The 55,574-nt window shown below is 70.1% G+C and carries 55 protein-coding genes (2 of these 55 running past the window's edge); 23 read left to right on the top strand and 32 right to left on the bottom strand.

The window, feature by feature from the left end; genetic code table 11:
• The 3 genes from ORI60_RS39030 to ORI60_RS39020 all read right to left on the bottom strand — a co-directional run.
• Positions 1-2,222, bottom strand: partial view of an AAA family ATPase gene (locus ORI60_RS39030; protein WP_266043057.1) — the 5' portion only. The gene continues 145 nt to the left of window position 1, outside the view; 2,222 of the gene's 2,367 nt are visible here — the first part of the coding sequence; it begins with the start codon at positions 2,220-2,222; its stop codon lies beyond the left edge, outside the window.
• A gap of 155 nt (positions 2,223-2,377) precedes the next feature.
• Entirely contained in the window at positions 2,378-2,734 is a 357-nt protein-coding gene (locus ORI60_RS39025; RefSeq protein ID WP_266043056.1) for a peptidase inhibitor family I36 protein, read from the bottom strand.
• 39 nt (positions 2,735-2,773) lie between these two features.
• Positions 2,774-3,583 (bottom strand): DUF72 domain-containing protein, encoded by an 810-nt coding sequence (locus ORI60_RS39020; protein WP_266043055.1) that lies wholly within the window; start codon positions 3,581-3,583, stop codon positions 2,774-2,776.
• Positions 3,584-3,600: 17 nt separating this feature from the next.
• Between ORI60_RS39020 and ORI60_RS39015 the strand changes: the two genes are divergently transcribed.
• Positions 3,601-4,335, top strand: a complete 735-nt coding sequence (locus ORI60_RS39015) for an arylamine N-acetyltransferase family protein (RefSeq protein ID WP_266043054.1) — start codon at positions 3,601-3,603, stop codon at positions 4,333-4,335.
• Here the strand turns inward: ORI60_RS39015 and ORI60_RS39010 are convergent.
• On the bottom strand, positions 4,290-5,990 hold the full coding sequence (locus ORI60_RS39010; protein WP_323055992.1) for a glycoside hydrolase family 5 protein: 1,701 nt from the start codon (positions 5,988-5,990) through the stop codon (positions 4,290-4,292). The genes ORI60_RS39015 and ORI60_RS39010 overlap by 46 nt on opposite strands.
• Positions 5,991-6,078: 88 nt before the next feature.
• On the opposite strand from ORI60_RS39010, the gene ORI60_RS39005 reads away from it, so the two are divergent.
• Together ORI60_RS39005 and ORI60_RS39000 are read left to right on the top strand one after the other, a co-directional pair.
• Positions 6,079-6,636: a PadR family transcriptional regulator gene (locus ORI60_RS39005; protein WP_266043052.1), complete on the top strand. Its 558-nt coding sequence runs from the start codon at positions 6,079-6,081 to the stop codon at positions 6,634-6,636.
• Positions 6,633-7,928 (top strand): FAD-dependent monooxygenase, encoded by a 1,296-nt coding sequence (locus ORI60_RS39000; RefSeq protein ID WP_266043051.1) that lies wholly within the window; start codon positions 6,633-6,635, stop codon positions 7,926-7,928. Before ORI60_RS39005 ends, ORI60_RS39000 begins: the two co-directional genes overlap by 4 nt.
• Here the strand turns inward: ORI60_RS39000 and ORI60_RS38995 are convergent.
• Complete coding sequence (locus tag ORI60_RS38995) at positions 7,849-8,607, bottom strand: DUF72 domain-containing protein (RefSeq protein WP_266043050.1); 759 nt, start codon at positions 8,605-8,607, stop codon at positions 7,849-7,851. The two genes, ORI60_RS39000 and ORI60_RS38995, sit on opposite strands and share 80 nt — an antisense overlap.
• 72 nt (positions 8,608-8,679) lie before the next feature.
• Between ORI60_RS38995 and ORI60_RS38990 the strand changes: the two genes are divergently transcribed.
• The 3 genes from ORI60_RS38990 (at position 8,680) to ORI60_RS38980 (ending at position 9,948) form a co-directional block, all read left to right on the top strand.
• Positions 8,680-8,967: a type II toxin-antitoxin system Phd/YefM family antitoxin gene (locus ORI60_RS38990; protein WP_266043049.1), complete on the top strand. Its 288-nt coding sequence runs from the start codon at positions 8,680-8,682 to the stop codon at positions 8,965-8,967.
• A complete protein-coding gene (locus ORI60_RS38985) occupies positions 8,955-9,362 on the top strand; it encodes a type II toxin-antitoxin system VapC family toxin (protein WP_245983624.1) in 408 nt (135 codons plus the stop codon). Before ORI60_RS38990 ends, ORI60_RS38985 begins: the two co-directional genes overlap by 13 nt.
• An 82-nt stretch (positions 9,363-9,444) precedes the next feature.
• Positions 9,445-9,948: a DUF2199 domain-containing protein gene (locus ORI60_RS38980; protein WP_266043048.1), complete on the top strand. Its 504-nt coding sequence runs from the start codon at positions 9,445-9,447 to the stop codon at positions 9,946-9,948.
• On the opposite strand, the gene ORI60_RS38975 is transcribed toward ORI60_RS38980, so the two are convergent.
• A complete protein-coding gene (locus ORI60_RS38975) occupies positions 9,899-10,441 on the bottom strand; it encodes an HAD domain-containing protein (protein ID WP_266043047.1) in 543 nt (180 codons plus the stop codon). The two genes, ORI60_RS38980 and ORI60_RS38975, sit on opposite strands and share 50 nt — an antisense overlap.
• Positions 10,442-10,500: 59 nt before the next feature.
• On the opposite strand from ORI60_RS38975, the gene ORI60_RS38970 reads away from it, so the two are divergent.
• Positions 10,501-10,827, top strand: coding sequence for a hypothetical protein (locus ORI60_RS38970; RefSeq protein WP_266043046.1), 327 nt, complete (start codon positions 10,501-10,503; stop codon positions 10,825-10,827).
• 80 nt (positions 10,828-10,907) lie between these two features.
• On the opposite strand, the gene ORI60_RS38965 is transcribed toward ORI60_RS38970, so the two are convergent.
• From ORI60_RS38965 to ORI60_RS38950, 4 genes are all read right to left on the bottom strand, one after another.
• Positions 10,908-13,016 carry a 3-hydroxyacyl-CoA dehydrogenase NAD-binding domain-containing protein gene (locus tag ORI60_RS38965; protein WP_266043045.1) on the bottom strand — a complete coding sequence of 703 codons (2,109 nt, stop codon included), beginning with the start codon at positions 13,014-13,016 and terminating at the stop codon, positions 10,908-10,910.
• On the bottom strand, positions 13,013-14,227 hold the full coding sequence (locus ORI60_RS38960) for a thiolase family protein (RefSeq protein ID WP_266043044.1): 1,215 nt from the start codon (positions 14,225-14,227) through the stop codon (positions 13,013-13,015). The genes ORI60_RS38965 and ORI60_RS38960 overlap by 4 nt, the downstream gene beginning before the upstream one ends.
• Positions 14,228-14,319: 92 nt before the next feature.
• The gene (locus ORI60_RS38955) at positions 14,320-14,769 is read right to left on the bottom strand and encodes an ABA4-like family protein (protein ID WP_266043043.1); all 450 of its coding nucleotides are present in this window, start codon (positions 14,767-14,769) and stop codon (positions 14,320-14,322) included.
• A complete protein-coding gene (locus tag ORI60_RS38950; protein ID WP_266043042.1) occupies positions 14,766-15,647 on the bottom strand; it encodes a hypothetical protein in 882 nt (293 codons plus the stop codon). The genes ORI60_RS38955 and ORI60_RS38950 overlap by 4 nt, the downstream gene beginning before the upstream one ends.
• 61 nt (positions 15,648-15,708) lie before the next feature.
• On the opposite strand from ORI60_RS38950, the gene ORI60_RS38945 reads away from it, so the two are divergent.
• The 3 genes from ORI60_RS38945 to ORI60_RS38935 all read left to right on the top strand — a co-directional run bounded on the left by ORI60_RS38945 (position 15,709) and on the right by ORI60_RS38935 (position 17,783).
• A complete protein-coding gene (locus ORI60_RS38945; RefSeq protein ID WP_266043041.1) occupies positions 15,709-16,350 on the top strand; it encodes a MerR family transcriptional regulator in 642 nt (213 codons plus the stop codon).
• Between the two features lie 171 nt (positions 16,351-16,521).
• Positions 16,522-17,028, top strand: coding sequence for an RNA polymerase sigma factor (locus tag ORI60_RS38940; protein WP_266043040.1), 507 nt, complete (start codon positions 16,522-16,524; stop codon positions 17,026-17,028).
• The gene (locus ORI60_RS38935) at positions 17,025-17,783 is read left to right on the top strand and encodes a hypothetical protein (RefSeq protein ID WP_266043039.1); all 759 of its coding nucleotides are present in this window, start codon (positions 17,025-17,027) and stop codon (positions 17,781-17,783) included. Before ORI60_RS38940 ends, ORI60_RS38935 begins: the two co-directional genes overlap by 4 nt.
• A 45-nt stretch (positions 17,784-17,828) precedes the next feature.
• On the opposite strand, the gene ORI60_RS38930 is transcribed toward ORI60_RS38935, so the two are convergent.
• Positions 17,829-21,011: a S8 family serine peptidase gene (locus ORI60_RS38930; protein ID WP_266043038.1), complete on the bottom strand. Its 3,183-nt coding sequence runs from the start codon at positions 21,009-21,011 to the stop codon at positions 17,829-17,831.
• Between the two features lie 140 nt (positions 21,012-21,151).
• Here ORI60_RS38930 and ORI60_RS38925 point away from each other — a divergent pair, with 140 nt between their 5' ends.
• A complete protein-coding gene (locus ORI60_RS38925; protein ID WP_266043037.1) occupies positions 21,152-21,640 on the top strand; it encodes an HIT family protein in 489 nt (162 codons plus the stop codon).
• A 99-nt stretch (positions 21,641-21,739) separates the two neighbouring features.
• Here ORI60_RS38925 and ORI60_RS38920 read toward each other — a convergent pair whose 3' ends face one another.
• Positions 21,740-22,228 carry a GNAT family N-acetyltransferase gene (locus ORI60_RS38920; RefSeq protein ID WP_266043036.1) on the bottom strand — a complete coding sequence of 163 codons (489 nt, stop codon included), beginning with the start codon at positions 22,226-22,228 and terminating at the stop codon, positions 21,740-21,742.
• Complete coding sequence (locus tag ORI60_RS38915; RefSeq protein WP_266043035.1) at positions 22,225-22,818, bottom strand: TetR/AcrR family transcriptional regulator; 594 nt, start codon at positions 22,816-22,818, stop codon at positions 22,225-22,227. The genes ORI60_RS38920 and ORI60_RS38915 overlap by 4 nt, the downstream gene beginning before the upstream one ends.
• A 69-nt stretch (positions 22,819-22,887) precedes the next feature.
• Between ORI60_RS38915 and ORI60_RS38910 the strand changes: the two genes are divergently transcribed.
• Positions 22,888-23,529, top strand: coding sequence for an O-methyltransferase (locus tag ORI60_RS38910; RefSeq protein WP_266043034.1), 642 nt, complete (start codon positions 22,888-22,890; stop codon positions 23,527-23,529).
• Between the two features lie 33 nt (positions 23,530-23,562).
• Here ORI60_RS38910 and ORI60_RS38905 read toward each other — a convergent pair whose 3' ends face one another.
• A complete protein-coding gene (locus ORI60_RS38905) occupies positions 23,563-24,825 on the bottom strand; it encodes a ribonuclease D (RefSeq protein ID WP_266043033.1) in 1,263 nt (420 codons plus the stop codon).
• A 70-nt stretch (positions 24,826-24,895) separates the two neighbouring features.
• Positions 24,896-25,549: a response regulator gene (locus tag ORI60_RS38900; protein ID WP_181320591.1), complete on the bottom strand. Its 654-nt coding sequence runs from the start codon at positions 25,547-25,549 to the stop codon at positions 24,896-24,898.
• 318 nt (positions 25,550-25,867) lie between these two features.
• Between ORI60_RS38900 and ORI60_RS38895 the strand changes: the two genes are divergently transcribed.
• The gene (locus tag ORI60_RS38895) at positions 25,868-27,016 is read left to right on the top strand and encodes a dipeptidase (RefSeq protein ID WP_266043032.1); all 1,149 of its coding nucleotides are present in this window, start codon (positions 25,868-25,870) and stop codon (positions 27,014-27,016) included.
• 8 nt (positions 27,017-27,024) lie between these two features.
• Here ORI60_RS38895 and ORI60_RS38890 read toward each other — a convergent pair whose 3' ends face one another.
• Positions 27,025-27,573 (bottom strand): DUF3000 domain-containing protein, encoded by a 549-nt coding sequence (locus tag ORI60_RS38890; protein ID WP_229905701.1) that lies wholly within the window; start codon positions 27,571-27,573, stop codon positions 27,025-27,027.
• Between the two features lie 72 nt (positions 27,574-27,645).
• Here ORI60_RS38890 and hemE point away from each other — a divergent pair, with 72 nt between their 5' ends.
• Genes hemE through hemQ form a run of 3 tightly spaced genes read left to right on the top strand, consistent with a single transcriptional unit; the run spans position 27,646 to position 30,823 of the window.
• Positions 27,646-28,680 carry a uroporphyrinogen decarboxylase gene (hemE, locus tag ORI60_RS38885; protein ID WP_266043031.1) on the top strand — a complete coding sequence of 345 codons (1,035 nt, stop codon included), beginning with the start codon at positions 27,646-27,648 and terminating at the stop codon, positions 28,678-28,680.
• Positions 28,680-30,107, top strand: coding sequence for a protoporphyrinogen oxidase (gene hemG, locus ORI60_RS38880; protein ID WP_266043030.1), 1,428 nt, complete (start codon positions 28,680-28,682; stop codon positions 30,105-30,107). Before hemE ends, hemG begins: the two co-directional genes overlap by 1 nt.
• Before the next feature lie 23 nt (positions 30,108-30,130).
• The gene (gene hemQ, locus ORI60_RS38875) at positions 30,131-30,823 is read left to right on the top strand and encodes a hydrogen peroxide-dependent heme synthase (protein ID WP_266043029.1); all 693 of its coding nucleotides are present in this window, start codon (positions 30,131-30,133) and stop codon (positions 30,821-30,823) included.
• 51 nt (positions 30,824-30,874) lie between these two features.
• On the opposite strand, the gene ORI60_RS38870 is transcribed toward hemQ, so the two are convergent.
• The 10 genes from ORI60_RS38870 to ORI60_RS38825 form a co-directional block, all read right to left on the bottom strand.
• Positions 30,875-33,958, bottom strand: a complete 3,084-nt coding sequence (locus ORI60_RS38870) for a S8 family peptidase (protein WP_266043028.1) — start codon at positions 33,956-33,958, stop codon at positions 30,875-30,877.
• 174 nt (positions 33,959-34,132) lie between these two features.
• Positions 34,133-34,504, bottom strand: coding sequence for a hypothetical protein (locus tag ORI60_RS38865; RefSeq protein WP_266043027.1), 372 nt, complete (start codon positions 34,502-34,504; stop codon positions 34,133-34,135).
• Complete coding sequence (locus ORI60_RS38860; protein ID WP_266043026.1) at positions 34,497-35,315, bottom strand: DUF692 domain-containing protein; 819 nt, start codon at positions 35,313-35,315, stop codon at positions 34,497-34,499. The genes ORI60_RS38865 and ORI60_RS38860 overlap by 8 nt, the downstream gene beginning before the upstream one ends.
• Positions 35,315-36,085 carry a TIGR04222 domain-containing membrane protein gene (locus tag ORI60_RS38855; protein WP_266043025.1) on the bottom strand — a complete coding sequence of 257 codons (771 nt, stop codon included), beginning with the start codon at positions 36,083-36,085 and terminating at the stop codon, positions 35,315-35,317. Before ORI60_RS38855 ends, ORI60_RS38860 begins: the two co-directional genes overlap by 1 nt.
• Complete coding sequence (locus tag ORI60_RS38850; RefSeq protein WP_266043024.1) at positions 36,085-36,849, bottom strand: TIGR04222 domain-containing membrane protein; 765 nt, start codon at positions 36,847-36,849, stop codon at positions 36,085-36,087. The genes ORI60_RS38855 and ORI60_RS38850 overlap by 1 nt, the downstream gene beginning before the upstream one ends.
• Before the next feature lie 12 nt (positions 36,850-36,861).
• Entirely contained in the window at positions 36,862-37,638 is a 777-nt protein-coding gene (locus ORI60_RS38845) for a TIGR04222 domain-containing membrane protein (protein WP_266043023.1), read from the bottom strand.
• 88 nt (positions 37,639-37,726) lie between these two features.
• Entirely contained in the window at positions 37,727-38,620 is an 894-nt protein-coding gene (locus ORI60_RS38840; protein ID WP_266043022.1) for a TIGR04222 domain-containing membrane protein, read from the bottom strand.
• Between the two features lie 253 nt (positions 38,621-38,873).
• Positions 38,874-39,296 carry a peptide-methionine (R)-S-oxide reductase MsrB gene (gene msrB / locus ORI60_RS38835; protein ID WP_266043021.1) on the bottom strand — a complete coding sequence of 141 codons (423 nt, stop codon included), beginning with the start codon at positions 39,294-39,296 and terminating at the stop codon, positions 38,874-38,876.
• A 112-nt stretch (positions 39,297-39,408) separates the two neighbouring features.
• Positions 39,409-39,699, bottom strand: a complete 291-nt coding sequence (locus ORI60_RS38830; protein WP_266043020.1) for a hypothetical protein — start codon at positions 39,697-39,699, stop codon at positions 39,409-39,411.
• Positions 39,700-39,764: 65 nt separating this feature from the next.
• Entirely contained in the window at positions 39,765-40,718 is a 954-nt protein-coding gene (locus ORI60_RS38825) for an asparaginase (RefSeq protein WP_266043019.1), read from the bottom strand.
• A gap of 103 nt (positions 40,719-40,821) precedes the next feature.
• Here ORI60_RS38825 and ORI60_RS38820 point away from each other — a divergent pair, with 103 nt between their 5' ends.
• Both ORI60_RS38820 and ORI60_RS38815 read left to right on the top strand, forming a co-directional pair.
• Positions 40,822-41,475 (top strand): GntR family transcriptional regulator, encoded by a 654-nt coding sequence (locus ORI60_RS38820; protein WP_266043018.1) that lies wholly within the window; start codon positions 40,822-40,824, stop codon positions 41,473-41,475.
• A 10-nt stretch (positions 41,476-41,485) separates the two neighbouring features.
• The gene (locus tag ORI60_RS38815; RefSeq protein ID WP_266043017.1) at positions 41,486-43,741 is read left to right on the top strand and encodes an XRE family transcriptional regulator; all 2,256 of its coding nucleotides are present in this window, start codon (positions 41,486-41,488) and stop codon (positions 43,739-43,741) included.
• A gap of 40 nt (positions 43,742-43,781) precedes the next feature.
• Here the strand turns inward: ORI60_RS38815 and ORI60_RS38810 are convergent, their stop codons facing one another.
• On the bottom strand, positions 43,782-44,165 hold the full coding sequence (locus tag ORI60_RS38810; protein ID WP_266043016.1) for an SsgA family sporulation/cell division regulator: 384 nt from the start codon (positions 44,163-44,165) through the stop codon (positions 43,782-43,784).
• Between the two features lie 223 nt (positions 44,166-44,388).
• Here ORI60_RS38810 and ORI60_RS38805 point away from each other — a divergent pair, with 223 nt between their 5' ends.
• Entirely contained in the window at positions 44,389-46,332 is a 1,944-nt protein-coding gene (locus ORI60_RS38805) for a helix-turn-helix transcriptional regulator (RefSeq protein WP_266043015.1), read from the top strand.
• 16 nt (positions 46,333-46,348) lie between these two features.
• Here ORI60_RS38805 and ORI60_RS38800 read toward each other — a convergent pair whose 3' ends face one another.
• The 5 genes from ORI60_RS38800 to ORI60_RS38780 all read right to left on the bottom strand — a co-directional run bounded on the left by ORI60_RS38800 (position 46,349) and on the right by ORI60_RS38780 (position 50,762).
• Positions 46,349-46,972, bottom strand: a complete 624-nt coding sequence (locus tag ORI60_RS38800; RefSeq protein WP_266043014.1) for a DUF1345 domain-containing protein — start codon at positions 46,970-46,972, stop codon at positions 46,349-46,351.
• Positions 46,973-47,118: 146 nt separating this feature from the next.
• Positions 47,119-47,679 carry a helix-turn-helix transcriptional regulator gene (locus ORI60_RS38795; RefSeq protein WP_266043013.1) on the bottom strand — a complete coding sequence of 187 codons (561 nt, stop codon included), beginning with the start codon at positions 47,677-47,679 and terminating at the stop codon, positions 47,119-47,121.
• Positions 47,680-47,698: 19 nt separating this feature from the next.
• Positions 47,699-48,421 carry a MaoC/PaaZ C-terminal domain-containing protein gene (locus ORI60_RS38790; protein ID WP_266043012.1) on the bottom strand — a complete coding sequence of 241 codons (723 nt, stop codon included), beginning with the start codon at positions 48,419-48,421 and terminating at the stop codon, positions 47,699-47,701.
• Positions 48,422-48,436: 15 nt separating this feature from the next.
• The gene (locus ORI60_RS38785; protein ID WP_266043011.1) at positions 48,437-49,606 is read right to left on the bottom strand and encodes an acyl-CoA dehydrogenase family protein; all 1,170 of its coding nucleotides are present in this window, start codon (positions 49,604-49,606) and stop codon (positions 48,437-48,439) included.
• A gap of 10 nt (positions 49,607-49,616) precedes the next feature.
• Positions 49,617-50,762, bottom strand: coding sequence for an acyl-CoA dehydrogenase family protein (locus tag ORI60_RS38780; protein ID WP_266043010.1), 1,146 nt, complete (start codon positions 50,760-50,762; stop codon positions 49,617-49,619).
• 40 nt (positions 50,763-50,802) lie between these two features.
• On the opposite strand from ORI60_RS38780, the gene ORI60_RS38775 reads away from it, so the two are divergent.
• The 4 genes from ORI60_RS38775 to ORI60_RS38760 form a co-directional block, all read left to right on the top strand.
• Positions 50,803-51,402: a TetR/AcrR family transcriptional regulator gene (locus tag ORI60_RS38775; protein ID WP_266043009.1), complete on the top strand. Its 600-nt coding sequence runs from the start codon at positions 50,803-50,805 to the stop codon at positions 51,400-51,402.
• Positions 51,403-51,411: 9 nt separating this feature from the next.
• Positions 51,412-52,413 (top strand): non-homologous end-joining DNA ligase, encoded by a 1,002-nt coding sequence (gene ligD, locus ORI60_RS38770; protein WP_266043008.1) that lies wholly within the window; start codon positions 51,412-51,414, stop codon positions 52,411-52,413.
• Between the two features lie 106 nt (positions 52,414-52,519).
• Positions 52,520-54,916: an NACHT domain-containing protein gene (locus tag ORI60_RS38765; RefSeq protein WP_266043007.1), complete on the top strand. Its 2,397-nt coding sequence runs from the start codon at positions 52,520-52,522 to the stop codon at positions 54,914-54,916.
• Positions 54,917-54,926: 10 nt separating this feature from the next.
• Positions 54,927-55,574, top strand: partial view of a phosphotransferase family protein gene (locus ORI60_RS38760; RefSeq protein ID WP_266043006.1) — the 5' portion only. Its footprint extends 168 nt past the window's final position; 648 of the gene's 816 nt are visible here — the first part of the coding sequence; its start codon is at positions 54,927-54,929; its stop codon lies beyond the right edge, outside the window.

Genomic DNA, 55,574 nt, shown 5'->3' with positions numbered 1-55,574 from the left:
GGCTCCGCCAGGTCGTCGAGGACGGCCAGCGCGAGCTTCTGCCTGGTCGTCAGCGCGCATTCGAGCAGGCGCTCGACCTCGGCGTGCGGGACGCCGCGGCCGAGCCGTTCGCGGCGGAACCGGGCGTGCGCCGCCGCTTCCAGGGCCGCCCGGCAGCACGACGCCACGAGCTCGGCCCGCAACGCGTCCGGCAGGTCCTCGTCGACCCGCATCGCGCGGGCGTCGGCCAGGCAGCGGCCGACCGGGTCGTCGGACATCCGCACCTGCACGACGGAGTCCTCACCGCGGCAGACCTCCCAGACCGTCGCCGGCAGCCGCAGCCTCCGCAACGCCTCCACCAGCCGTTCGTCGTGTGTGAAGACCACGACCTGGCGGGTCAGCCCGACGTCGGCGAGCACCTGCGCGAGACCGTCCACCTTGGACGGGTCCATCGCCTGCACCGGGTCGTCGATCATCACGAACCGGAACGGGCTCTCGTCCACCAGCGCGCGCGGCAGGAACAACGCGAGCCCCAGGGAGTGCAGCTCGCCCTGGCTCATCACGGCGAGCGCCGAGTTCGAGACGCCGTCGACCGACACGTCCAGCTCGACGTTGCGGGTGCCGCCGAGCCGCACCGCGCCCAGGTCGACGTTGCTCTGCTGGCGCAACCGCTGCCAGATCCGCTGCGACTCCTTGGCGAACGGCGCGATCCGCTCGGACCGCAGCGTGGCCGCGGTCTTGCGGATCCAGTTCTCCGCCTCCGTCACGTCGGCGAGCACCTCGGCGTCCGCAAGCGCTTGCTGAGCCTGCGAATGCCACTCGAACAACGCGATCGCCATCGGCCGCCACACCAGGTCGCGCCGGTCGATCTGGTCGCGCGCCACGGTCTTGAGCTGGTCCACGGCCTGGACGAGGTCCGCGTACCGGTCGAACAGCTCCTGGCGCAGCCGCACCGGGTCGTCGATCGACACGCAGGCCTCCCACGCCTGCCAGGCCTGCAGCGCGGTCGTCGTGTCGAGCACGTCCTGCGCCTCGGAGAGCACCTCGGGCACCGGCACGCACAACGCCCGCGTGGCCGCGACCGCCACGTCCAGGCGGTCGGCGGCCTCGTGGAGCTCGGCGGCGGCGCGCGCGAGGTGCTCGGCGCGGTCCTTTGCCTTCGCGAGCCACATCCCGTCGAGCCGGCCGAGATCGCACACCGGGCACGTCTGGCTGCCGCCCGACTCCTGCAGCTGGATCGCGAGCCTCAGGATCTCGCTGCACCGCAACGAGTCCTGCGCGTTGGCCGTGGCCACGACGGTGACCGCGCCGAGCGCCTGGTCGAGCGTCTCGCGGACCCGCTCGACCTCCTCGTCGGGCGGCAGCGCCACGTCCACGATCTGGTGCAGCAGGTTCGTGCCGCTGCCGACGTCCGCGCCGAGCGCCAGGTCCGCGATGGCGTCGAGGTCGGGGGAGGTGCTGCCGAGCAGCGCGGCGGCGCGGCGGGCGCGTTCGTCCTGGGACGCCAGCAACTCCGCGCGCACGCGTTCCCGCCGGTCGTGAGGGCGGGCGACGACCTCGGCGAGACGTTTGCGGTGCTCGGCGAGCGCCTGCTGCGCCTCGGTGATCGCTTCCAGGCCGAGGAGGCGGTGCATCGCCTCGTAGAGGTCCTCGGGCTGCGCGTCGAGGACGGTCCCCAGTTCGCTGTAGGGCAGGAACGGCCGGTAGGTCTCCAGCGCGTCGTGCCACCTGCTGCCGTCGAACGGCTTGTCGTCCTGCGTCCACTCACCGCGCGCCAGATCGTCCTCCGGCGCCCACTGTCTTCGGATCGTCGTCCTGTCCGTCCGGGCGCTCTGGAAGAGCTCCAGCTCGACGGCGGTGTCGCGCTGGTGCAGGTTGCGCCAGCCCTGCCGCCACACGTCGTGCCGTGCTCGGGTCCAGCGCGAGTTGTAGCCGGTCAGCGCCAGCTCGGCGGCCTCGGCGAAGCTCGACTTGCCCGAGCCGTTGCGCCCGGTGACGACGGTCAGGCCTGGCCCCGGCGCCAGCGGCAGGCGTGCCTGGGGTCCGATTCCCCGGAAGCCGCGCACCCGGATCTCCGACACGAAGATCTCCTGGCCGGGGCCGTCGGTCCGCTGCCGCGGAGGTTCCTCCTGTGAGGGCACACCGTCGAGCGCGCGCTCCAGCGCCGCGTCTCCCCGGCACGCCGCCAGCACCAGCTCTGCCGCACGTGGGGTGAGATCGTCCTTGGCCAGTCTCCCGGCCATCAGTTCGAGTAACCCGGCTTCACCCGCCACGGTCACATTTCCTCCAGCTGCCACCACTCGATAGGGCGGCAACTTAGGCACGAAAGGGGACCTACTGACGAGTACTCACACGATCGAGTGGTGTTACATAGGGTGACTAAAGTTGGTCGCCGTCGTTAAGGACCCCACACCTGCAGGCCTCTGATCACGAAGTAGGCGTCCGGCACGTAGGTGCCGTGCTTCGGATAGGTGGTGAACTCGGCCTCGGTCGAGCAGTTCTCGCGCTGGTAGACCGTCGCGTCCCTGCTCAGGCGGTTGGCGAACGACTTCCCGGTCACCGTGAGGGTGATGCACTCGCCGGGGTTCGCCGATTCCACGTCGAGGCGCTGAACCGTTCCGGTGTAGTCCGCACCGGACCACACGCAGAACTCCCCCTTGTCGCAGGTCTTGTCACTCTGCGCTACGGCGATCCCACTGGAGGCAACCGAGCCCGCAGTGATCACCAGGGCGGCGATGATGCTCTTCGTCGACATGGGCGCACCTCCGTCCGGATGAGTGTGCGTCCGTTCGGATCAACGTGCCAGACGATCTTGGAACGCCTTGGCGTCGCGCGGGGCGTAGGCCTTCGCGTCGTTGTCGAAGTAGACGAACACGTCGCCGTGCTCGCGCCAGGCGCGGACCTTCCCGGCCCACTCGTCGAGGCCCTCGTCGGTGTAGCCGCTGACGTAGAGCTCGTCGTGGCCGTGCAGCCGGACGTAGACGAAGTCGCTCGTCACCTCTTCGATCAGCGGGTACTTGCCGGCCGCGTCCGCGACCACCAGCGCGATGTCGTGGCGCCGGAGCAGCTCGACGAACTCCGGCGTGTTGAAGCTGTCGTGGCGCACTTCGAGGGCGTAGCGCATCGGCCGTTCGGCGTCGGTGGTGGTGTGGGCCGGGTCGACGCGGTGGTCGTGGAGCTTCGCGACCTCGGCGGCCTCGGTGGTGGTGCGGGGCAGGCCCTCGAAGAAGCCGGTGAGCAGGTCCGCGTCGAACCGCAGCGTGGGCGGGAGCTGCCATAGGATCGGGCCGAGCTTTGGGCCCAGGGCGAGGACTCCGGACGCGAGGTAGTTCGCGAGCAGCTCCTTGCCGTCCTTGAGGCGCTTCATGTGCGTGATGAAACGGCTGCCCTTGACGGAGAACACGAAGTCGTCCGGCGTCTCCGCGGCCCACTTCTGGTAGCTCGACGGGCGTTGCAGCGAGTAGAAGGAGCCGTTGATCTCCACCGAACCGAGCTGCTCGCTCAGGTAGGCCAGCTCGCGCTTCTGCGTGACGCCCTTGGGGTAGAACACGCCGCGCCAAGGTGGGTAAACCCACCCCGAAGTGCCGATCCTGACCTCACCCATGTGGATATCGTGGCACGGTGGACGACTACCTACAGCGCATCGGTGCCACCCGCACGTCGTCGTTGGCGGAGCTGCACGAACGGCACCTGCTGAGCGTCCCGTTCGAGAACCTCTGCACGCACATGGACACGCGGATCGTGCTGGAGGTCCCGTGGCTGCACGACAAGATCGTGACGCAGCGGCGGGGCGGGTTCTGCTACGAGCTCAACGGGTTGTTCGCGGAGTTGTTGCGGCACTTGGGACACGACGTCGACCTGCTCGCGGCCCGGACGGTGGGCGAGAGCGGGCGGCTCGGCCCGCCGCTCGACCACATGGCACTGCTCGTGGACGGGACCTGGCTCGCCGACGTCGGGTTCGGGTCGTTCACGCTGCGCCCGCTCGACTGGAGGTCGCGAGAGGACCAGCACGATCCGTTCGGCGTGTTCCGGCTCGCGGACTCGGGGGACGACGTGGAGGTGTGGATGGACGGCAAGCCCCGCTACCGGCTGGATCTCCGGCCGCGCGAGCTCGCCGAGTTCGTGCCGACCTGCTGGTGGCACCAGACCGCGCCGGAGTCGCACTTCCGCGCCGGTCCGATGGCGTCGCTCGCCTTGCCCGCGGGGCGGATCACCGTGACGGACAAGAAGGTCGTGCGGACGGAGAACGGCCGCAGGACCTCGACGGACGTCGAAGATCCCGCGGCCGCCTTCCTGGACCACTTCGGACTTCACTTCCGGCAGAGCAGCGCGTCCGGCGTCCTGCGCCAGTTGTAGGCGATACCGGCGATGTGCTCGTCCTGCGCGCACTGGCCCTTGTAGTGCCCGTTGGCCCAGTCGCCGCCCTGGTCCGGCCGGTTGTCGCCGCGGTCGAACCAGACGACGCGGCCGGCCGATCCGGTCGCGACCGGCGCGCAGACCAGCGTGAAGTTCGCGTAGCCGACGGCCGCGTTGTTGTTCGGGCACTGGAGTTTCGTGTAGCCGGACGCCCAGTCGGCGGTCACGTGCTGCTCGTTGGTGACCCTGGTCGCACCGCTCCACTGTGGACCGCTGACGCACAGGCCTCGGTTGCCGGTGTGGCTGATGCCGACGAGCTTCTCGCTCTGCGGGCAGGACTCCTTGAGGAGCTGGTTCCACCGCGTCTCGTGCGGGACCTGGCCGGTGCGGCTCGGCGCGGTGACGAGGCGGTTCCACGCGCCGGCCCGCCAGTCGTCACCGTCGTTGACGCCCATGCGGTTGCCGGCCGCGTCCCAGTGCAGCAACGCCCATCCGTTGCCGCCGCGGTCGGTGTGGAACCCGACCAGCGGCCAGTAGGCGAAGTCGGTGTCGCCGGCGATCAGCTGGTTCACGAACCGCTCGAACCAGTCGCGTGCCTTGGGGTTGTTCTCGCCGCGGCCGCCGACACCGAACTCGCTGATCCACAGCGGCGCGGTGAAGTGCTTCTGCGCCTCGGTGATGAAGAAGGCTTGGCGCTGCAGGACGTTGACGTGCTCCTGCGGTGAGAGGTCCTGGTAACGAGGGTCGGTCGTCTCGCCGATTCCCGTCGCACCGCTGTGGTTCGGTCCCGTGTAGCCGTAGAAGTGGGCCGAGTAGACGAGCTTGGCGGGGTTGGCGAGCGTGTGGCTGAGGAAGCGCGCCGGCTCCAGCGTCGGCCGGCCGTGCGCGAAGCCGTCGACCGGGATGCCCGTCCAGTTGATGCCCTCGACGATGACGAGCAGGTCGGGCGCCACTTGCTGGAGGCGGTCGGCGGCCTGCTGGGACGCCTTGTGCCAGTCGTGGTCGTTGCCCCAGCCCCAGTTCGGGTCGTCCCAGACGTTGCGGCGAACCTCGTTGTAGAGGTCTGCGCCGACCACGCGCTTGTTCGCCTTGTAGCGGTCGGCCATGAACGCCCAGTCGTTGATCCACTGGTCGGTGCTCTGGCTGGTGTTCCACCGCTCGTTGCCGTCGACGCCGCAGCACCACCGCGACGTCGTGGTGTGGTTGTTGAGGATGACGGCGAGGTTGTTGCGCGTCAGCTCGGCCACGACCGCGTCGTACACCTCCAGCGGCCGCTTTCCGTTGAGCTGCGCGTCCTTCAGGCCGTGGACCGGGTTGGTGTCCTTGATCATCTGGTTGGAGAACGGCAGCCTGATGCTGTTGACGCCGATCTCCTTGAAGCCGCTGATGATCGTCGCCATCGGCGCGCGGTCGAGGCCGAGCGGGACCTGGTCGGCCTTCTCGCCGGAGTGGTGGTTGGCGGGGTCGTTGATGTCGCCGGAGCCGGTGTAGGTGCCGCTCGCACCGTGCCAGTTGCCGGACTTGAGCTTGAAGCGGTCGCCGTGTGCGTCGACGATCCACCGGCCTCGGGTGCTGAGGGGGCCGGTCCAGGCCGCCTCGTCCGCGTGCGCTTGCACGGGAGCCACGAGACTCGCGGCCAGGAGCAGGGGAGCCAAGACGCGAATCGTTCTCATATCTGAACAGGCTAGTTGACAACCCGGACCGTGCCGCAAATACTCGGAACCGAGCGATCGGAGCCGAGTGATGAAGAACCCGCTGGGTATGGCGGTGCTGGGACTGCTGCTGGAGTCGCCCTTGCACCCGCACGCGATGGCGGCGACGTTGCGCGAACGCGGCATGGACAGGGCTTTCAAGGTCACGACCGGTTCGCTTTACGACGTGGTGCGCGCGCTCATGCGTGAGGGGTGGATCGAGGCGCGCGAGACGGTGAAGGTCGGTGCCCGGCCGGAGCGCACGATCTACGGGCTCACCGAGGTGGGGCGGGAGGAGTTCACCCGCTGGGTCGACCGGCTGGTGCGCGAACCGCAGCCCGAGTTCCCGAAGTTCCTCTCCGCCGTCAGCTACCTCGGCGCTCTGGGGCCCGCTGGTGCGGTGGAGGCGTTGCGGGAACGGGCGGAGCGGCTGCGGGCCTCGCTGGAGGAGATGCGCGGATCCCACCGGGACGCGCTGGAGCAGGTGCCGCGGCTGTTCGTGGTGGAGGTGGAGTACGCGGTGCGCATGGCCGAGGCCGAGCTGGGGTGGGTCGAGGAGATCATCGGCGACGTCGAGTCCGGGCGTCTGCCGTGGCCGGAGGAGTCATGACCGTTCTCGTTACCGGCGCGGGCCCGGCGGGGCTGATGGTCGCGGCCGAGCTGGCGTTGGCCGGCGTCGAGGTGGCCGTGGTGGACGCGGCCCCCAGGCGGTTCCCGCATCCGCGCGGCTTCACGTTGTCCGCGCGCAGCCTCGAGCTGCTCGACCGGCGCGGGCTCGCCGACCGGTTCCTCGCCGAAGGACCCGTTGTGCCGTACGGGATGTTCCTGCCGGGCATGGCCCTCGACTTCTCGGCCATGGACACCGACCACCCCTACGCGCTCGGCATCGCTCAGAACCGCGTCGAAGAGCTGCTGGAGGAGTGGCTCGCCGAACTCGGTGTGCGCGTGCGGTGGGGCCGCGAGGTGGTGGACTTCGCGCAGGACGCTGACGGTGTCGACGTCGTGGTCGGCGAGGAGCGGTGGCGCGTCTCGTACCTGGTCGGGTGCGACGGCAGCCGCAGCACGGTGCGCAAGCGGGCCGGCATCGGCTTCCCCGGTGTGGACGCGACCTCGTACGGGCTGGTCGCGGACGTCGAGGCCGACTTCGACGCGCTGGCGACGGGGGAGGTGTTCGTGCTGCCCCGGCCGGGGTACGTGCGGATCGTGCTCGACGAACCCGAACCGCGCACCGGCCCGGTCGAGTTCGGGTACGTGCGGGAACTGCTGACCGCGCGGCTCGGCCGCGAGGTGCCGCTCGGGAGACCCCTGTGGCTCAGCAGGTTCTCCGACGCCGCCCGGCAGGCGGAGAGCTACGTGCGAGGTCGCGTGATCCTCGCCGGGGACTCCGCGCACGTGCATCCGCCGGCGGGAGCGGTCGGCGTGAACGTGGCGCTCGCCGACGCGATGAACCTCGGCTGGAAGCTGGCCGCGACCGTGTCGGGGCGGGCGCCCAGCGGCCTGCTGCAGACCTACCACGACGAGCGGCATCCGGTGGGTGCGCGCGTGGTGCGGACGGCGCGGGCGCAGTCGTTGCTCGGGCGTGAGGAGCTCTCACCGGTGCGAGACCTCGTCGCAGAACTGGGTGCGGCGGCGGGAACGCACCTCGCTGAGCTGGTCACCGGTGTCGACACGCGGTATGACCCTCGTATACCGGGTGACCACCCGTTGCTCGGGCGGCTGGCGCCGAACCTCGCGGTCGAGGTCGGCGGCAGGTCCACGACCGTCGCCGAGCTGCTGCGTCCCGGCCGGCCGGTGCTGCTGGACGAGTTCGGCGGGATGCTGGTCAGGCCGGACGGTCACGTCGCCTGGGTGGCCGATCCGGAGACGCTTCCCGTCGCGTTGCGGACGTGGACCGGGCCATGAGGCTCAGCGCGTTGTACGGCGCCGCGCCGTGCATCGTGTTGTCGAAGTAGACGTAGGTGTCGCGGTCCCACTCGTGGATCTTCCCGGCCCACTCGTCGAGCTGGTCGTCGTCGTAGGAGCTGATGTACAGCTCGTCGTGACCGTGCAGGCGCAGGTACGCGAAGTCGGCGGTCACGGCCTCGATGCACGGGAACGTCGGTGCGTCCGACACGACGTGGGCGACGTTGTGCGCGTGGAGCAGGTCGAAGTAGGCGTCCGTGCGAAACGACTCGTGGCGCGGTTCGAGCGCGTGCCGGCCCGGCGGGAGTGCGGCGAGGAAGTCCTGGAGCGTTGCGCGGTCGAAGCGCAGTGACGGTGGCAGCTGCCAGATGATCGGCCCCTGCTTCGGCCCCAGCGCGAGCGATTCGGTGAACGTCTTGAGCGGGTCCTCGATGTCGCGCAGGCGTTTGACGTGCGTGATCAGCTTGGAGCCCTTGACGGCGAAGACGAAGTCCGGGGGAGTCTCGGCGACCCACTTGCGGTAGTTCGACGTCGGCTGGAGGCGGTAGAAGGAGCTGTTGATCTCGATCGTGTCCATCTGGGCGGCCAGGTGGCTCAGCCACAGCCGCTGGGGAACTCCGCGGTAGAAGCCGTCGCGCCACTCGGGGTAGCGCCAGCCCGACGTGCCGATGCTGATCACGCCGTCCGGGTAGCCCGGCGTCGCTGTAGCTACTCCGTAGCACTTTTCTGTGTTTTGCGCTACGGTGGTGGCATGCAGCAGCTCAAAGCCATCGGCCAGCGTGAGCTCCGCAACGACAACGCGGAGATCATGCGGCGCGTCGAGGCGGGTGAGGGCTTCGTCGTCACCCGCAACAACAAGCCCGTCGCCCAGCTCCTGCCGTACCGGGAGGACGCCGTGACGCGGCCGCCCCTGGGTGACGTCCAGGTGCTGTTCGGCACGCTGCCGCCGGTCGACGCGGACCGGTGGGAGGCCGACCGCCGCGCGGCCGACGAGGTGTTCGGCGCGGACGACCCGCTGGACGACCCGTGGCAGAGCTGAGCTGTCTGCTCGACACCTGTGTGCTGATCAGGCTCGAGCGGGCGAACCTGGGTGAGTACGTGAACGCCCAGCCGTTCCTGAGCGCCGTCACCATCGCGGAGCTCGCGTTCGGGCTCGACACGGAGGACCCGGTCGAGCGGTTCGCGCGCACGGAGCGGTATTACGCGGCGCTGCAGACGTTCGAAGTGCTGCCGTTCGGCGTCGAGGAGGCCAAGGTCTACGGGCAGATGGCCTCGCTGGTGCGCCGTGCCGGCCGCAGCCCGCGCCCGCGGCGGATGGACCTGCAGATCGCGGCCACGGCGGCGGTCGCCGGCCTGCCCGTGCTGACGATGAACGTCAAGGACTTCAAGGACGTCGGGCGGCTCGTGGAGGTCGTGCCGATCCGTCAGGTCTGAGCGCCGTGGAAGAAGTACCGGCCGGGACCGAACGCGAACAGCTGGTCCAGGAGCCCATCGGGCAGGCTCTAGGCTGCCCGCCATGACTTCTCCGGGGTTCACCTGTTCGTGCTGCGGTGAGGTGCACGACGGCCTTCCGTTCGGTTACTCGATGGCCGCGCCCGTGTACTGGTCGCCGGACGTCGCCGACAAGCCGGGCAGCTTCCTCGCCGGGGAGCAGTGCGTGATCGAGAACGAGCACTTCTTCGTGCGCGGCCGCATCGTGCTGCCGGTGCGCGACGCCGAGGAGGAGTTCGACTGGGGAGTGTGGGTGTCCCTCTCTCCGGCGAACTTCGCGCGCATGATCGAGGTCTTCGAGGACCCCGCCCGCGTGAACGAGCCGCCCTACTTCGGCTGGCTGTCGACAATCCTGCCCGGCTACGAGCCCACGACGCTCAACCTCAAGATCAACCTGCACACGCAGGAGATCGGGGTGCGGCCGTTGGTCGAGGTCGAGCCCACCGATCACCCGCTGGCGGTGGAACAGCGCGAGGGCATCACGGTCGCGCGGGTGCAGGAGTTCGCGGAGATCGCTCTGCACCAGTGAGGAACGCCCGGACCCGTTCCAGGTGGTCCACGCCGATCCCCTTGCGCGGGTCGACCGGCACCAGCAGCGTGTCCGGCCTGCTCGCCGCCCACTCCTGGTCTCCTGGCTGGAACTCGTCGTCCAGCCAGGCGATCGGACGCGTCCCCGCCCACTCGGTGATCGCCGGAACCTTGCCGTGGCGGCCGTCGGCGTGATCGGAGCCGCGGCCGCCGAAGTCGATCCACTCCAGCTCGGGCAGTCCGATGCGCGGCCCGATGAACTCGTTCGCCTCGTGCTCCCACGTCGTCGCCCACACCAGGTCCGCGCCGGTCGCGGCGGCGAGCGACAGCAGCCACGGTCCGTGTGACGGGTCCAGCCACACGCGCAGAGGGCGGAAGAAACCGTACGGAAGGATTCGATGTGTGGTGTAGCCGGCCGGACGCCGGGTCGGCTTCGCCAAGTACGGGTTCAGCGGGCCGTCGACGTCCAGCAGGATCGCGGGACACGGGAACATGACCTGATCGAAACATCCCAACGGCTAATGATCCCGCGATTCATCCCGATACGTGACACATGACTGTCACGGACATCGCGTCGTGGTGCACCGCGGACCACGTGCGAGCCGCGCTCGAACATCACCTCGAAGGCGCGCTGGTAGAAGTCCCCGGAGATGACGACGCACCACGCTGGGCGTTCAGCGAGGCGCTGCGCAGGTCGTTGATGCTGCGCCAGACGCACCCGTTCGACACCGTCGCCATCGGGCTGCCCGACCTGCTGCGCTACCGGGAACTGGTGGCCGGCTCCGAGGTGACTCTGCGCGCCACGAACATCGACGCCTACTTCATCCGCGAGGACGGGTCGGCCGAGCTCCACCAGCCGGAAATGGTGCCGGAGGCCTAGGCCTTCCCCTCCGGGCGGTCCAACGACAGAGGCGCCCCTCCGCCAGGCCGGTGGAGGGGCGCCCCTGGACGTTGCGGCGATCAGGCGGGCACGGAGGCCACACCCGGTGCCAGGAAACGCTTTCCGGTCACCTTCTCGGAGATGCCGGTGCGGTCCAGGTACGGCGTGATGCCGCCCAGCCAGAACGGCCACCCGGCGCCCAGGAGCATGCACAGGTCGATGTCCTGCGCCTCCGCGACCACACCCTCGTCGAGCATGATCCGGATCTCCTCGGCCAGCGCCTCGAGCGCGCGCGTCTTGACCTCGTCACCGGTCAGGGGCGAGTCACCGAACTCCCACAGCGCCTGGACCTCGGGGTCGACGGTCTGGTTGCCGGAGGCGTCCCACTGCCAGACCGCGCCCTTGCCGGCGGCGACGAACTTCTTCATGTTCTCCGACACCGAGAAGCGGTCCGGGAACGCGCCGTGCATCGTCTCCGACACGTGCAGCGCGACGGCGGAACCGACGAGCTGCAGCAGGATCATCGGCGACATCGGCAGGCCGAGCGGCTCCGTGGCCTTGTCGGCGACCTCGAACGACGTGCCCTCGTCGACCGACTTGATGACCTCGCCCATGAAGCGGGTCAGCAGGCGGTTCACGACGAACGCGGGCGCGTCCTTCACGAGCACCGAGGACTTCTTGAGCTGCTTGCCGATCGAGAACGCCGTCGCGAGCGTCGCGTCGTCGGTCTGCTCGGCGCGCACGATCTCCAGCAGCGGCATGACCGCGACCGGGTTGAAGAAGTGGAAGCCCACGACCCGCTCGGGGTGCTTGAGCTTCGACGCCATGTCCGTGATGGACAGCGACGACGTGTTCGTGGCGAGGATCGCCTCGGCGGAGACGTGCTCCTCGACCTCGGCGAACACCTGCTGCTTCACGGCGAGGTCCTCGAACACGGCCTCGATCACGAAGTCGGCGTCGGAGAACGCGGACTTGTCGAGCGAACCCGACACCAGCGCCTTCAGCCGGTTCGCCTCGTCGGGCGAGATCCGCTTCTTGCCCGCCAGCTTGTCGATCTCGCTGTGGACGTAGCCGACGCCCTTGTCCACGCGCGCCTGGTCGATGTCGGTCAGCACGACCGGCACGTGCAGGCGGCGGATGAACAGCAGCGCCATCTGCGAGGCCATGAGGCCCGCGCCGACGACACCGACCTTGGTGACCTTGTGCGCCAGCGACTTGTCCGGTGCGCCGGCCGGACGCTTCGCCCGCTTCTGCACCAGGTTGAACGAGTACAGCCCGGCACGCAGCTCGTCGCTCATGACGAGGTCCGCGAGGCCCTCGGTCTCGGCGGCGTAGCCCTTCTCCAGGTCGTTCTCGCGCGCCAGCTCCAGCAGCTCCAGCGCCTTCAACGCGCCGGGCGCCGCGCCCTTGGTCTTGCCGTGCACGATGCCCTTGGCGCGCGCGACGGCGGCGTCCCACGCGTCACCGCGGTCGATCTCCTTGCGGGGCACGGAGATCTCGCCGCGCACGACGCCGGACAGCCACAGCAGCGACTGCTCCAGGTAGTCGGCGGAGTCGAACAGCACGTCCGCGATGCCCAGCGCGAGAGCTTCCTTCGGCTTGAGCATCTTGTTCTGGTTCAACGCGTTCTCGAAGATCACCGTCACGGCGTCGTTGGCGCCGATCAGGTTCGGCAGCAGCTGCGTGCCGCCCCAGCCCGGGAACAGGCCCAGGAACACCTCGGGCAGCGCGATCGCGGCCGCGTTCGACGCCAGCGTGCGGTAGTGGCACGACAGCGCGAGCTCCAGGCCACCGCCCATGACCGCGCCGTTGACGAAGGCGAAGGTCGGGATGTCCGAGTCGGTGAACTTCTTGAAGACCTCGTGGCCCAGCTTGCCGATCGTGACGCCCTGCGAGCGGTCCGTGGCCTGCTCGACGGCGGTCAGGTCCGCGCCGACGGCGAAGATGAACGGCTTGCCGGTCACCGCGATGGCGGCCGGGCCGGCGGCGTAGGCCTCGTCGAACGCCGCGCCGAGCGAGACGAGCGACTGCGGGCCGAACGTCGACGGACGGGTGTGGTCCAGGCCGTTGTCGATCGTGATGAACGCGACCGGCTTGTCGAGGCCGGGCACGCTGATCAGACGCGTCTTGGCGTGGGTGACGACCTCGTCGGGGAAGATCGCCTTTGCTTCCTCAGCGGTGATGGTCACTTGCCACTCCAGTTCGGGTTCTCCCAGATAACGGTCCCGCCCATGCCGATGCCGATGCACATGGTGGTGAGGCCGTAGCGCACGTCCGGACGCTCGGCGAACTGACGCGACAGCTGCGTCATCAAACGCACACCGCTGGACGCCAGCGGGTGGCCGGTCGCGATCGCGCCGCCCCACTGGTTCACGCGGGGGTCGTCGTCGGCGATGCCGAAGTGGTCGAGGAACGCGAGCACCTGGATGGCGAACGCCTCGTTGACCTCGAACAGGCCGATGTCCTCAATGGACAGACCGGCGCGCTCGAGGGCCTTCTCGGTGGCCGGGACCGGGCCGATGCCCATGACCTCGGGCTCGACGCCCAGGAACGAGTAGCCGACCATCCGCATGCCGATGGGAAGACCGAGTTCGCGCGCGGTCTCCTCCTCGGCGAGGATGCAGCCGGTCGCGCCGTCGTTCAGACCGGCCGCGTTGCCCGCGGTGATCCGGCCGTGCGGGCGGAACGGCGTCTTGAGCTTCGCCAGGTCCTCGACCGTGGTGCCCGGACGCGGCGGCTCGTCGGCCGTCGCGAGGCCCCAGCCGTTCTCCGCGGACCGGGTCGCGACGGGCACGAGCTCCGGGCCGATCTTGCCGTTCTTGAGCGCGTCGGCGTACTTGGCCTGGGAAGCGGCCGCGTAGGCGTCGGTGCGGTCCTTGGTGATGTGCGGGAACCGGTCGTGCAGGTTCTCCGCGGTCTGACCCATCACGAGCGCGCTGGTGTCGACGATCTTGTCCGACAGGAAGCGCGGGTTCGGGTCGACGCCCTCACCCATCGGGTGGCGGCCCATGTGCTCGACACCGCCCGCGATGGCGACGTCGTAGGCGCCGAACGCGATGCCGCTCGCGGCCGTGGTCACGGCGGTCATCGCGCCCGCGCACATGCGGTCGATCGAGTAGCCGGGGACCGACTTCGGCAGGCCCGCGAGCAGTGCCGCGGTGCGGCCGAGCGTGAGGCCCTGGTCGCCGATCTGCGTGGTCGCGGCGATGGCGACCTCGTCGACCCGCTCCGGGGGCAGCTCGGGGTGCCTGCGCAGCAGCTCACGGATGACCTTCACGATGAGGTCGTCTGCACGGGTCTCGGCGAAAATCCCCTTGGGGCCGGCCTTGCCGAACGGCGTGCGGACGCCGTCGACGAAGACCACGTTCCGAACGCGTGCCGGCGCTGCTGGTGCGGCCACGGCGTCTCCTCCACTTGTGGTGACAACTCTGTCCACTGCCGGTGGGGCTGCGCGACATCCCTACCGGTGGGTAACGCCAACTCTAACCCTAGTTACTGGTGAGTAACCACAGCGGCACCCGTGTTCGTTGTGTCACACACCTTGCGGACGATCAGGAACAGCGGCAACCCGACGGGGGCCAGCAGGATCGTGATCACCAGAACGGGTGCCATGACCAGCGGGTGGACGTCGAGCCGCCGTCCTTCGAGGTACATCCAGCGGCCGACGAACAGGTCCCACGCGATCATGTGCGCCCAGACCAGCGCCGCGCCCGTCGGCGTGCTCATGAACTCGGCCAGCGCGCCGATTTCCGGGCTCGTGACCAGCGGCAGCAGCTCCGGCAGCACGGGGACCATCAGCACGATGTAGATCACGACCGGCGGCAGCGCGATCAGGTGGGACTCGGCGATCCGCCGCGTCCACGACCACTTCGGGGCGAGGATCATCAGCGCCCAGAACGGCGCGATCAGCAGAAACGTCAGGTCGAACAGGACGGCGGTCATGCGGTCACGAGCTCCTTCTTCGGTGCACGCGCCCACACCACGCCGAGTGCGGTCGCGACGACGATCCCGGCGAGCGCGAGCAACGTCGTGCCGTCGGGCTGGAACAGTGCCTGGCCGCGCAACGCCTGCCAGGTCACGAGCAGGAAGATCCCCAGGAACGACCCGCTGAGGACCCACGCCAGCTTCGTGGTGGCGCGGGCGCCGAGAAGCGCGATGAGCACCGGCAGCACCTGCAGCGCGTGCATGCCCACGAAGTGCCCGACCCTCAGGTCACCGTGCTCGGTGCTCCACCCGGTGATCGCCATGTAGGCACCGCCGTCGGGAGCGCCGATCGTGTGCGAGCCGAGGGTGCCGCCGTCGAGGGCCTGGCCGGGCTTCGGCTGCGTCATCAGAAAGCCGACGCCGAGCCCCAGGAACGAGATGACGAGCCCGAGCCGGATCGACCACGACAGGGCCTCGTTCTCGATCTTCGTGCGCCACAGCAGGATCGCGACGATCGCGTGCGTCACCCACAGCACGACGATCGTCGCGCCCATGATCGAGAACAACGCCCCGTCGAGCGGGGTCTCGAAGTTGAAGTGGCTGCGCTTGCCGCGCACGACCTGGCCGACGATGACGACCATCTCCAGCGCTCCGGCCACCGCCAGAACGGTGCCGGCCCACCAGCCGACGCGCTGGAACCTCTTCAGGTACGTGAGCAGCCACGCCAGCGTGAACGCGTAGAGCGCCAGCGACACGGCGAACTTGAACGGCTTGAGCCAGATCGGCGAGTTGACCATCACCCGGTCGTCGACCAGCAGACCGACGAGCGAGACCGGGATCAGAAGCACCATCGACCAGCCGAAGAGGACTAACGGGCGGTGCCACGTGCGAAGCATCTCTCTGTACCCCCTGAATGGATAGCGACACTCTCTACTATCCGGAAGCTACACTATCCATATGCGTGTTGGCGAGCTTTCCAAGAGAAGCGGCGTCGCGGTGCCGACGATCAAGTACTACCTGCGCGAAGGACTGCTGCCCGCCGGCGTGCTGACCAGCCCGAACCAGGCCCACTACGACGACGAGCACCTGCGCCGGCTCCGGCTGGTGCGTGCGCTCATCGACGTGGGCGGCCTGTCCATCGCCTCCGTGCGCGAGGTGCTCTCGGCCATCGACACCCGCGACGACTCGCTGCACAACAAGCTCGGCGCCGTCCAGGAGGCCATCAGCCAGCCGGGTGCGGTGGAACTCGATCCGCAGGCCGTCGCGGACGTCCAGGCGTTCTTCGCGAGGCACGGCCAGTCGGAGTGCGTCGACGTCACCGAGTCGAACGTGACCCACATGCTCGCGGCCGCTCTGTCCTCGGCCCGATCCGTCGGCCACGACCAGATCCGCGACCTCCTCGACCCCTACCTGGAGGGGCTGAAGATCATCGCGCAGGCCGACCTCGAGTACGTCGTCCGGCACACCTCGCCCGACGACGTCATCGAGGCGATGGTCGTCGGCACCCTCATCGGCGACACCGTCATCAAGGCCCTGCGGCGGCTCGCACACGCCCAGGTGTCGAGCGAAGTGATCGGCGGCGGCGCGGCCCAGGGCTGACATATCGCACCGACGGAATCGTCCGGCACCCCTGTGACCTGCTGCTTAGCAATGACTCTTTGGACTTCGTCCGCAAACGAGTCGTTGCAAAGGTGGTGGGGTGGTGGCGAAATTCGGCTGGGCCGAGTGAAAGAGCGGGCGTCCTGCCGGACATGTCCCGGGGTGGAGCAGGTGGACGTGGAACCGCGCCAGACGGGGTTCGAGGCCGTCGCGCAGGAGCTGATCGAGCCGCTGCGCCGGTACCTGGCGCGGCGGACCGATGCCGCGACCGCGGACGACGTGCTGTCCGAGACGTTGCTGGTGGCCTGGCGCCGCCGTGACGAGATGCCGGCCGAACCGCTCGCCTGGGCGTACGCCGTCGCCCGCAACTGTCTCGCCAACGCGGACCGCACGCGCCGCAGGCAGGACCGGTTGCTGGTGCGGATCTGGCAGCTCGCGAGACCGCCCGAGCACGCGCCGGCACGCGACGACCCCGATCCGGGGCTCGCCAGGGCGCTCGCGCGGTTGTCCGCCGTGGACGCCGAGCTCGTGCGGCTCTGGGCGTGGGAGGAGCTGGGGCCCGCCGAGATCGCCCAGGTCGTCGGCATGAGTGCCAACGCGGTCAGCATCCGCCTGCACCGGGCACGCCGGAAGTTGAAGTCCCTGCTGGACGAGCAGGCGGAAGGAGAGCGGCCATGACCGACGACGACCTGCGCGACCGGATGCGCCGTGCCGATCGGGCGGCCTCGCTTCGTCCGCTGCCCGACGACGAGGCACGCCGCCGGGTTGCCGGGGCCGCGCTGGACGTGCGCGTCGCGCCGCGGTTCTCCTCGCGACGGCTGCCCGTGCTGGTCGGGGCCGCGGCCGCGATCGCGGTGGCCGCCGGGGTGCTGGTGCTGACCGGCGGTGGTTCCGAGCAGGCGCCGGGATCGGGAGTGGCCTTGCCGACGTCTGCTCAGCGCGGTCCGGAGGACGGTGTGGTGAACGGTTCGGGGCTGCCCGACAACAGCGGGGGACGGCCGGCCACCAGCAGCCAGACCCAGACCGCGACGAGCACACCGCCGGCGACCGCGCCGCCGGTCACCACCTCGTCCGAAGGCCGCAAGACCACGGTCGTCGTGCTCACGGAGACTCCCGCCGACCCGGACGTCCGGTGCCGCGCGCCGGAAGCGGCGGTGCTCGGGGAACGCGCGCAGATGGCGTTCGAGGCGACCGTGCTGCGGCTCGAGGGCGATGTCGTGACGCTGCAGGTTCATCACGCCTGGATCGGCGAGGCGGACCTGATCGAGGTCAGGAATGCCACCGGCTCGCCGGTCCTGGCCGGGTTCGAGCCCGAGGTCGGCCGGAGGTACCTCGTCGCGGCGAGCGACCTGCGGGTCATGGGCTGCGGTTACAGCGGACCCGACGAGCCCGGGTTGCGGGCGGTCTACGACGAGGCGTTCCCGAAGCGCTGAAGACGACGGCGATGCGCCCTGGTGCGGGCGCATCGCCGTCCCGGCCTACTTCGTCAGGTAGGCGTTGATCACGGTCTGGGTGACCGAGTCACCGCCCTTGCCCACGGCCGTGGCCCGCAGCGAGACGCTGCCGCCCCTGGCCGGGTTGACCACGAACAGCGAGTCGCCGAAGACCAAGGCCTTCTGCCAGGTCACGCCCTTGTCGTAGGACACCTGCGCGGTCAGCGACCTCGTCTGCCCCTGCACCGTCAGCGGGATCTGCTGGAACCGGTGCGCGGGAAGCGTTCCGTCGAGGCCGAGCTTCGGGGTGAACCTGACCATGGTCAACGGCACCTGCGTGACGCCCGGGGTCGTGGCCGAGTCGAAGCCCCACGTCGTGGTGACCGAGGTGCTGATCGCCGCGACGCCCGAGCGGTTCGCCGTGGTGGTCAGCTCGTAGCGGCCCGGCGTCTGCGGCATCGAGAAGAACGTCTCCAGGTCGAGCGGCCGGTCCGTCGAGTCGACCACCGTGCCGCCGGTGTTCAGCACCGTCGACCCGGACTCCACGACCGAACCGCCGGATCGGCCCTGGCCGTCCGCGAAGAAAGGCAGGCTGCCGAAGAGAATGTCCCCGTCGCGGTAGAGGCCGACGCGGCGCTCGTCGGTCAGCACCGGGCCGAAGACGCCCGTGTTGAACGTCTTCTTGTAGGTGCGGCCCGGCTTGAACTGCTCGTTCTCGCCGTTCCAGTACGCCTCGGTGACGTCGCCGTGGTCCTGCTCGAAGCGCAGGCTCCAGGTGTTGCCGGGGGAGTGCAGGTTCAGCTTGCGCGTGTGCGGCAGCGCGTACCCGAACGCCACTCCGAACAGCGGGCTGTCGCCCACCTCGGCCTGCGCGTGCAGGTAGCCGGTGCGTCCCTCGGCGGTGGCGCCCGCCGAGGCCGTGATGGTCACGAGGTCCTTGGACTTCAGCTGCTTGCGGTAGCCCGTCCAGAACTTCGTGAGCGTCGTGTTCTGGTCGACGACGTGGAACTCCTCGTGGCCGTCGCCGGTGTAGGAGGCGATGACCAGCTCGTTCATCTCGCCGGACCTGCCCTCGGGACCGACGTGCGCGGTGCTCAGGACGCTGAGCGGCACGCCGAGCAGGCCGAAGCCGTACTCCATCGACGGCATCTTGTGGCCCACGCGGATGTACGAGTGGCGTTCGGCCGGCTTGCCCGGCAGTCCGATGTCGACGGGCTTGGCCTGGCGGGCGTCGAGCGTGATCGTGGTGTCGGCGCCGACCTCGATGTTCGTGCCGCTGAACCAGCTGTAGTACGGCGTCGGCTGGTCGGCGGGGACCCACTGGTGGCCGTCGAGCAGGTAGCGGCCCTTGGCGACGCGCAGCGACTCCAGGCCGGTGCCGAGTCCGGCGTAGGCGCCCGTCGCGTCCCCGGTCACGCCCTGCAGGCTCGCGCCCCAGTTCGCGGCGGGCTTGCCGTCGCGGCCGATCGCCTTGACCGTGAGGGTGTAGCGCTCGGGCTCGCGCGTCACGGCCGCAGGAGTGACGACGGACTGGCCGCCGCCGCTCGCGTTGATGTACGCGCTGAACGTGCCGGACGCGTCCCCGCCAAGCTTGGTGTCCGCGGTCAGGGTGGTGGTGGCCGTGCCGTGTGCGGGCACGGTCAGAGTGGCGTCCTTGAGCGTGAAGAAGCCCTGAGGTGCTGCCGTGTCGACCTTGAGCGCGAGGGTCACCGGCTGGTCGCCCTCGTTGCGGTAGACGACGTTCTTGGTCATGGGGACGTCGTCGTGGTGCGGCCACAGCGCCGTGCCGAAGGAGACCGAACCGGACGAGATCGTCTGCTTGATCGCCTGGGCGACGTCCGTGCGCCCGGCACCCTGTTCGAACGGGGTGTGTGCGCCCGGCTTCGCCGACGCCATCAGCGCCGCCTTGATCTGGTCGCCACGCCAGTCCGGGTGCGCCTGCGCCAAGATGGCCGCCGCGCCCGCGACGTGCGGGGTGGCCATCGACGTGCCGTTCAGCGAGACGTAGCCCTCCGCCGGGCTGGGCATGGTCTCGCCGAGCCTGCCCGCCGCCGCGGCGCCGATGCCGACGCCGGGAGCGGTGATGTCCGGCTTGATGGCGCCGTCACCGTTGCGCGGGCCGGTGCTGGAGAAGCTCGCGAGCCTGTCGTCGCGGTCCACGGCGCCGACGGTGAGCGCGGCGTCCGCGCTGCCGGGAGAACCGACGGAGTTCGGCCCGTAGTTGCCCGACGCGATCACGAACAGCGTGCCGGTCTCCTGCGAGAGCCTGTTGACCAGGATCTCCATCGGGTCGAGCAACGGGCCGTCGTCGCCGCCGAGACTCATGTTGACGACGTCCGCCTGCTGCTCGACCGCCCACTCGATGCCCGCGAGGATCCCCGAGTCGTAGCCGGACCCGTCGTCGCCGAGCACCTTGCCGTCGAGGATGCGCGCGCCGGGAGCCACGCCCCGGAACTTCCCGCCCGACTTCGCCCCGGTGCCGGCCGCGATGGACGCGACGTGCGTGCCGTGCCCGACGCGGTCCTGGTTGTCGGGGGAGTCGGAGAAGTTCTTCTCGGCGACCTCCTGCGTGGCGAGGTCCGGATGCGTGTTGTCGACGCCGGTGTCCAGCACGGCGATCTTCACGCCCTTGCCGTCGAACCCGGCCTGCCACGCCTGTGGCGCCCCGATCTGGGCGGTGCTGCGGTCGAGCGCCGCCGTGCGGACCGCGTCCAGCCAGATCGTGGTCTTCGCACTGCGCCCGTTCGCCAGCGACTTCCACACGTCCGGCGCGGTGTCGGCGGTCACCGTGACGGCGTCCACGCCGATGCGGCTGAACGACCGCGCGCTCGGCAGACCGGACCCCGCCGACACGAGCAAGCCGAGACCCCGGCGCTTGGTGTACTCGGGCCTGCTCAGGAGAGCGAGGTCGAACAGGCGCCGGTCCAGCCGGCCCTCGCTGATCAGCGGTTCCACGTCGGCGGGCACGGCGTAGAGGTGCGCGCCGTCCTCTCTCGTGGAGACCGCGATGTGCTCACGGCCTGGTGCCGGCTTGAACTGGATCGGCTTGCCTTTGCCGTCGGTCAGCACCTGGTCGCCCGTGATGAGGGTGATCCACAGCTGACCGGAGGCCGGGCGGCTCGCACCGGTCGTGGTGGTCCCGGCCGTGGTCGCGGCGGCGGGGGTGGCGCCGCTCAGGGCGGTGGCCAGCACGAGGCCGGCCACGGCGAGGGGGAGATGAGGTGTCAAGGGAGGCCTCTCCTGGGGACGGACAACTGCTCGGCGGCATATGTCCGTCACCGCGCCCCGATATTTCGCAACGGCAACTGTCAACGCTCCTGGCACCCCAGCCGACCGCACTTCCGGCGACGACCGGGTAGAGCTGGATGATGACCACTCGCGTGCCCTGGGACTCCGCCGGCTACCTGGCGCTCGCCCGCCGGGCCTGCTTCGTCTGCGAGCTCCTCGCCGGCAACCCGGACTACCCGCACCACGTCGCCCACTGCGACGAGACCGCGATCGTCTTCGCGAGCCGGTTCCCCTCGGTGGCCGGCCACTTCCTGGTGGCGCCCGTCGACCACCGCGAGCACGTCATCGCCGACTTCACCCCCGACGAGTACGCGGCGATCCAACGCGTCGTGCACCGAGCGGGCACCGCGTTGAGCTCGTTGCTGCCCGTCGAACGGCTCTACGTCCTGTCGCTCGGCAGCCAGCAGGCCAACCGGCACGTCCACTGGCACCTCGCGCCGTTGCCGCCGGGAGTGCCCTACGAAGATCAGCAGATCGCCGTCTTCGAGGCTTCGCGCGGCGTCCTCGACCTGCCCGACGACGAGGTGGCGGACCTCGCGCGGCGACTCGGTGAGCGCATGGCCGACTGATGTGTCGGCCGATCTGCTCGTCCGACACCACCCTTGACCTGCAGCTTAGCAATGAGTCTTTTGACGTCGTCCGCAAACGAGCCGTTGCAAGGGGTCGGATCAGGGGAGGTGGAGGAGCCAGCGGGTCTCGCCGTCGTGGACCTCGTCGGTGGCGGCGAGGCCGGCGGACTCGGCGACGGCGGCGGACGCGTGGTGGTCCGGGTGGACGTGTGCGATCACGGTGCGGACCTGCTGGGTGGCGAGCCAGGTGACGAGGCCTCGGGCCGCTTCGCGGGCGATGCCGCGGCCCTGCCACGGCGTGCCGACGACCCACGCGATCTCGGCTGACGCGTCGGCATGGGTGATGGTCGCCTGCACGGTGCCGGTCAGGCGGTCTTCGTCGCGGAGCCGGATCACCCAGTTCAGCCACCGCACGGTCGGGTCGGGGGAGCCCTCGGCCAGCCGCCGGTAGCGGGCGAGCAGGTCCTCCGGGGAGAGCGGGGTGCCGCCGGTGAACGCGTGCAGCGCCGGGTCGGCCAGCACCTCGGCCATCTCGGCGGCGTGGCCGGCCCGCAGCGGGAGCAGGTCGAGGCGGGCGGTGCCGATCATCGCTGGTGGCGGTGCAGGAAGGCCGCTACCAGGTCGTCGGTGAAGGTGCGGGGGACGGGGGAGCCGGTGACCAGGACGCGGTAGTGGATCGGGCCCACCAGGTGGTCGAGTGCCGCCTCGACGTCCAGGTCGGCGGGGAGTTCGCCGCGTTCGATCGCGCGCTGCAGGGGGAGGCGGTCGCGGTCGCGCTGGTGGCTCAGGTGGTCGTCGCGCAGGCGGGCGGCCAGCTGCGGGTCGTGCTGGGCCTGGCCCGTCAGGGCGCGGAAGACCGCGCCGGGGTCCGAGGTCGTGAGGAACTCGGCCAGGGTCGCCAGGTGGGCGCGCAGGTCGGTGCCCAGGTCGCCGGTGTCCTGCGGGGTGAGGTGTTCGGCCATGTCCTCGGTGAACGCCTCCAGCAGCACGTCGACCTTGGACGGCCACCAGCGGTAGATCGTCTGCTTCGCGACGCCGGCGCGGGCGGCGATGCCTTCGATCGTCACGCCGGCGAATCCGCGTTCGGCCAGCAGGTCGTCGGCGGCCTCCAGAACGGCCTGCCTGGCTTCCTCGCTGCGGCCGTGCCGGTTTCCGCGATGCGCGGTGCTGCTCCCCATCGCCACCTCCAGGAGGCGTACTGTAGCCAGGGCTAGGCTAGACGCAACGTTGCGTCTACTCTGGTCGGCATGACCATCACCTTGCACGAGACGCGGGTTCGTTCGGTGCTCGACCGGCTCTTCGGCGCGGCCGGGGCCGACGACGGCGTCGACGCGCCGTGGGACGTGGTGCGCACCGGGACTGCGCAGGAGCGCGCCGATGCGCTGGCCGGGGTCTACATGCCGATCTCGGCCCGCGGCGGGGAGCTCCTGTACGGGCTGGTCCGGTCCAGCCGGCCGGAGACCGTCGTCGAGTTCGGCACGTCGTTCGGGATCTCGACGCTCTACCTGGCGGCGGCCGTCGCGGACAACGGGCGCGGGCACGTCTACGGGACGGAGATGTCCGCGGCGAAGGTCGCCGCGGCGCGGAAGAACCTCGACGAGGCGGGGCTCGGCGGGGTCGTGACGATCCTGCCCGGCGACGCTCGCCGCACGCTGGCCGATCTCGCGGGGCCGATCGGGCTGGTGCTGCTCGACGGGTGGAAGGAGCTGTGCCTGCCGGTGCTGCGGGACCTGGAGCCGCGGCTCGCGCCCGGTGCGCTCGTCGTCGCCGACGACATCGACCAGGACTCGATGGCCGGATACCTCGAGTACGTGCGTGATCCGGCGAACGGGTACGTCAGCGTCGCGTTCCCCGTCGAGGACGGCATGGAGATCAGCTGCCGTGCGTGAGCGGGTCGCGCACGGCAGCTGATCTGTCGGATGTCAGTCGGAGTCGGACGGCGTCGGTGCTGTCGCTGTCAGCGCCTTGGTGAGGGCGTCCAGGGTCAGCTCGATCTGCCACGACCTGGCGCCCCCGTCGCGCAGCACGGTGGCCACGGACTCGGGCGAGAGGTCGGCCGGCGGTTGCCAGCAGGTGCGGCGCACGAGGTCGGGCAGCAGCAGGTTCTCCACCGGCAGGGTGTTCGCCTCGGCGATGGTCGCCAACGCCGCCCTGGTCGCGGCCAGGCGGGCCGCGGCGTCCGGGTCCTTGTCCGCCCAGCGGTTGGGCGGGGGCGGGCCGTCGTGCTGGCCCGCGGGCTCCGGCAGCTCCGACTTCGCCAGGGCGCCTGCCTTGCGCAGGGCGTTCATCCAGACGCCGGACATGCGGCGCTGGGCTCGGCCCCGGAAGACCGGAAGGGCGAGCAGTTCGGCCTCGTTGGCCGGGTTGCGGGCGGCTGCCTCCATCAGGGCGGAGTCCGGGAGGACTCGGCCGGGGGCGATGTCGCGTTCGCGGGCCACGGCGTCGCGGGCTTCCCACAGCGAGCGCACGAGGGCCAGCTGCCGCTGGTTGCGCACGCGGTGGATACCGGACGTGCGTCGCCAGGGGTCGGTGCGGGGGCGCGGCAACGGCGCCGTCCGCACCGCCTCGAACTCCTCGAGCGCCCAGGCGAGTTTGCCCTGGCGCTCCAGCTCGGCTTCGAGAACGTCGCGCAGCTGCACGAGCAGCTCCACGTCGAGAGCGGCGTACGTCAGCCAGTCGGCAGGAAGGGGCCGGCGCGACCAGTCGGCCGCGCCATGCCCCTTCTCGAGCCTGTAACCGAGTAGCCGTTCCACCAGCGTGCCCAGTGCGACACGTTCGAACCCAGCCAGCCTGCCCGCCAGCTCGGTGTCGAACAACACGTCGGGTCGCAGCCCGAGTTCGGCGAGGCACGGCAGGTCCTGAGACGCCGCGTGCAACACCCACTCAGTGCCATCGAGCGCCTGCACAAGGGGGTCTAGCCGTCCGCCCAGGGCGATCGGGTCGACCAACCAGGTGCCGGCGCCTTCCCGGCGCAGTTGCACCAGATAGGCACGCTGTGAGTAGCGGTAGCCCGAGGCTCGCTCGGTGTCCACCGCGACCGGGCCCTTCGCCCCGGCGAGCGCATCAGCGGCTCGCCGGAGCGCAGCTGGATCGGCGACCACGGGCGGGACCCCATCAGCAGGTTCCGTCAGCGGTACCGGTTCTGGTCCGGTTGGTGCGGTTGGCTCGTCGGCGGGTACATCCACAGCGGATGACCCTACGACGATCGCACCACTCACAGGTGTTCTCGGCCGGTTCAGTGCTTCAAACCGGTATCTAACGGATCACGCCGGCACGCATGGCCAGCGCGACCATCTGAGCGCGATCTCCTGTGCCCAGCTTCCGGCCGATCCGCGACAGGTGAGACTTCACCGTCAACGCGGACAGGCTCAGAGCCTCGCCGATCTCCTTGTTGCTCTGGCCATCGGCGACCAGCTGGAGCACCTCGACCTCACGCGCGGAGAGTTCCCGCGGCGTGTTGTCCGTGCCCGGCACCCGAGTACCCGCTGCGAGTACTGGTGCCACGCTCGGATCTGCGTAAACGCCACCATCGAGGACCCTGCGCACCCCGTCGGTGACCACCATCGGAGAGGCGGACTTCAGGAGGTACGCCTGGGCGCCCGCCTGGAAGGCCGACCTGACCGCGTAGGGGTCGTCGGAGGATGCGAGGACCACGATGCGGGGCCAGCCCTGGGCACGGAGTTCCGTGACCAGGTCGATGCCGGTGCCATCCGGCAGACCCAGATCGAGGATCGCGAGGTCGCAAGGACCGGTTGCAAGTGCCCGCGCCCGAGCCTCTGCCACCGATGCGGCCTCATGCACTGTCCCGGCTCCCATTTGCGTGAGCCGAGCTGATATCGCCTCCCTCAGCAGTGGGTGGTCGTCGACCACCAGCACTGAAAAAAGCTCTTCCCGCGGGTGCGGGACCATGTTCGCCGGCAACGAGCCGGCTGGCGTGGTACGAACGGCCTGACCTAAGCCGACGGCAGCCACGTCACTACCTCCCTGGAGTCGGTCGTGCCCCCCGACCGGCACCGGAGACTTTCGTCCAATCAGCCGCGCCACTGATCGACCGAAAGTGGTGTCGTCTGGGGCAGCGTAGCCGCCCATGCGGGTCTACGGGACGATCAATCGGGTATCTATCCCTATTGAGTTGTGACAGATGGCCCCATGTGTCACACGATTGGATGACAACTAGATAGGGGGTGTAACGCGAGCCCCTCTCGGAACGACATCTTGGAGTTGGTTGTGCCTAGCAGTTCCGGTCTCGAACGAGCGCGGGCGTTGCTGCAGCGTTTCCCCCTCGTCGACGGCCACAACGACCTTCCGTGGGCCCTGCGCGAGTTCGGCGACGGAACGGGCGAGGACGTCTACACGACCGCCGCGAAGATCGATCTCACCGAGCGTCATCCCAGCCTGCACACGGACCTCGTGAAAATGCGCGAGGGCGGCCTGGGGATGCAGTTCTGGTCCGTCTGGATTCCCGGCAGGCTCGCGGGCGACGGAGCCGTGACCGCCGTGCTGGAGCAGGTCGAACTGGTCTACGAGCTGGCGGAGCGGTACTCCGACCACCTCGGCGTCGCGACGACCGCCGCGGAAGCCGAAAAAGTTTTCTCCACCGGGCGTGTCGCCTCCCTCCTCGGGGCTGAGGGCGGCCACTCCATCAACTCTTCACTCGGTGTCCTGCGGGCGTTGCGCCGCCTGGGCGTCCGCTACATGACGCTGACCCACAACGACAACACCCCGTGGGCCGACAGCGCCACTGACCAGCCCGAACACGGCGGGCTCACCGAGTTCGGCCGCGACGTCGTGCGCGAGATGAACCGGATCGGCATGCTCGTCGACCTGAGCCACGTCGCGCCCAGCACGATGCACGCCGCGCTCGACACGAGCGTCAAGCCCGTCATCTTCAGCCACTCGTCGTGCCGCCACGTCGCGGACCACCCGCGCAACATCCCGGACGACGTCCTGGTCAAGTTGAAGGCGAACGGCGGTGTGGCCATGATCACATTCGTGCCGGACTTCGTCTCACCTCGTGTCGCTGAATGGGACGCAGCCCTTCGTGAGGCCATGACGGCCGCCGGCGCGAACCACGCCGACATGGATGAGCGCAAGGCGTTCGGCGAGAAGTGGATCGTCGAACACCCGAAGCCGGTCGCCACGCTCGACGACGTCGTCCTGCACCTCGACCACGCCCGCGAGGTCGTCGGCGTCGACCACCTCGGTGTCGGCGGCGACTACGACGGCGTCCAGACGCTGCCGCAGGGCCTCGAGGACGTCTCGACCTACCCGAGCCTCTTCGGCGCGCTGCTCGACAAGGGCTGGTCCGAGGACGACTGCGCCAAGCTCGCCGGCGCGAACGTCCTGCGGGTCCTGCGGGAAGCGGACGCCGGCTAGTACATGGCCTAGGGCTGGCGCTGACCGAAGAGGGTGACCCCGACCGGCGGCAGCCCCACGGCCGTCGCCATCAGCTCGTAGAACGCGGTGCCGTGCTCGGCGAGCTCCCCGTCGAGCGCGGTCCACGACGCGCGCAGCTCCAGGTCGTCGGTGCGCGCGGGACCCGCGATGTCGCCGAACCGGGCCGACGACGTCTGCGTCACGGTCCCGCCCAGCGCGGTGAACCCGGCCCCGGACTGCTCCAGCGCCTCGGTCAGCCACGACCACCCGACCTCGGGCAGCAGGGGATCGGACGCCAGCTCGTGGTCCAGTTCGACGCGGACGTACGCCACGACGCGCAGGACACCGCCCCACGCCTCGTCGCCGTCCGGGTCGTGCAGCAGCACGAGTCTTCCGGTCGACAGCTCGTCCGACGGGCCGGTGACCTCAGCCGTCAGCGCGTACGCCCACGGAGCGAGCCGCTGCGGTGGGCGAACTTCGGTGAGTTCGATCTCGGGCCTGTGGCGAACCGACTTGAGCGTCCCCACCGCCCGGCGGAAGATTTCCGGCTCGGTCACACAACTGACTGTATGCCTCGCAATCCGGCCGAGTGATGGCGGCACGCCGGGACGTGGGACCATGAAAGAGATATGAGCACTCAAGTCCCCCTCCTCGTGGCCGCTCGTGGCGGCACCCCGTCGCACACCCCTGTCTGGTTCATGAGGCAGGCGGGACGGTCGCTCCCCGAGTACCGCGCGCTCCGCCAGGGCACCGCCATGCTCGACGCGTGCATGGACCCGGAGATGGTCTGCGAGATCACCATGCAGCCCGTCCGGCGGCACGGGGTCGACGGCGCGATCCTCTTCTCCGACATCGTCGTGCCGCTCAAGGCCGCCGGTGTCGACCTCGACATCGTCGCGGGCACCGGTCCCGTGGTCGCGAACCCGGTCAGGACGCTCGCCGACGTGGAGGCTCTCCCCGAGCTGCACGCCGAGCAGGTCCAGCCGGTCGCGGACGCGATCGGGTTGCTGCTCAAGGAACTCCCGCAGGAAGTCGCCCTGATCGGGTTCGCGGGAGCGCCGTTCACGCTGGCCTCCTACCTCGTCGAGGGCGGGCCGAGCAAGAACCACGAGCGCACCAAGGCGCTCATGCACGGCAACCCGGAGCTGTGGCACGCCCTGCTCGCCAAGATCGCCGGCGTCACGGCGGCGTTCCTGCACGCGCAGCTCGACGCGGGCGTCCAGGCCGTCCAGCTGTTCGACTCGTGGGCGGGCGCGCTGTCCGAGCGCGACTACCGCGAGTTCGTTCTGCCGCACTCGAAGCGCGTCCTGGAGACGATCACCACCGTCCCGCGGATCCACTTCGGCGTCGGCACCGGCGAACTGCTGCCCGCGATGCGCGAGGCCGGCGCGGACGTCGTCGGCGTCGACTGGCGCCTCCCCCTCGACGTCGCCGTGCGGCGCCTCGAGCAGGCGAACCCCGAGTTGCCGAAGCCGGTCGTGCAGGGCAACCTCGACCCGGCGCTGTTCTTCGCGGGCTTCGAGGCCGTCGAACGCGAGGTGCGCCGCATCCACGCCGAGGGCAAGGCCGCCGCGGGCCACATCTTCAACCTCGGCCACGGCGTGCTGCCCGACACCGATCCGGAGATCATCACCCGGACCGTCGAACTGATCCACAGCTTGTAATGCACGCCAGAGCGCCGCACGTCGCAGTCGTCGGGGGAGGCATCTCCGGTCTGGCCGCCGCACACCGGTTGAGGATGCTGCTCGGACCCGCCGCGAGGATCACGGTGATCGAGCAGTCCGACCGGCTCGGCGGCAAGCTGCGCACGACCGAGCTCGCGGGCGTGCGGTTCGACGTGGGCGCGGAGGCGTTCCTGCACCGCAAGCCCGAGGCGCAGGAGCTGATCAACGAGGTCGGTCTCACCGGCCACGTCGTGCACCCCACGGACGCGAAGGCGAGCGTGCACGCCTCCGGGCGCACGCACCAGCTGCCCGCGCACACGTTCATGGGCGTCCCGGCGAGCGTCGAGACGGTGCGGCACATGCTGTCGTCCGAGGGCGCGCTGCGGGTCGAGATGGAACCGACGCTGCCGTCGATCGAACTGCGCGGTGGCGACGTCGCGGTCGGCGCGCTGGTGAAGGACAGGTTCGGCCCGGAGGTCGCGGACCGCCTGGTCAGCCCGCTGCTGGGCGGTGTCTACGCGGGCCGCGCGGACGAGCTCGGCCTGCGTGCCACGATGCCCCAGATCGCCACGCTGCTGGACAAGGGCGTCGGCTCACTGCTCGCGGCCGCCGCGATGATGATGCCGGCGCCGCCGCAGCCCCGTGCCGCGCGCCCGCCGGTGTTCGCGAGCCTCGCCGGCGGCGTGTCGTCGCTCGTCGACAGGCTCGCCGAGGTGGCGAAGCCGGAGGTCAGGCTCGGTCTGCCGGTCCGCGTGCTGTCGTGGCTCGGTGCCGGCTGGCGGCTCGAGATCGGCTCGGCCGCGACCCCGGAGTACCTGGAGTGCGACGGCGTGGTCCTCGCGGTCCCGGCGCCGTCCGCGCGCAAGCTGCTGCACGAGATCGCCCCGCAGGTGTCCGCCGCGTACGGCAAGGTCGAGGTCGCCTCGATGGCGGTCGTCGCGCTGGCGCTGCCGCCGGGCACCGAACTGCCGCGGCGCTCTGGCGTCCTGATCGCGGAGGGGGAGCGGTACTCCGACCGCATCACCCCCTTCACCGCGAAGGCGTTCACGTTCTCCAGCCGCAAGTGGGCGCACTACGGCGAACCGGTCATCCTGCGGGGCTCGGTCGGGCGGCACGGCGAGACGGCGCTCCTGCAGCGCAGCGACGCCGACCTCGTCAAGGCCGTGCGCAACGACCTGCACGAGCTGACGGGCATCAGGGCCGCGCCGATCGACTACGTGGTGCAGCGCTGGGGCGGCGGCCTGCCGCAGTACGGCGTCGGCCACGTCGACCTGGTGGACACCATCGAACGCGGCATCGCCGACGTGCCGGGTCTCGCCGTCGCGGGCGCCACCCTGCACGGAGTGGGCGTGCCGGCCTGCATCGCGACCGCCGACGCGGCCGCGGCCCGTGTCGCAGCACACCTGCTGGGCCGCGTTCGCCGCTGAGGGGCCCGTGCCAAGATGGACCTATGGCGCGCCTGAACTACAACGAGCTCAACGACACCATCCGCTACACGATGTGGTCTGTGTTCCGGGTCGAACCCGGCAAGCTGCCGGACGACCGTTCGGCCGCCGCCGGTGAGACCCAGAACTACCTGGACGCGTTGGAGGGCAAGGGCGTCGTCGTGCGCGGCGTCTACGACCTGGCCGGGCTGCGCGCCGACGCGGACTTCATGATCTGGTGGCACGCCGAGGAGATCGAGCAGGTGCAGGCCGCCTACACGGGCTTCCGCCGCACCCCGCTCGGCAAGGTCTCCACGCCGGTCTGGTCGCAGGTCGCCCTGCACCGCCCCGCGGAGTTCAACCGCAGCCACATCCCCGCGTTCCTCGCGGGTGAGGAGGCGCGCAAGTACGTCTGCGTCTACCCGTTCGTGCGGTCCTACGAGTGGTACCTGCTGCCGGAGGAGGACCGCCGCAAGATGCTGGCGGACCACGGCAAGGAGGCCCGCGACTTCCCGGACGTGCGCGCGAACACCGTCGCCTCGTTCGCCCTCGGCGACTACGAGTGGCTGCTCGCGTTCGAGGCCGACGAACTGCACCGCATCGTCGACCTCATGCGGCACCTGCGCGGCACCGAGGCGCGGCTGCACGTGCGCGAGGAGATCCCGTTCTACACGGGCACCCGCGTGCCGGCGGCCGAGCTCGTGCTGAACCTGCCGTAACGACGGCGAAAGGGCCGCCTGGACACCGTCCTGGCGGCCCTTTCCGTTCTCCTACGCCACCTTGTAGGCGCGGATCACCGTGAGTTCGACGGTGTGGCCGTTGGCGTCCTTCGCGGTGGCCTTCAGGGAGGTCCACTTCGCGCCGGCCGGGTGGTAGATCAACGCGCTGTTGCCCACCACACCCGCGCGGCGCCACGACGTGCCGTCGTCGTGCGAGTACTCGACCCCCGTGACGCGCACCTTGCCCGCGTGACCTTGCGACTGGGTGAGCAGTCCGACGCGCTGCAACGTGCCCGCGGGTACCGCGCCGCCGGCGTCGAGCCTCGGCTCGAACCTCACCGCCGGCAGCGAAGGCGCGTCGATCTTGCCCTCGGTGCCCTTGGACGTGAAGTTCCACACCGCCGACACCTTGGTGCTGAACTCGAACTGCGAGCTCCGGTCGAGGCTCACCTCGGCGCGGAAGTCTCCCTGTGCCAGCGGCAGCCCGGAGAACAGGCCGCCCGGGGTGTCGGTCTCACCGACCAGAACCCCGTCGCGGTACAGGGCGGCCCTCGCTGTGTCCACAGTGGACGTTCCTTCGCCGTGCGTGCCGTCGCTCGTCATCGGCGGGCTGACGTAGAGCTGCGTGCCGTACCGCTCGATGAACCCGTACTCGGCCTCGGGCAGGCCCGGTGAGAACACCGGCCGGACCTCGCGTTCCTCGTAGGTCCTGCCGGCCTCGTACGTGCGGAGCCCCGAGGTGATGCGCTCCTGGGCGCCGTTGGCGTGGCGCGTCATGACGGCGGACCGCCAGCGCACGTCCTCGGTGGTCACGTAGTCGACCGCGGTCGCGCCCGGCGCCACCGGGTAGAGGGCGGTGCCACCGCTCAGCCCCTGCGGGGACAACGGCAGCTCGCCCTTCGACGCCTGGCTGTCCGGCTTCTGGCCGCCGATGGTGGACCTGATCTTGGCCAGGTCCTTCTGGGCGGGTGCCTTGGCCAAGCCGACGGGGAGACCGCCGGGAACCGGGTAGGCGAGCCGGTAGAACGTGTGCGGGTCGGCCGTGGTGTTGGCCTGCAGCATCGCGAGCGACGACAGGTCGCCGGGCGGCAACGGCCCGCCGGCCTGTGCGACCGCGACGCCCTCAAAGCCGCCGAACACGAGCATCGTCCCCTGCAGGCGGCTCTCGCCGCCGACCGCGCGGCGGAAGGCGATGATCCCGAGCGTGAAGTCACCGGTCTCCTCCGGCGCCTTCATCGACACGGGCTGGGCCAGGCGGGCGTCCTGCGTGACCGTCGTGTCGCCGGTCAGCTCCACGGTGGGCTGGTAGAGCAGGTCCATGCCGCGCTCGCCGTTGTACAGCGTCGTGTCGAGGAAGTACGTGCCCTTGGGCAGGCGGATCTTCACGTCGCCCGTACCGGCGACCGGCTTGAACGTGTCGTTGTCCAGACCGACCAGGAACGTGAACGAGGCGTCCGAGTTCCCGCCGTCGCGGCCGATCATGTCGATCGTGAGGGTGTAGCTCTCCACCTCGCGGTCGATGCCGACGAGGGTGCGGACGGTGTGCGTGCCGGAGGTGGCGACGACCTCGCCCGCGTACGCGGCGTCCTGGGTGCCGGCGCGCGAGTCGCCGGTGACGTTCACCGACGCGGTGCCCTTGGCCGGCACGGTGACCTTCGTGGCGCCCAGCGTGAACATGCCCGCCGGGGCACTGCCCTTGAACGCGAGGTCGAGCGTGATCGGCGCGTCCGTCGGGTTGGCGTAGGTGATCGGCTTGGTCACCGGCTTGTCGTCACCGTGCGGCCACTCGTGCAGGCCGAGGTTGACGGTGACGTCGCCGGTCAGCACCTGCCCGATCGCCTTGGCCACGTCGATGCGCCCGGCGCCCTGGTCGAACGCGCTGACGCCCTCGGTGGGCTTGGCCGTGGTCGCGAGCACCGACTTGAGCTGTGCCGGCGTCCACTCCGGGTGCTGCTGCTTGAGCAGAGCCGCCGCGCCCGCGACGTGCGGCGTCGCCATGGACGTGCCGCTGGCCGCGAAGTGGTCCGCGCTGCCGGCCTTGGCGGCGACGATGTCGACGCCCGGTGCGGTCACCTCGGGCTTCAGCCCGCTGTCCCCGACTCGGGGGCCCCTGCTGGAGAACGACGCGATCTTGTCGTCGCGGTCGACGGCGCCGACCGACAGCGCGGCCTCCGCCGTGCTGGGCGAGCTCACCGAGCCGGGCGAACCCGAGTTGCCCGCCGCGACGACGAACAACGTGCCGTACTGGGCCGTCAGGTCGTTGACGGCCTGCTCCAGCGGGTCGATCTCGGGGGTGTCGCCGCCGCCGAGGCTCATGTTGACGACCTGGGCGCCCTGCTCCGCCGCCCAGCGCATGCCGTCGAGGATCCAGGACTCCTGGCAGCCGAACTCGACGCAGACCTTCGCGTCGATGAGCTGCGCGCCCGGTGCGACGCCGCCGTACCGCGAGTCGTGGCTCGCGACGGTCGACCCGACGTGCGTGCCGTGGCCGACGACGTCGGTGTTGTCGGGGTCGGTGGTGAAGTTCTTCTCCGCGATCTGCTGACCGGCGAGGTCCGGGTGCTTCTCGTCGACACCGGTGTCGACGATCGCGACCTTGATCCCCTTGCCGGTGATGCCCTTCTGGTGGGCCGCCGGCGCGCCGATCTGGGCGACGCTGCGGTCGAGGCTCGGCTTGCGGATGCCGTCGAGCCAGACCTTGTCACCGGTCGCCGCCTCGGCCTTGAGCGCCGCCCAGTCGTCCGAGGACCTGGCGCCGAGTCTCGCCCGGCCGTCCACGATCAACGGCATGCGGTCGCGGTAGCCGAACTCCAGCAACGTGGTGACGTCGAAGAGCCTGCGGTCGAGCCGGCCCGCCGCCAGGGGCCCGAACGCGTCCTTCGGCACGACCATCGTGTGACCGTCCGCGGTGCGGGCGGTCTTGAAGGCCATGGTCCCGCGGCCCTCACCGGGCTGGATCGCGACCACCTGCCGGTCGTGTCCCAGCAGGACCCTGTCGCCGGTGACGAGGGTGACCTCGTCGGCGGTCTTCTGCGGGGCGGTGCCCGCCGGTGGAGCGGCCGCGGCTGTGGCGGCCGGTGCCGCGGTCAGGGCGAGCGCCGTGACGGCGCCCAGCACTTTCGTTTTTCCGCGCATTCGAATCCCCTCGTGGGCCGAATTCTGCGCGCTGTGGTCCGCGCAGGCCGGAAGGCCTTTCGCGGCAAAGCGAAGGCAATGCGAAAAAGACCCCCAACCCTTTCGAACGTATCGATGGTGCTGGGGGTCACACAGGGCCGAACGGGGGATTCTGGCCCCCGGATCGCTCGCCCGTCAGTTCGACTGCCAGAACTTCCAGCGCGCCTTGAGCTTTTCCGGCAGTTCGCCGCAGGCGCGGCACCATTCCGCGAACGCCGCGGCATCCTCGCGCGCGCGAGACCCGGCACGACGTGGGTGATCTGCGGCGTAGGCGTCGAAGAGCGGCCGGAACCGGTCGCCGAGCTCGTCGGCGACCGCAGGGCCGAGCATCCGCACGATGCCGCGCCGTTTCGACAGCAACGCCCGGCGTTCGACGCCGAGGCGTTGTTCGTCGAATCCCGCCGGTGCCGGTCCGTTGGCGAGCAATGCATTTAGCAGCTCGGCCTGCCGGGAGGCAAGCCTTTCGCGTGCGGACGAAAGGTCATTTTCTTCCACGATTTCAGCCACGGTGTTTGTCCACCACCGCGCGGATCGCGGCCAGTTCGCTCGCGATTTCGGTGTCGGACGGGTAGTTGTCGTCCCGCTCCAGCAGAACACCGGGCGGGGCGACGCGCGAGCACAGTTCGTCGAGCACTTCCAGGACTTGCGGCAGAACCGCGTGCGCGTGCGTGTCGTGGTAGATGTCGCCGTGCTGCTCGCCACCGGCCACGTGCACGTAGGCCAGGCGCTCCAGCGGGATCTCGTCGAGGAACCGCTCCGGGTCCGTGCCGATGTTGCGGGCGTTCGCGTAGAGGTTCGCGACGTCCACGAGCAGCCAGCAGTCCGTGCGCTCGACGAGCTCGGCGAGGAACTGGCCTTCGGACAGCTCGCCGTCCGGCCACTCCAGCAGCGCGGCGACGTTCTCCAGCGCGAGCGGCACGGGCAGGTTCCGCTGCGCCAGCTTCACGTTCGCGACGAGCACGTCGAGCGCGTCCTTGGTGCGCGGCACCGGCATCAGGTGGCCGGAGTCGAGCCCGCCCGCCCGCACGAAGCACACGTGGTCGCTGACCATCGGCGCGCCGACCGCCTCGGCGACGGCGCCCAGGTGCTCGACCCGGTGGAGGTCGACCTGGTCGGCGCTGCCCAGCGAGAGCGACACCGCGTGGGGGAGCACCGGGACGCCGCGTTCCAGCAGCAGCGTCACCGACTCCGGCAGGTGTCCGATGTGGAGGTTCTCCGCGACGACCTCGACGAAGTCCACGCCGGGCAGCCGTTCCACGGTCAGGTCGATCTCGGAACGCCAGCCGATGCCGACACCCAGGTCCTTGATGCCCGCCATCAGTCGCCTCCTCCGCCACCGCCGCCGCAACTGCTGCCGCCGCCGCAACTGCTGCCGCCCGATGAACAGCTGCTGCTGGTTCCGCAGCTGCTGCTGCCACACCCGCTGCCACAGCCGGCCGCACCTGCGCCGCCGCGGTTGCCGGTCCTCTTCTTCCTCTTGCGCGGCAACATCTTGACCACGCTCTGCGGCAGCCCGAAGAGCTCGCCGGCGCTCTGGTTGCCGATCCTGCCGCGGAAGCCTTCCAACGCCACCGCGAGGACCCTGTCGCTCGCGGTCACGCCCTTCAAAGCCGCCCGGCCCGCCCTCGTGAGCGGTTTCGCGCCGTACGTCCAGAACCCGACCCCCAGGAACGCCACCGCGCCGAAGAGCGTCCACGGCTCCAGGAGGGCGAGCAGACCCAGGAGGACGCCGAACGCGAGGAAGACCCACCACACCGCGAGCCGGGGGCGGGCTTCGCGGGTCAGCCGGCGTGCCCGCAGCTGCTGGTGCAGCGTCCGCATCTCCTGGCTCTTCGCGGCGTTCCGCACGACCGCGTCGAACCGGGCCGCCTTGCGCAGGTGGACGAGGATGAAGGTCTCGACCGCGGTCAAGGTGCCCAGCTCGGTCTCGTGCACCGCGGACACGAGGCCGTCGCGAGACACCCGCACCAGGCCAGCGTCGAGCAGCCTCGCCAGTGCGGTCTCCGCCGCCCGGCCGGGTCCTGCCACCAGGTAGCCGATCTCCTCCGGGGGCAACCGCGTTCCGCGCGCTGCCGTCGGTGCCGCCATCAGTCGCCTCCTCCGCCGCCACAGCCGCTGCTGCCGCCGCAACTCGAACCGCTCGAACCGCCGCAACCGCCGGAAGTGGTACCACAGCTGCTGCAGCTCGACCCCGAACCGCACCCGCCACCGTCCGGTTTGGACCGCTTCCCGGGCCTGCGCGACCTGGGCGGGATCAGCTTCACGACCTCCTGCGGGAGGTCGAACAACTCGCCGACGTTCTGCCCGCCGGTCCTGCCGCTGAACCCGTGCAGCGCCACCGCGTGCACCCTGTCGTGCGCGGTCACGTGCTTCAGCGCGTCCTTGCCGGCCTTGGTGACAGGGCTCCTTCCGTACTGCAGGAAGGAGAAGCACAGGGCGACCGGCACGCCGACGAAGAACGCCGGCGAGACGAAGCCCGCCAAGGTCAGCAGGCCCGCGACCGCGAGGGAGAACCACCAGCCCTCACCGCGACGGCGGGGCACCTGCATGAGCCTGCGGCTGAACAGGTGCCGGTACAGGTCGGCCACCTCCGGGCTCTTCGCGATCGACTGCACGATCTCGTCGATCCGGACGGCGGTCCGCGCGTGGCTCAGCATCCGCGCCTCGACCGACGTGGTGGCGCCGTGGCCGTTCTGGTGCACCGCGGAGACGAGCCCGTCGCGGGAGACCCGTACGAGACCTGTGTCGATCAGGCGGGCCATAACGGTCTCCGCTGCCCGCCGGGGACCGGCCGTCAGGAAGCCTGCCTCCTCCGCGGACAGCCACGTCCTCTGTGCTGCCGGTGTTTCCACCAGTCACCCCCCTCAGCTGCTGGAACTGCTGCAACTGCTGCTGCTCGAACTGCCGCAGCTGCTGCTGCTACTGCTGGAACAACTGCTCGAGCTGCTGGAACAACCGCTGGAGCTGCTGCTCGAACAGCTCGACGAGCCGGCGCAGCTGTGGTGGTTCCAGTCGTACGAACCGCAACTGCCGCTGCCGACGAGCGGAGTGGACGTCTTCATGCCGGGCCTGCCCGATCGCAGTCCGAACAACGCCACGTGCTCCGCGCGGCTGCGCGTGCTCCGGAAGGCGTACCGCACCACGGTCCTGCCGTTCGCCGTGAGCCTGCCCGGCTTGCGCAACAGCAGTGCCCCCATCAACAGCATCCCGCTCAGCACGAACACCCACGGCTCGACCGCGAAGGCGACGAAGATCGAGATGAAGGCCAGGAGGAACAACACCACCCGCAGCGCGTTCCTGCCGCCGTCGGGCCTGCCCCAGCGGGGCTGCACGACTCCGCGAGCGACCAGGCTCTGCGCCAGCGCGCCCATCTCGTGGCTCGCCATCGCCACCTGGATCACCTGGGGGACAGGACGAGCGGTGCCGTGGAGTCCGGCGAGGACGTACGCCTCCAGCGGGGTCGAGGCACCGTAACCGTTCTGGTGAACGGCGGTCACGAGTCCCTCGCGGGAGACGCGCACGAGACCGCCGTCCATCAGCCGGGCGAGGGCGGCGTGTGCCGCTCTTCCCGGGCCCCCTGCCAGGAACCCGATCTCCTCCGCGGACCACGTGGTCCGGTGCGGTGCCGAAGACTCGGACATCAGCACTCCCCTCACTGGTGTCGGTGTCTCTTCGACGTGAGATCTACCCCTGGGTTCCTGTTGTTACCTGAAAAGTCCGGACAACGGCTCAGCCGCCGCCACCACCGCCGCAGCCGCCTCCACCCCCACCGCCGCCGCAGCTGCTTCCGCTCGAACACGAAGACGAGCCGGTCGAACACGTGCTGTAGCCGCCACCGCTGTAGCCGCTGGGACCGGAGGAGGCGAGCAACGAGGTGCGCACCGCCAGGTCCGGGTACACGAGGAGACCGCCGAAGAGGACCGCGCCGGCCGCGCCCGCGTACACGACCTCGTCCACGCTTCCTGCCGCTCTGGTGCTCGTGCGGCGAGCGTCGTTGAGAACCTCGTTGCCCTTGCGGGTGCGCACGAGCGCCTTGCCGCGGCGGGTCAGGAGCAGGATCAGCACGCCGGTGAGGACGAGCTGCAGCGTGAGCCAGCCGACGGGCGCGTCGACCGCGACGCCGTTGACCCAGCGCGCGACCCCGATCGCGAGCAGCACCCAGAGGGGAACGGATCCCTTGCGCGTGGCGCTTTTCACGACGTCCGAGCCGGCCAGGAGACCCATGTCCTCGAGCCGCCGGCCGATGCCCGTGACCACGGGATCCGCCGCGACGGAGGGGATCATCAGCGCGACCGTGCGGTTGGTGTAGCGCTGGCAGTCGGTGATGACCGCGCGGTCCACCGGGTTGAGCGACCGAGTGGTGGACGTGGCCTGAACGGTGCCACGCCGTGAAGTCCTGAGCTCACCCGAGGTGAGCAGTCGCGCGACGGCCGTCTCGACCACGCGCCTGGGACCGCCCGCGAGGAACGCGAGCTCGTCCATGTCCAGAGAGCGCACGGGCTGGGTACTGTGACCCGCCCGCGCGCGTACCCGGACGACGATCGCGACCAGCACCGCCAGTGCCAGCCCGATCCAGTACAGCTGAAGGAACTCCGGTCCGGACAATCCCCAAGGTCTTGGCATTCGACCCACCCCCTGACTGCCCCGAAAGTGCTTCGGTGGGTCAATGGTGTGGTCCGCGCCACAGCCTCACAAGGCTTGTTGACGAAGCCTTAGGGTTGCCGGTCCCCTGCCGCCGTCAGGTGGTGGCTAGCTGGACGAGCCGCCGTCGACTCCTCCGGAGCCTTCACCGTCAGTGCCGCGCAGGGCGATGCGGAAGATCATGGTGCCTCCCAGGTCCGTCCGGTTCCTTGGCGACCGGACTGCGCTCAGTCTCCTATTCGGACGGAACGAGTTTCAAGGAGACGGAGTTGATGCAGTACCGCTGATCCGTCGGGGTCGGGTACCCCTCGCCCTCGAAAACATGCCCGAGGTGGCTGTGACATGTGGCGCAGAGCACTTCCACGCGCTTCATGCCGAGCGTGCGGTCCTCGCGCAGGATGACCGAGTCCCCGGCCAGCGGCGAGAAGAACGACGGCCAGCCGCAGTGCGAGTCGAACTTGGTGTCGCTGCGGAAGAGTTCGGCTCCGCAGGCACGGCACTCGTAGACGCCCTCGGTCTTGGTCTCGGTGTACTCGCCGGTCCATGGACGCTCGGTGCCCGCCTGCCGCAGCACCGCGAACTCGGCGGGGTTGAGCTGGGCGCGCCATTCCTCTTCGGAACGCACGACTTTCGGGGTGGCGCCGACAACAGGTTCCATGTCTCTTTATAACTCCGGCGCGCTCTCAGGGCTTCCCGGCGGCGCTGTGGGGTGCGGCGCCGTAAGGCCTCGTTAAGGTCTCGTTCTCGTCCGTGTCCAGAAGATGTTCGACTCAGAAGATGATGGCGATGATGTCGCCGAGTGCGAACCAGATCGTGAGGAGCACGCCCAGCAGGATGAGCCCGACGACGATGACGGCGACCAGCCGCTGGTGGCCCGTCGTGCGGTTCGCCGAGTCCGCGAAGTCCTGCACGCCCTCCAGGTAGTCCTCGACGGTGAAGCCCGGGCGTTGCCGCTTCATCTTGTCGAGATGGTCGGCGAACGCCTTCGTCTCGGGGTCGTGTGGGTCGAGGCCGATCAGTTCCTCCTGGAACTTCTCGTCCTCGTCCTTCGAATCGCCCATAAGCCCCAGCTTAGTGGCTGGGGCGCGGGATCCGGGCCTGGCGGCCGTTCACGGGCGGCGGCGCGTCAACTCGCCAGGGCGAGCGACGGCCTGACCGCGCCGACCGCGCGGCCGTGCCCGAGAACCGGCACCGTGGCGAGGTCCTCGACCCCGCTGACGTCGACCCCGAGCCGCTTGAGCACCGCCACTACGACGACCGCGCGGGCGCGCGACGAACCGTCCGCGATCTTGAGCGCCACGCCCTCGCCGGTGGGCAGGCCGACCGCGTAGACGCCCTCGGCCCCGTCCTTGGCGATGACGCCGGGCAGGGCGTCCATGAGCGCGGTGACGTCGCGGCCGGTGCCGCCGACCCACTGCGGGTGGGTGTTCATGGCGGTGGCCACGCGGTGTTCGAGGGTGCCTTCGGCGGCGCTGGCGAGACGGCCGAACGCGCGGGCGAGGCCGGTGAGGCTGATGGCGAAGATCGGGGCGCCGCAGCCGTCCACGCCGACCTGGGCGACGGGCTCGCCGGCCACGTCCTCGATCGTGAGGCGGGTCGCGACCTGCAACGGGTGAGCCGGGTCCAGGTAGTCGTGGGTGGACCAGCCGTTGGCGACACAGGTGGCGAGCATGGCGGCGTGCTTGCCGGAGCAGTTCATGTACTTCGGGGCGGGGGCCAGGCCCTGCGCGAGGTGCTGGGCGCGGGCCTGCTCGCCGAGCGGGAGGTCGGGGGTGCACTGCAGGGCGTCCTCGCCGAGACCCGCCGAGGCCAGGATCCGCAGGGCGCCGGCGACGTGGAAGTCCTCACCCGAGTGCGACGCGCAGGCCAGGGCGAGCAACGCGCCGTCGAGGTCGAGGCCGCTGCGCAGCATCGCGAGGGCCTGGAGCGGCTTGTTCGACGACCGCGGGAACGCCACGTCGTCGGGGCGGCCGACGGAGAGGACCGCGTCACCGGAGGCGCCGGTGGCGACGACGGTGCCGTGGTGCACCGACTCGAGGAAGTCGCCCCGCCAGACCTCAGCCACCACTTCGTGTGCCATGTCGCCCCTCCAGCCTGTGAGTAAAACTGCCAACTGTCGACAGTTGACACGTTCGCTAGTTTAACGGGAGGACGGCCGGTGCCGTCCAGATCAGGAGACGAAGGTGACACCTCCGGTCCCACTGCACCTCAGCCTGGCCGGGCAGGCCGTGGACGTGCTGCGCGAGCAGGTGCTCACCGGGGAGATCCCGCCGGGCTCGCGGGTCAACGAGGTCGAGGTGGCGCAGAAGCTCGGCATCAGCCGCGGGCCGTTGCGCGAGGCGATCCGGCACCTGGCCTCCGAGGGGCTGTTGACGCTCGTCCCGCACCGCGGCGCGTTCGTGCCCGACGCCAGCCCCGAGGACGTGCGGGCGTTGTTCGAGCTGCGCACCGCGCTGGAGTGCGCGGCCGCGGAGCTCGCGGCGTCGCGGCGGACCGACGTCGACCTCGTGCGGCTGCAGGACGTGTGCGCGGAGAGCCGCCGCAACTACAGGGCCGGGCAGCCGTTCCCGTACCGGCTGGACCTCGCGTTCCACCAGACGTTGATCGAGGCCGCCCGCAGCCCCTACATCGCCGAGCAGGTGCGGCTCGTGCAGCAACGGGTGGTGCTGCTGCGCAGCTCGCTGGACGACGACCCGCCGCACCAGCACGCGTCGATGGACGACCACGACGAACTCGTCCGGGCGATCGCGGACGGCGACGCGGCCAGGGCGGCGACGGTGATGCGCCGGCACCTCTCCCGCGTGTGCGCGCAGATGATCACGAGCTTGACCCGCTAACTTCTGGGACATGACGTTCGGCGCCCGGCTCCTGCGGCACCGCAAGAACGCGGGGCTCAGCCAGGAAGAGCTCAGCGAGCGGTCCGGGGTGAGCGTCCGCGCGATCAGCGACATGGAACGCGGCCGGGCCCGTTCGCCGCAGCGCCGCACGACCGAGGCGCTGATCGACGCGCTGGACCTCGAAGACCACGACCGGGCCGAGCTGCGCCGGCTCGCGAGGACCGGCCGGGTCGCGCTGACCGGCCCGGTCTGGTCGCTCCCGATGTACGTGGCGGACCTCGTCGGCCGTGACGCCGAGCTCGAGGTCATCGCGAACAAGCCCAACGGGCTCGTGGTGCTGCACGGGGCCGCCGGCACCGGTAAGACGAGTCTCGCCGTGAGGGCGGCCCACCTGCTGGAGGGCCGCTTTCCGGACGGTCAGCTGCTCATCGACCTAGAGGGCTCCACGCAGCCCCTCCAACGGTTGCTTAAAGACCTCGGGGTGCCCGCTGAACACGTGCCGGAGGACGTGCACGGCCAGACGCGCCTCTACCGGTCGTTGCTCGCGGGCAAACGCTTGCTGTTCGTGCTCGACGGCGCGACCACGGAGGAGGAGGTCCGCACGCTGAGAGCGGATGCGGGCTGCCTCACGATCGTCACGTCCCGGCACCGGCTCGCCGGGCTGGCGGGCGCGACGTGGATCCGGCTCGGCGGGCTCACCGAACCGTGCGCCGTCGAGCTGCTCGCGTCGATCGTCGGCGCGCACCGCGTCGAGGCCGATCCCGTGACCGCGCGGGAGCTCGTCCGGCTCTGCGGGACGTCGCCGCTCGCGCTCCGCATCGCCGGCAACCGGCTCGCCAGCCGCCCGCGCTGGCCTCTCGGCCACCTCGTGGAGCAGATCGAGGAACGCCGCCTGGCCGCGCTCACCGCGGGCGACCTGGACGTGCGCGGCGCGTTCGAGGTGTCGCTCGCGCACCTGCCGGAGACCGCGCGGCTGGTGTTCCGGCGGCTCGGCCTGCTCGTCGGCACCCACGTCGGCCCCGAGCTCGCGGCCGAACTGGCCGGCATCACCACCGCCGAGGCCGAACAGGCGCTGGAGGACCTCACCGACGTCAGCCTCCTCGACCCCGACGACCGCGGTTACGCGATCCACGGCCTCGTGCGGACGTTCGCCACCGGCCTGGTCGACGCCACCGACGACGACGCGGACCGCAGGATGCTCGCGTGGCTCCTGGAGACCACCGTGGCCGCCGGGGTCCTCTTCGGACAGACGGGCGACGCCCGGCGGGTGAGTCCGCGGCGCAGGGCCTTTCCCGACGTCGCGGCGGGACGGCGCTGGCTGGACGAGCACCGCGACCTGCTGCCCGAGATCGTCGAACGGGCGCAGGCCAGGGGGCTGCACGAGGACGTGACCCGCGCGGTGATCGCCCTCTCGCACTACGCGGCCATCGAACCGGGCCTGGTCTGGGAACGCGTCTACCGCCTCGCCCTCGCCTCCGCGCGCGAACCGTGGCAGGAGATCGTCGTGCGCGGCCAGCTCGGCTGGGTGCTGTTCGACGTCGCGCACCGGCCGGGACCGGCGCTGGAGGTGCTGACGGGCGCGGTCCGGATCGCCGAGGAGTCGGGGGAGACCGGGCACCTCGGCTGGGTGTGGCTGATCGCGTCGGCCTCCTACAGCGGGCTCGGGCAGTTCGACGAGGCCGAACGCGTGTGCCTCAAGGCGATCGGCTTGATGCGCGAGCCAATGGACGAGCACTACGCGCGGTCCGTTCTCGGCGTGCTGTGGCGGTCGATGAACCGCCCGATCGCCGCCGTGACCGCTCACGAAGAAGTGGCGAAGGAACAACGCGCCTACGCCGACACCATCTACGAGCTCTCCGCACTGGGCCGCACGCTCGGATGGCTCGGCCTCGCGCTGATAGACGTCGACAGGCCGGACGACGCCGTCGCGGCGCTCACCGAGGCCGAGGCCGTCTACAAGCGCGCCCAGATGGCGTCCTGGCTCGCCACAACCCTGTGGCACCGCGGCCTCGCCCACCGCGCGGCCGGCCGCCTCGCGGAGTCGGACGAGGACCTGGAGCGAGCCCTTGCCGGGTTCCGCGCGCTGGGTGACGGCCTCGGCGAGATCGAGATCCTGCGGGCGCTCGCGCACAACGCGGATTCGCGCGGCGACCACAGCGGGCACCGGCGTCTTCTGCGGGACTCCCTCGCGGCGTGCGAACGGTGGGACACGGACGCGACGCGCGAGATCGCCGCCGAGGTGCGGAAGTGCCTGTCCGGAGGGTGAGGGGATGCGGCATGACAGGCCGCAGCACGAACTCGGCCTCTCAGCGGAGCACGGTGCTCAGGAACGCGTCGGCGTCGAACCGCTCCGTGCCGCGCGGCACCAGGCGGTCGGTGGCGTCGAGGAACTTGCGCAGCGTGCGCGCCGGGACGCGGAACACCGTCATGTGCCGGTCGGAGACGAGCTCCAGCACCAGCACCCGGCTCGAGTGCGGCCGCAGCCGCACGTCACCGTCCCCCGACCTCCTGCTCATGCCCTCGACGAGCAGGTCCCTGCCCACGATCCAGGTGGCGACCGAGCCGCCCGCGCTGAACCTCATCGTCACCGCGAACGGGTCTTCCGACCGGTAGAGCAGCTCGGTCTCGACCGGCGCGGTGGAGCCGTTCGGCCGGACGAAGTCGAAGACGGTGCGTGACGCGACCCGCATCGGGACTCCTAGAGGTGTTCGTCAGGTGTACATAGGGAATCACGTAATGGGCGGCGAATTGGTTCACGAGCTGTCGTTGTCATTACCAATTGATTGGTCGAATGGTTTTCGCGTTCCCGGCGGGTGCTTCACCGTCCGGTGCTGTGCGAAGGGGCAGACCTGCGGAACTTCTGCCGGTGCTTCTGCATGGTCCTGCCGGACGGTCCACGATTTGCTGGTTGACATGGTCGCCCCGCTCAGCCCCGGTCTCGTGGGCACCGCCGTGCGCAAGGCCGGTGGCCTGCTCGTCGGCCGTGAGCGGGAGATCGCCGTCCTGACGGAGGCGCTCAGCGGTGGCGCTCGCTCGTGCGTTGTGCATGGTGCAACTGGTATGGGCAAAAGCGCATTGCTGTCCGTTGCTTCTTCAATCGCGGTGCGCAGCGGGTTGCGGCCGGTTCGCGGATTGCGGGCGTTGAGCGGGGTCGACGGCCACACGGTGCTGGTGATCGACGACGCCGAGCGGCTGTGCGCGGAGGAAGCCGACCGGCTGGCCCGTTTCCGGGGTGCCGTGCTGCTCGCGGGCGACTGCGATCCGGACGCCCTGGAGGTCGTGGACGCCGTGCGGGTGCCGTTGCGTCCGGTCGGCGCCGACGCGGTCGCGGAGATGATCCGGCGGCGGTTCGACGCCGAGGTGTCACCGGAGCTGGTCGCGGTGTGCCTGGAGTACAGCGGCGGGGCTCCCGGCGTGCTGAGCGACGTCCTGGACGTGGTCACGGACCTGTCCTCGTTGCCCGCCGTGCTTCCCGGCCTGCGCCTGCCGCGGCTGCTGCGGGCCGTGCGCCGCGGCTGGAAGGTGCTGGACGCCGACGCGGTCGCGGTCGCCCGCTCGCTGGCGGTGCTGGGCAGCGCGTCGCTCGACGTGCTGTGCGAGGTCGCCGGGATGGGGTCGTTCCGCACCCTGGCCGCGTTCGAACGCCTTGTCGACGCGCGTCTCGCGGTCAGCGACCCGATGCGCGTCCGTTCGCCGGCGCTGAGCCACGCCATCCGGCACGAGATGGCACCTGAGGCACGCGAGTCCCTGCACCGCGCGGCCGCCGAGGTCCTGCATCGGCGGTGCGCTCCACCGGTCGCCGTCGCCGGGCACGTGGTGGCGTGCGCGGAACCCGTCGGGGCGCGGTGGGTGGCGCCGGTGCTGCACGGGGCGGCACGGCTGGACCAGGCGGCCGGGCGGCCGGAGCAGGCGGTGAGGTGCCTGCGTGCCGCCCTGCGGGAACCGCTGGACGCCGCGATCGCGGAGCAGGTGGCCGTCGCGATGGCGGAACTCCACCTGCGGTGCGGCATCGCACCGCGGGCCACCGAACTCGCCCGGCAGCGCGCCGCCGCGGGGGAGTGGTTCGACGCGGTGGTGTTCGACTGGCAGTGCGACGAGGACCTGCTCGGCCACTGGGCCGATCCCGTCGTCCCGGAGGATCCCGAGCGGGTCCTGCGGGATCTTCCCGAGAGCGGGCCGCGGATCGTTCCGCTCGCGCTCGCCGGACTCGATCTGCTGCGCCGGGGCGCCGGACGGGTCGTGCTGGATCTCGCGCCACAGCTGAGGTCACGACTCGCCGGCGCGGAACGGGACTGGCTGACCGCTCTGGAGATGTGGGCTCATCGCACCAGTGGTGACCACGCCGAAGTTGCCCGGCTGATGCGCGAACTCGCCCAGGCGTCACCGTTGCGGGGCTGTGTGGCGCTGGGAGCGGCGGCGTTCGTCGCGTCCTGTGTGGACGGCGGACGTCCCGGAGAGGCGCGGGAGATGGTGGTGCGGCTCGGTTACACGAGAACGTTGCCCCCGGTCTGGGCGTGCGCGTTGTTGGTGCACGAGCGTGCCCGCATGCATCTCGCGCTCGGATCCGCCCGCGCCGCGCTGGCCGACGCCGAACGCGCCGGGGCGGCCGAGCTGGTCGAGCAGGCGCGTGCGGCGCTGGGCCGGGAGCACCGGCCGCCGCGCGGAGCGGCGTGGGACAGGTTGTCGCCGCACGAGTCGCGAATCGTCTCGCTGGTGCTGGAGGGCGAGACGAATCGGGCGATCGCGGCGCGGTTCAACGTCACGCAGCGGGCGGTCGAGCTGCACCTCACCCGCGTCTACCGCAAGGTCGGCATCAGCAGGCGGGTGCAGCTCTCCTCCGTCTTCGGCCTCGCCTGACGGCCACTCGGCGTGGTCAGCCGCTGATCACGCCGATGGCGATGCCGAGCATCGCGGTGTTGTAGATGAACGAGAGCACGCCGTGCGCGAGGACGCGCAGCCGCATCGCGGAGGTGTGCGAGTCGACGTCGGAGACCGCGAACGTGGTGCCGACGGTGAACGAGAAGTACGTGAAGTCGATGTACGTCGGGTGCTCGGTGCCGGGGAACACCAGCAGCTTCTCGGGCAGGGCGCTGTAGTAGGCCTGCGCGTAGCGGTCGGCGTAGCCGAAGTGCAGGATCGCCCACGCCAGCAGCACGGCGAGCACACCCATGGCCTTGGCGACCACCGCCGCCTGGGTGCCTTCCTCGATGAGCACGATGGTCAGGCCGGCCGTGATCCCGACGAGGCTGGTGAACAGGGTGAACAGGGTGCCGCTGCGGCGGCCCAGCGCGCTCTTGACCCACGCGCCCTTGTCGTCGCCCGCCCGTTTGCTGCGACTGAGGCGGACGACGCGGATCGTGAGGTAGATGATGGCGATGAGGTCCCACAACGCGATCCACGTGGTGTCGTTCACCTCCGCGAAGAAGATGGGGACGCCGAGCAGGGCGAGCGTGCCCTCGAGGATCCGGGACAGCACGACGGACGGGCTGAAGCGCATGACTTTCCTTCGTCGGAACGGCAGGGGCGGTCGTCGCCCACCTCGTCCGGATGACGACGGTCATTCCGCGGGAGCGATCCCGGCAGAGGTTATAGGCCGCCTGCGGCTGTCCGATCCGTTGCGTCTCAACAGGAGTCGCGGAGCTGTCAGAGCAAACCGGAACGCAGTGCCCACGCCACCGCGTGCACCCGGTTGCGCAGCCCGAACCGTTCCAGCAACTGGTGCAGCGCGTACTTGACCGTCCGCTCCGAACAGAACAGCCGGGCGGCGACCTCCGCGATCGTCGCGCCGTCGGCCAGCAGCTTCAGCAGCTGCAGGTCCCGGTCGTTCAGCACCGGCGAGCGGTCCTGCACCGGCTGGCCGCCGACGAGCAGCCTGGTCAGGCGTTCGGCGTTGACGTCCGCCCGCCGCAACGGAACCGCCAGCCCCGCCTGGGCCGCGATCGACGGGGTGAGGTCGTGCACCCGTGCCGCGATCACCACGATCTTGGGAGCACCGCAGGCCCTCAGCCGTGCGGCCTGCTGCGCGCACAGCTCGTTCACCAGGGCCAGCAGCACGTGCGCGTCCAAGCGGTCCTGCACCACCCGCACGCGCGGTGAGTTCTTCAACAGGTGCGTCACGCCGGCCGCGCTGATCAGGTCACGGGACTCCACCGCCACGCGCACAGGTTCGATTCCGGAGTCCACGGTTGCCAGGGCACCACTCATGTGACGATCGTGCGAACTTTCAGCGGCCGTCCACTTCGGAAAACCGAACCGATCCGAGCAGAACCTGCCGGTCGTTCGCGAACGTGCGGAACTCGCCGGTCGGCCAGCGCTCGATCCGCAGCTCGTCACCGGGCGTCACGGGTGCGGTGAACCGGGCGTGCAGCTCGGTGAAGTCCAGGCCCCGCACGGTGATCCCGAGCGTGCACAGGCCGTGCAGGATGGGAGCCGCGAACCCGGCCAGGCGGGCGAACCCGGCATCGTGGTGCATCGGGTTCTCGTCGCCGGTCTCGCGGTACCGCAGCGCCTGGTCTTCCGTCGTCTGGAAGAACTCGACCTCGGGAGCCGTCTCCGGAACGGCGAACGGGCGCGTCTCACCCCGTTCGCCGCCGAAACCGCCTTCGCCCTTGACGAAGCACGACGAGCGCGTTGTCGCGTACTCCGACTCCCACGTGCTGACGACGAGAGCGCCGGATCCCTTGTCGTAGATGTCGGTGACGGTCTTGGTGACGACCGTGGAACCGTGCGCCGGGAGCTCGCCGTGCAGCCACAACGACTGCTCGGCGTGCAGGACCTGGGTCATGTCGGCGCCGGTCAGGCCGAGCTGCGGGCCGCCGTGCTGCAGCAACGGGATGGCGAACGCGGGGGAGTGGCCGCCGACCGCCGCCGCGTACACCTCGGCGTCGCCGGCCGACCAGGTGCGGACCTGTCGTTCGACGACGCCGAGGATGCGGTGGCTGAGCACCAGTCCACGATAGGGCTAGCCGAGCGTGCCGCGGATGTTCGCGTGGCCCTTGAGGAGGTTGCGGGCGATCGTGCGGCGCTGGATCTCGTCGGTGCCCTCGTAGATGCGCAGCAGCCGCAGCTCGCGGTACCAGCGCTCGATCGGCAGCTCGCGGGTGTAGCCCATGCCGCCGTGGATCTGCAGCACGCGGTCGACGATCTCGTTGGCCTTGATGCCGCCGTAGAGCTTGGCGATCGACTGCGCCTGCCGCGAGTCCTGCTTCTGGTCGACGAGCCACGCGGCGTGCAGCACGAGCCAGCGCAGTGCCTCGATCTCCACCGCGGAGTCGGCGATCATCCACTGGATGGCCTGGTACTCGGCGATGGGCTGGCCGAACGTGACGCGGTTCTTTGCCTGCTCGATCGCCATCTCGACCAGCCGCTCGACGCTGCCGAGCGCGCGGGCGGGCAGCAGGTAGCGGCCTTGGCCGATCCACTGCATCGCGAGGTGGAAGCCCTTGCCGACCTCACCGAGGACGTTCTCCTCCGGCACGCGGACGTTGTCGAACACGAGCGCGGCCGGGCCCCACTGGCCCATGGTCGGGATGGGCTCGGACTTCCAGCCCATGTCGCGGTCGACGAGGAAGCACGTGACGCCGCCGTCGGCGCCCTTCTCCTTGTCCGTCACGGCGAACACCATGACGAAGTCGGCCTCGTTGCCCTGGGTGATGAAGGTCTTCTCGCCGTTGATCACCCACTCGCCGCCGTCCTTGACTGCGGAGGTGCGGATGGCCTTGGCGTCACTGCCGGCGCCGGGCTCGGTGATCGCGAAGCACGACACGCGTTCGCCGGAGATCGTCGGCAGCAGGTAGCGCTGCTTCTGCTCCTCGTTGCCGTGGAACAGGATGTTGTCCGCGTAGCCGCCGAAGCGGAACGGGACGAAGCTGCGGCCCAGCTCGGCCTCGAGGAGCGCGGTCATCACGGCGCCGAGGCCCATGCCACCGAACTCCTGCGGCGTGAGGACACCGAAGAACCCGGCCTGCTTGGCCTTGTCCTGCAGCTCCTTGAGCTCGTCCCGCGCGAGGCCCGGCTGGCCCGCGCGTTCGCGCCGCAGCACCTCGGGCTCCAGCGGGATGATCTCCTTGCGCACGAAGGTCCGCACCCAGTCGCGGATCTCCTTCTGCTCCTCGTCGAGCGTGAAGTCCATTTCTTTCCTTTCAGGCGAACGCGTTGATGCCCGTCAGCGCGCGACCGATGAGCAGTTTCTGGATCTGGCTGGTGCCCTCGTAGAGGGTGGTGACACGGGCGTCCCGCAGGTACTTGCCCACCGGGTACTCGTCGATGTAGCCGTAGCCGCCGAAGACCTGGATGGCGTTGTTGGCGACCTTGACCGCCGCCTCGCTCGCGAAGAGCTTGGCCATGCTCGCCTCGGTGCGGAACGGCAGGCCGCGGTCGGCCAGGTCGGCGACGCGCCAGGTCAGGAGCCTCGCGGCGTCGGTCTCCACGGCCATGTCCGCGAGGAGCTCCTGGACGAGCTGGAAGCCCGCGATGGGCCTGCCGAACTGCTCGCGCTGCTTGGCGTACTCCAGCGCGGCTTCGAGCGCGCCCCGTGCGGCGCCTACGCAGCCCGCCGCGACGGACATGCGGCCCTTGTCGAGCGAGCCCATCGCGAGCTTGAAGCCCTCGGTGCTGAGCAGGGCGTCCTGCGGCACCTCGACGTCGTCGAGGGTGATCTCGGCGGTGGCCTGGCCGCGCATGCCGAGCTTGCCCTTGATCTCGGTGGCCGTGAAGCCCGGCGAGTCCGTGGGGACGAGGAAGGCGCTGATGCCCTTCGGGCCCGGCCCGCCGGTGCGGGCGAACACGAGCGCGACATCGGCCCACGTGCCGTTGGTGATGAAGACCTTGCGGCCGTTGATCCGGTAGCCGTCGTCCGTCCTGGTGGCCTTGGTGACGAGGCTGCCCGCGTCGCTGCCGGTGCCGGGCTCGGTGAGCGCGAAGCAGCCCACCAGGGTGCCCGCGGTGAGGCCGGGCAGCCAGCGCTGCTTCTGCTCCTCGGTGCCGTGCCGGGCGATCGACTTCGCGACCAGGCCGAGCGAGACGGAGATGATGCCCCGGACCGCGCTGTCGCCGCGGGCGATCTCCTCGAGGACCAGGCAGTAGGCGAGGTTGTCGCCACCGGACCCGCCGTGGCGCTCGTCGATGCCGAGCCCGAGGAACCCGACCTCGCCGAGCGCCGGCACCAGGTCCCTGTCGATCGCCTCGTCGCGGTCCCAGCGCGTGGCATGGGGGACGATGCGTTCGTCGGTGAACCGCCGGGCCAGCTCCCTGAGCTGCCGGTGTTCGTCCGAAAGCGTTAGATCCACGAACCCTCCCGACTAACCGAACAGTGTTAGGTTAACTCACATGCCCCGGCCGAGCACGCCCCTTCTGAGCTCCGACCGCATCCGGTCGGCCGCTCTGGCCATCATCGATCGAGACGGCCTCGACGGCCTGTCCATGCGCAAGCTCGCCGCGGAGCTGGGAGTGCAGGCCGCGTCGCTGTACGGGCACGTCCGCACCAAGGACCAGCTGCTGAACGACATCGCCTCGTCGGTCCTGTCGACCGTCGACGTCTCGGGCTTCGAGGTCGACTGGCGCGAGGGCCTGATCAGGTGCGCGCGCTCGTACCGTGCGGCGTTGTCGTCGCACCCGAACATCGTCCCGTTCCTGGCGTACGGCCCGGCCGGCCGTGAGGAGTCGCTTCAGCGCCTCGACCTGCTGCACGGCGCCCTGGTCGACGCCGGCTGGTCGCGGCGCGAGGCCACGATGATCGCCGCGGGCCTGATGTACATCGTGTTCGGCTCGGCCCTGAGCTCGTTCTCCAGCGGGTTCTCGTCCGATCCCGCCGACTACACCGACCGCTACCCGCACCTCGACCGCGCCCACCTGCTGCCGGGCGTCGCCCGCGAGCTGGACCGGGACAGCTTCGAGCTGGCGCTCGCGGCGTTCGTGCGCGGCCTTTAGTGTTCTGCCGTGGCTTCCAAGGCGATCGAGCTCGAGGTCGGTGACCAGCTGGTGCGGGTGTCCAACCCGGACAAGCCGTACTTCCCCGCGCGGGGCATCACCAAGCGGCAGGTGGTCGAGTACTACCGCACGGTGGCGCCGGCCCTGCTGACCGTGCTGCGAGACCGCCCCGTCGTGCTGAAGCGCTACGTGGACGGCGTCGAGGGCGAGGCGTTCTACCAGAAGCGCGTGCCCAAGGGCGCTCCCGACTACGTCGAGACCGTGCGGGTGAAGTTCCCGTCCGGCCGCCCCGCCGACGAGATCTGCCCGACCTCCGAGGCGGTGATCGTCTGGGCCGCGAACCTCGGCACGTTCGACTTCCACCCGTGGCCGGTCCGCCGCGCCGACGTCGACCACCCGGACGAGCTGCGCGTCGACCTGGACCCGCAACCGGGCACCGACTTCTCCGACGCCGCCCGCGTCGCCCTGGTGCTGCGCGAGGTGCTGGCCGACGCGGGCCTGGTGGGCTACCCGAAGACGTCCGGTGGCCGCGGCATCCACGTCGCGGTGCGGATCCGCCCGGAGTGGGACTTCATCGACGTCCGGCACGCCGTGATCGCCCTGGCCCGCGAGGTGGAGAAGCGCGCGCCCTCCCTCGCCACTTCGGCCTGGTGGAAGGAAGAACGCGGCGAGCGCGTGTTAATCGACTTCAACCAGGCGGCTCGCGACCGCACGATCGCCTCGGCCTGGTCCGTCCGGGGGACCGCGCGCGCGACCGTGTCGACCCCGGTGCTGTGGGACGAGCTGTCCACTGTGGACCCTGACGACTTCGACGTGCTGACCGTGCCGAAGTACCTGGAGGAGCGCGGCGATCCGCACGCCGGGCTGGACTCCGAGGCGTTCGGGATCGAGACGCTGCTGGAGTGGTACGCGGCCGATCCGCGCGGCGAGATGCCGTACCCGCCCGACTACCCGAAGATGCCGGGCGAGCCGATGCGGGTGCAGCCCTCCCGCGCCCGCAAGCAGGAGTAACAGCCGATCATTCGGCGCCGATCTTCTCCGTGTGACAGCGATCGCGACCGTCGTTGCGGAATTGGCTGAGACCGCCGTGCGGTGGGTGAGCGACTCGCCTGCACCTATGTCCGCACTCGTGCGGCGGCGCATTGTGGACTACCTGCGCGGGCACGACTGCGCTTCGCTGCTGGAGTTGCTGTGCCAACTCGATTACACCGAGGAGGGCAGGTTCCACCAGAAGGTTGACCGGGGAGAACTGGCTGAGGCGTTCCGGCGCGAGTTCCAGCGGGCCGTGCGACGCGAAACAACGGAGTCTGCGGAATTCGCGTCGTCCCTGTGGGCCGCGATCGAGCAGAACGCGCCATACCGCACTGTAAACTCCCGTGACCGAATCCGGATCAAGGTGACCGGCCCGGACCGGCCGATCGCGGAGCGCCTCGGTCTTGCCGCCGATGTCGGCAGGCTGGCGACGGCGCGGGCCACCGGCGGGGTGATCCGCGCGGCCATGGCGCGTGCCTACGACCGCATGGTCATGCCGCATTCGAAGGCGGACTTCCGCTTTCCGGTCGACCGGATCTACGTGCCGCGCAAGCTCCGTCTGGACGACGCCCCGATCGCCGAGGACGAAGTGGATGACCGCCGGTTCGTGCTGGTGGGAAATCCCGGTGCCGGAAAGAGCACGTTCATGCGGCGTCTCCTCCACCGGACGCTGCTGGTCCCGTTGCTGGTTCAGCTGAAGCAGCATCAGAAGCTGTCGAACGACTTCGTCACGATCATCGCCGAGGAACTGCGTCCGCTCGTCCAGCGTCCCGTGGACGTCCAGCACGTCGCTGACCTGCTCGACGCCGGTGAGGCGGTGGTCGTGTTCGACGGGCTGGACGAGGTCGGTGACATCCAGGCGCGGCGATCGGCGGTGGCGGCGATCGAGGCGTTCGCCGCGCGCTTCCCGCTGGCACGCATCGTGGTGACCTGTCGGCAGGAGAGCTACCCGGTCGCGAAGCTCGACAGCACGTCGTTCCCCGTGTACTGGCTGCCTGACTTCGACGCCGATCAGGTTATGCGCTACGTGCGCACCTGGTTCGCCCTCGTGTACGCGGAAAGCAGGGTGGAGGCGTTCTTGCGGGACAGCGAGCACTTGGCCGACCTGCGGTCGAACCCGCTGATGCTTTCGCTGCTGTGCATGCTCTACCAGAGCGAGGGTTACATCCCGGAGAACACTGCTGACGTCTACCGGGAGTGTTCTGAGCTGATGCTGGTGCGGTGGGACGCCGTGAGTCAGGTGCCATCGGTGATCCGGTCGGTCAAGCTGGCGAAGTTCTTGGTACAGGAGCTGGCGCAACACTTCTTCTTCACCCTCGGCGGTCAGGGAGACGAGGGGGAGACGACGCTGGAACGACTGGTGGTCGCACACCTGAGCGAACGCGAGGAAGAGGATTCGCAGTCCTACCACCAGAAAGCACGCGAGTTCCTGGACTACTGCGCCGAGCGGGCATGGGTGCTCACGCAGGTCGACACTTCGCTCGACGGCGAACGGCGGTTCGGCTTCACACACCGCACCTTCATGGAGTACTACACGGCGTGTTATGTGTTGCGCACCTGCGACACCGCCGATGAGATCGTCAGAGTCCTGCTTCCGATGGTCACGTCTGGCAAGAGCTTCGTAGTGCCTCGGATCGCGTTGCAGATGTACGACGTGAATCGTGCGGACGGTGGTGACGCCTGTGTCCGGCTGTTGTTGGCGATGGCCAGTGATGAAGTCGAGGTCCTCACCTTCTGCGTCAGCTTCCTCGAGCACAACAACCTGCGCCGGGCCACGGTGGAAGTGCTGCTCGAGCACGCTTTTGAGGCGCTGGGCCGGACCGGAGACGGTTCGCTCTACCACGCCCTGCGCGCCACTAGGCATGTGAAACGCACCCGCACCGCCACAGTCGCGCGTGCGGTGCTGGCGCGCACCGCAGCAGACCTGGGTTCGGACATCCGTCTGGGGGCGGGATTGGTGGTACGGGTGCCATCGGTGTCCTACGAGGTGGTGCTGGGGGAAGAACGGCACGGACTTCGCAGCTTGAACAGCATGTTCGATCAAATCCACGGTGCGGCAACGTGGGTCTACGCTTCACTGCCCCAGGGGAGCGAGAGGTATGTACCAGGTCCGATGGTGAAGTGCGTCGGTGACGGCTGCGTTGATTCCTTCGAGCTGCGTCGGCTCGCAGGGGCGTGGCCGGACGTGATGCCGATCCCGGCCTCCGTACTGGCATCGATCACCTCTGACCTCGATCGAACCGACCTGGCCCGTGCAGGGAACAACCACGGCGGGGCACGAGTGCTGATCGCGATGATCGCGGCTGCGGCGTTCGAGAGAGGGCTGTCGTGGTCGCCGCTCGGCTTCGTCCGATCCCGGCGCCCTGAGTTGGCTGAAGTGTTGATGCGCTACTGCGGTGATGAGAGCGAGTTCGGCGTCGCACGTGACTTGTTGGAGCGGTGGGGGCGGGAGGAAGTGGCGTTCGCCGATCCCGATCGGTGATGATCACGGCATGGAGCCGACGCAGCAGGACGCCGAGTCGTACCGCGACCGCCTGGGACTGGACGGCGCCGTGGTGCGGTTCGAGGAGGGGTCGCTGCCCGTCTTCGCCGTCGGGGACGACCTGGTGCTGAAGCTGTTCCCACCGCAGTACCACGGCGAGGTGCCGGTCGAGGTCGCCGTGATGGAGGCGCTGCACGGCAGGCTGCCGGTCCCGACTCCCCGGCTGCAGGGCGTCGGCGTGCTCGACGACTGGGCGTACGTGCTGATGTCACGGCTGCGCGGCGAGGAGCCGGCGGTGCCGGACGTCGAGGTCAGCGCGCGGGTCGGCGAGGTGCTGAAGGCGTTGCACGCGGTCGAGCCGCCCGCGGTGCTGGGGCCGGGGGACTGGGCCGCGTTCGTCGCCGGGCAGCGGCGTGGATGCGTTGAGCTGCAACGGAAGCGCGGGCTGGACGAGCGGTGGCTGGAGCGGATTCCGGCGTTTCTCGACGGGGTGGACCTCGGTGACGAGCCGCCGGTGTTGCTGCACACCGAGGTCATGAGCGCGCATCTGTTGTGGCGCAACGGGAAGTTGACCGGGTTGTTCGACTTCGAGCCGGCGATGCGCGGGGCGTTCGAGTACGAGTTCGCCAGTGTCGGGCTGTTCGTCACCAAGGGTGAC

The sequence above is a fragment of the Lentzea sp. NEAU-D7 genome (assembly GCF_026242055.1).
In the GTDB taxonomy this organism is placed as follows: domain Bacteria; phylum Actinomycetota; class Actinomycetes; order Mycobacteriales; family Pseudonocardiaceae; genus Lentzea.
This window is presented reverse-complemented; position numbering and strand designations above follow the sequence as displayed.

Coding starts and splice junctions, on each gene's coding strand:
- ORI60_RS39025 (WP_266043056.1), bottom strand. CDS start 2,734: ATGTCGACGAAGAGCATCATCGCCGCCCTGGTGATCACTGCGGGCTCG.
- ORI60_RS39020 (WP_266043055.1), bottom strand. CDS start 3,583: ATGGGTGAGGTCAGGATCGGCACTTCGGGGTGGGTTTACCCACCTTGG.
- ORI60_RS39005 (WP_266043052.1), top strand. CDS start 6,079: ATGAAGAACCCGCTGGGTATGGCGGTGCTGGGACTGCTGCTGGAGTCG.
- ORI60_RS39000 (WP_266043051.1), top strand. CDS start 6,633: ATGACCGTTCTCGTTACCGGCGCGGGCCCGGCGGGGCTGATGGTCGCG.
- ORI60_RS38990 (WP_266043049.1), top strand. CDS start 8,680: ATGCAGCAGCTCAAAGCCATCGGCCAGCGTGAGCTCCGCAACGACAAC.
- ORI60_RS38980 (WP_266043048.1), top strand. CDS start 9,445: ATGACTTCTCCGGGGTTCACCTGTTCGTGCTGCGGTGAGGTGCACGAC.
- ORI60_RS38975 (WP_266043047.1), bottom strand. CDS start 10,441: ATGTTCCCGTGTCCCGCGATCCTGCTGGACGTCGACGGCCCGCTGAAC.
- ORI60_RS38970 (WP_266043046.1), top strand. CDS start 10,501: ATGACTGTCACGGACATCGCGTCGTGGTGCACCGCGGACCACGTGCGA.
- ORI60_RS38955 (WP_266043043.1), bottom strand. CDS start 14,769: ATGACCGCCGTCCTGTTCGACCTGACGTTTCTGCTGATCGCGCCGTTC.
- ORI60_RS38950 (WP_266043042.1), bottom strand. CDS start 15,647: ATGCTTCGCACGTGGCACCGCCCGTTAGTCCTCTTCGGCTGGTCGATG.
- ORI60_RS38945 (WP_266043041.1), top strand. CDS start 15,709: ATGCGTGTTGGCGAGCTTTCCAAGAGAAGCGGCGTCGCGGTGCCGACG.
- ORI60_RS38935 (WP_266043039.1), top strand. CDS start 17,025: ATGACCGACGACGACCTGCGCGACCGGATGCGCCGTGCCGATCGGGCG.
- ORI60_RS38925 (WP_266043037.1), top strand. CDS start 21,152: ATGACCACTCGCGTGCCCTGGGACTCCGCCGGCTACCTGGCGCTCGCC.
- ORI60_RS38920 (WP_266043036.1), bottom strand. CDS start 22,228: ATGATCGGCACCGCCCGCCTCGACCTGCTCCCGCTGCGGGCCGGCCAC.
- ORI60_RS38915 (WP_266043035.1), bottom strand. CDS start 22,818: ATGGGGAGCAGCACCGCGCATCGCGGAAACCGGCACGGCCGCAGCGAG.
- ORI60_RS38910 (WP_266043034.1), top strand. CDS start 22,888: ATGACCATCACCTTGCACGAGACGCGGGTTCGTTCGGTGCTCGACCGG.
- ORI60_RS38900 (WP_181320591.1), bottom strand. CDS start 25,549: ATGGTCCCGCACCCGCGGGAAGAGCTTTTTTCAGTGCTGGTGGTCGAC.
- hemE (WP_266043031.1), top strand. CDS start 27,646: ATGAGCACTCAAGTCCCCCTCCTCGTGGCCGCTCGTGGCGGCACCCCG.
- hemG (WP_266043030.1), top strand. CDS start 28,680: ATGCACGCCAGAGCGCCGCACGTCGCAGTCGTCGGGGGAGGCATCTCC.
- hemQ (WP_266043029.1), top strand. CDS start 30,131: ATGGCGCGCCTGAACTACAACGAGCTCAACGACACCATCCGCTACACG.
- ORI60_RS38870 (WP_266043028.1), bottom strand. CDS start 33,958: ATGCGCGGAAAAACGAAAGTGCTGGGCGCCGTCACGGCGCTCGCCCTG.
- ORI60_RS38860 (WP_266043026.1), bottom strand. CDS start 35,315: ATGGCGGGCATCAAGGACCTGGGTGTCGGCATCGGCTGGCGTTCCGAG.
- ORI60_RS38855 (WP_266043025.1), bottom strand. CDS start 36,085: ATGGCGGCACCGACGGCAGCGCGCGGAACGCGGTTGCCCCCGGAGGAG.
- ORI60_RS38845 (WP_266043023.1), bottom strand. CDS start 37,638: ATGTCCGAGTCTTCGGCACCGCACCGGACCACGTGGTCCGCGGAGGAG.
- ORI60_RS38840 (WP_266043022.1), bottom strand. CDS start 38,620: ATGCCAAGACCTTGGGGATTGTCCGGACCGGAGTTCCTTCAGCTGTAC.
- msrB (WP_266043021.1), bottom strand. CDS start 39,296: ATGGAACCTGTTGTCGGCGCCACCCCGAAAGTCGTGCGTTCCGAAGAG.
- ORI60_RS38830 (WP_266043020.1), bottom strand. CDS start 39,699: ATGGGCGATTCGAAGGACGAGGACGAGAAGTTCCAGGAGGAACTGATC.
- ORI60_RS38825 (WP_266043019.1), bottom strand. CDS start 40,718: ATGGCACACGAAGTGGTGGCTGAGGTCTGGCGGGGCGACTTCCTCGAG.
- ORI60_RS38815 (WP_266043017.1), top strand. CDS start 41,486: ATGACGTTCGGCGCCCGGCTCCTGCGGCACCGCAAGAACGCGGGGCTC.
- ORI60_RS38810 (WP_266043016.1), bottom strand. CDS start 44,165: ATGCGGGTCGCGTCACGCACCGTCTTCGACTTCGTCCGGCCGAACGGC.
- ORI60_RS38805 (WP_266043015.1), top strand. CDS start 44,389: ATGGTCGCCCCGCTCAGCCCCGGTCTCGTGGGCACCGCCGTGCGCAAG.
- ORI60_RS38800 (WP_266043014.1), bottom strand. CDS start 46,972: ATGCGCTTCAGCCCGTCCGTCGTGCTGTCCCGGATCCTCGAGGGCACG.
- ORI60_RS38795 (WP_266043013.1), bottom strand. CDS start 47,679: ATGAGTGGTGCCCTGGCAACCGTGGACTCCGGAATCGAACCTGTGCGC.
- ORI60_RS38785 (WP_266043011.1), bottom strand. CDS start 49,606: ATGGACTTCACGCTCGACGAGGAGCAGAAGGAGATCCGCGACTGGGTG.
- ORI60_RS38775 (WP_266043009.1), top strand. CDS start 50,803: ATGCCCCGGCCGAGCACGCCCCTTCTGAGCTCCGACCGCATCCGGTCG.
- ORI60_RS38765 (WP_266043007.1), top strand. CDS start 52,520: ATGTCCGCACTCGTGCGGCGGCGCATTGTGGACTACCTGCGCGGGCAC.